The sequence below is a fragment of the Pedobacter sp. 22226 genome (assembly GCF_052045455.1).
Taxonomy (GTDB): domain Bacteria; phylum Bacteroidota; class Bacteroidia; order Sphingobacteriales; family Sphingobacteriaceae; genus Pedobacter; species Pedobacter jeongneungensis.
In genome coordinates, this window is record NZ_JBQEPB010000005.1 from 57,672 (window position 1) to 114,734 (window position 57,063).

Annotated in this window: 65 protein-coding genes (2 of these 65 running past the window's edge); 60 read left to right on the forward strand and 5 right to left on the reverse strand. The window is 38.7% G+C overall.

The genetic code is table 11. From position 1 onward, the window contains the following. Positions 1–1,689: the 3' end of an MG2 domain-containing protein gene (locus ACTJKC_RS12370; protein WP_440792304.1), read on the forward strand. Its footprint begins 4,674 nt before the window's first position; 1,689 of the gene's 6,363 nt are visible here — the last part of the coding sequence; its start codon lies beyond the left edge, outside the window; its stop codon occupies positions 1,687–1,689. A gap of 249 nt (positions 1,690–1,938) precedes the next feature. Here ACTJKC_RS12370 and ACTJKC_RS12375 read toward each other — a convergent pair whose 3' ends face one another. Both ACTJKC_RS12375 and ACTJKC_RS12380 read right to left on the reverse strand, forming a co-directional pair. Next, complete coding sequence (locus ACTJKC_RS12375) at positions 1,939–2,613, reverse strand: LytR/AlgR family response regulator transcription factor (RefSeq protein WP_440792306.1); 675 nt, start codon at positions 2,611–2,613, stop codon at positions 1,939–1,941. Positions 2,614–2,839: 226 nt separating this feature from the next. Beyond that, complete coding sequence (locus ACTJKC_RS12380; RefSeq protein ID WP_440792308.1) at positions 2,840–4,378, reverse strand: sensor histidine kinase; 1,539 nt, start codon at positions 4,376–4,378, stop codon at positions 2,840–2,842. 378 nt (positions 4,379–4,756) lie between these two features. Between ACTJKC_RS12380 and ACTJKC_RS12385 the strand changes: the two genes are divergently transcribed. From ACTJKC_RS12385 to ACTJKC_RS12485, 21 genes are all read left to right on the forward strand, one after another. After that, positions 4,757–5,104, forward strand: a complete 348-nt coding sequence (locus tag ACTJKC_RS12385) for a Spx/MgsR family RNA polymerase-binding regulatory protein (protein WP_440792310.1) — start codon at positions 4,757–4,759, stop codon at positions 5,102–5,104. Positions 5,105–5,172: 68 nt separating this feature from the next. After that, positions 5,173–5,913 carry a carboxypeptidase-like regulatory domain-containing protein gene (locus tag ACTJKC_RS12390; RefSeq protein WP_344852702.1) on the forward strand — a complete coding sequence of 247 codons (741 nt, stop codon included), beginning with the start codon at positions 5,173–5,175 and terminating at the stop codon, positions 5,911–5,913. Between the two features lie 117 nt (positions 5,914–6,030). Next, on the forward strand, positions 6,031–8,016 hold the full coding sequence (locus tag ACTJKC_RS12395; RefSeq protein ID WP_440792312.1) for a M1 family metallopeptidase: 1,986 nt from the start codon (positions 6,031–6,033) through the stop codon (positions 8,014–8,016). Positions 8,017–8,136: 120 nt separating this feature from the next. Further along, complete coding sequence (locus ACTJKC_RS12400) at positions 8,137–8,544, forward strand: RidA family protein (RefSeq protein WP_440792314.1); 408 nt, start codon at positions 8,137–8,139, stop codon at positions 8,542–8,544. A 251-nt stretch (positions 8,545–8,795) separates the two neighbouring features. Then, positions 8,796–9,407 (forward strand): class I SAM-dependent methyltransferase, encoded by a 612-nt coding sequence (locus ACTJKC_RS12405; protein WP_440792316.1) that lies wholly within the window; start codon positions 8,796–8,798, stop codon positions 9,405–9,407. Positions 9,408–9,426: 19 nt separating this feature from the next. Continuing rightward, complete coding sequence (locus ACTJKC_RS12410; RefSeq protein ID WP_440792318.1) at positions 9,427–9,648, forward strand: VF530 family DNA-binding protein; 222 nt, start codon at positions 9,427–9,429, stop codon at positions 9,646–9,648. Between the two features lie 222 nt (positions 9,649–9,870). Continuing rightward, positions 9,871–10,269 (forward strand): hypothetical protein, encoded by a 399-nt coding sequence (locus tag ACTJKC_RS12415; protein ID WP_440792320.1) that lies wholly within the window; start codon positions 9,871–9,873, stop codon positions 10,267–10,269. 147 nt (positions 10,270–10,416) lie between these two features. Beyond that, entirely contained in the window at positions 10,417–10,587 is a 171-nt protein-coding gene (locus tag ACTJKC_RS12420; RefSeq protein ID WP_162800006.1) for a hypothetical protein, read from the forward strand. Between the two features lie 305 nt (positions 10,588–10,892). After that, positions 10,893–13,709 (forward strand): outer membrane beta-barrel protein, encoded by a 2,817-nt coding sequence (locus ACTJKC_RS12425; protein WP_440792322.1) that lies wholly within the window; start codon positions 10,893–10,895, stop codon positions 13,707–13,709. Positions 13,710–13,864: 155 nt separating this feature from the next. Beyond that, positions 13,865–14,467: an adenylyl-sulfate kinase gene (gene cysC / locus ACTJKC_RS12430; RefSeq protein ID WP_440792324.1), complete on the forward strand. Its 603-nt coding sequence runs from the start codon at positions 13,865–13,867 to the stop codon at positions 14,465–14,467. Between the two features lie 481 nt (positions 14,468–14,948). Continuing rightward, complete coding sequence (locus ACTJKC_RS12435) at positions 14,949–17,978, forward strand: SusC/RagA family TonB-linked outer membrane protein (RefSeq protein ID WP_440792326.1); 3,030 nt, start codon at positions 14,949–14,951, stop codon at positions 17,976–17,978. An 11-nt stretch (positions 17,979–17,989) separates the two neighbouring features. Further along, positions 17,990–19,492 carry a RagB/SusD family nutrient uptake outer membrane protein gene (locus ACTJKC_RS12440; protein WP_440792328.1) on the forward strand — a complete coding sequence of 501 codons (1,503 nt, stop codon included), beginning with the start codon at positions 17,990–17,992 and terminating at the stop codon, positions 19,490–19,492. Between the two features lie 54 nt (positions 19,493–19,546). After that, on the forward strand, positions 19,547–20,137 hold the full coding sequence (locus ACTJKC_RS12445; RefSeq protein ID WP_440792330.1) for a discoidin domain-containing protein: 591 nt from the start codon (positions 19,547–19,549) through the stop codon (positions 20,135–20,137). 32 nt (positions 20,138–20,169) lie between these two features. Then, on the forward strand, positions 20,170–20,553 hold the full coding sequence (locus tag ACTJKC_RS12450) for a discoidin domain-containing protein (RefSeq protein ID WP_440792332.1): 384 nt from the start codon (positions 20,170–20,172) through the stop codon (positions 20,551–20,553). 121 nt (positions 20,554–20,674) lie between these two features. Next, positions 20,675–21,133, forward strand: coding sequence for a hypothetical protein (locus ACTJKC_RS12455; protein ID WP_440792334.1), 459 nt, complete (start codon positions 20,675–20,677; stop codon positions 21,131–21,133). Positions 21,134–21,440: 307 nt separating this feature from the next. Beyond that, a complete protein-coding gene (rpsL, locus tag ACTJKC_RS12460) occupies positions 21,441–21,854 on the forward strand; it encodes a 30S ribosomal protein S12 (RefSeq protein ID WP_008244597.1) in 414 nt (137 codons plus the stop codon). 17 nt (positions 21,855–21,871) lie between these two features. Next, a complete protein-coding gene (gene rpsG / locus ACTJKC_RS12465; RefSeq protein WP_025145241.1) occupies positions 21,872–22,339 on the forward strand; it encodes a 30S ribosomal protein S7 in 468 nt (155 codons plus the stop codon). A gap of 95 nt (positions 22,340–22,434) precedes the next feature. Further along, positions 22,435–24,549, forward strand: coding sequence for an elongation factor G (fusA, locus tag ACTJKC_RS12470; protein ID WP_344852717.1), 2,115 nt, complete (start codon positions 22,435–22,437; stop codon positions 24,547–24,549). A gap of 138 nt (positions 24,550–24,687) precedes the next feature. Continuing rightward, a complete protein-coding gene (gene rpsJ / locus ACTJKC_RS12475) occupies positions 24,688–24,993 on the forward strand; it encodes a 30S ribosomal protein S10 (protein ID WP_008244591.1) in 306 nt (101 codons plus the stop codon). Between the two features lie 99 nt (positions 24,994–25,092). Beyond that, a complete protein-coding gene (locus ACTJKC_RS12480) occupies positions 25,093–25,338 on the forward strand; it encodes a hypothetical protein (protein WP_344852718.1) in 246 nt (81 codons plus the stop codon). 75 nt (positions 25,339–25,413) lie between these two features. Further along, complete coding sequence (locus ACTJKC_RS12485; protein ID WP_440792338.1) at positions 25,414–25,692, forward strand: hypothetical protein; 279 nt, start codon at positions 25,414–25,416, stop codon at positions 25,690–25,692. A gap of 278 nt (positions 25,693–25,970) precedes the next feature. Here the strand turns inward: ACTJKC_RS12485 and ACTJKC_RS12490 are convergent, their stop codons facing one another. Both ACTJKC_RS12490 and ACTJKC_RS12495 read right to left on the reverse strand, forming a co-directional pair. Next, positions 25,971–26,165 carry a YtxH domain-containing protein gene (locus ACTJKC_RS12490; protein ID WP_440792340.1) on the reverse strand — a complete coding sequence of 65 codons (195 nt, stop codon included), beginning with the start codon at positions 26,163–26,165 and terminating at the stop codon, positions 25,971–25,973. A gap of 5 nt (positions 26,166–26,170) precedes the next feature. After that, on the reverse strand, positions 26,171–26,533 hold the full coding sequence (locus ACTJKC_RS12495; RefSeq protein ID WP_440792342.1) for a hypothetical protein: 363 nt from the start codon (positions 26,531–26,533) through the stop codon (positions 26,171–26,173). Positions 26,534–26,722: 189 nt separating this feature from the next. Here ACTJKC_RS12495 and ACTJKC_RS12500 point away from each other — a divergent pair, with 189 nt between their 5' ends. The 5 genes from ACTJKC_RS12500 to ACTJKC_RS12520 all read left to right on the forward strand — a co-directional run bounded on the left by ACTJKC_RS12500 (position 26,723) and on the right by ACTJKC_RS12520 (position 35,015). Further along, positions 26,723–29,332: an MGH1-like glycoside hydrolase domain-containing protein gene (locus tag ACTJKC_RS12500; RefSeq protein ID WP_440792344.1), complete on the forward strand. Its 2,610-nt coding sequence runs from the start codon at positions 26,723–26,725 to the stop codon at positions 29,330–29,332. A gap of 102 nt (positions 29,333–29,434) precedes the next feature. Further along, entirely contained in the window at positions 29,435–30,778 is a 1,344-nt protein-coding gene (gene dgt / locus ACTJKC_RS12505; protein WP_440792346.1) for a dGTP triphosphohydrolase, read from the forward strand. Between the two features lie 249 nt (positions 30,779–31,027). Further along, positions 31,028–33,616 carry a hypothetical protein gene (locus ACTJKC_RS12510; RefSeq protein WP_440792348.1) on the forward strand — a complete coding sequence of 863 codons (2,589 nt, stop codon included), beginning with the start codon at positions 31,028–31,030 and terminating at the stop codon, positions 33,614–33,616. A gap of 5 nt (positions 33,617–33,621) precedes the next feature. After that, positions 33,622–34,125 carry a gliding motility-associated C-terminal domain-containing protein gene (locus ACTJKC_RS12515; protein ID WP_440792350.1) on the forward strand — a complete coding sequence of 168 codons (504 nt, stop codon included), beginning with the start codon at positions 33,622–33,624 and terminating at the stop codon, positions 34,123–34,125. A gap of 11 nt (positions 34,126–34,136) precedes the next feature. Beyond that, entirely contained in the window at positions 34,137–35,015 is an 879-nt protein-coding gene (locus tag ACTJKC_RS12520; protein ID WP_440792352.1) for a PorP/SprF family type IX secretion system membrane protein, read from the forward strand. Positions 35,016–35,526: 511 nt separating this feature from the next. Here ACTJKC_RS12520 and ACTJKC_RS12525 read toward each other — a convergent pair. Next, on the reverse strand, positions 35,527–36,138 hold the full coding sequence (locus ACTJKC_RS12525) for a hypothetical protein (protein ID WP_440792354.1): 612 nt from the start codon (positions 36,136–36,138) through the stop codon (positions 35,527–35,529). Positions 36,139–36,309: 171 nt separating this feature from the next. Here ACTJKC_RS12525 and ACTJKC_RS12530 point away from each other — a divergent pair, with 171 nt between their 5' ends. From ACTJKC_RS12530 to ACTJKC_RS12690, 33 genes are all read left to right on the forward strand, one after another. Next, positions 36,310–37,566, forward strand: a complete 1,257-nt coding sequence (locus ACTJKC_RS12530; protein WP_440792356.1) for an NAD(P)-binding domain-containing protein — start codon at positions 36,310–36,312, stop codon at positions 37,564–37,566. 204 nt (positions 37,567–37,770) lie between these two features. Beyond that, on the forward strand, positions 37,771–38,604 hold the full coding sequence (locus ACTJKC_RS12535) for a sulfite exporter TauE/SafE family protein (protein ID WP_344852730.1): 834 nt from the start codon (positions 37,771–37,773) through the stop codon (positions 38,602–38,604). Further along, positions 38,604–38,999, forward strand: coding sequence for a DUF1634 domain-containing protein (locus ACTJKC_RS12540; RefSeq protein WP_344852731.1), 396 nt, complete (start codon positions 38,604–38,606; stop codon positions 38,997–38,999). Before ACTJKC_RS12535 ends, ACTJKC_RS12540 begins: the two co-directional genes overlap by 1 nt. Positions 39,000–39,171: 172 nt before the next feature. Then, complete coding sequence (rplC, locus tag ACTJKC_RS12545; protein WP_344852732.1) at positions 39,172–39,789, forward strand: 50S ribosomal protein L3; 618 nt, start codon at positions 39,172–39,174, stop codon at positions 39,787–39,789. A 4-nt stretch (positions 39,790–39,793) separates the two neighbouring features. Next, complete coding sequence (gene rplD / locus ACTJKC_RS12550; RefSeq protein ID WP_113951794.1) at positions 39,794–40,423, forward strand: 50S ribosomal protein L4; 630 nt, start codon at positions 39,794–39,796, stop codon at positions 40,421–40,423. Position 40,424: 1 nt separating this feature from the next. After that, complete coding sequence (gene rplW / locus ACTJKC_RS12555; protein ID WP_187591699.1) at positions 40,425–40,715, forward strand: 50S ribosomal protein L23; 291 nt, start codon at positions 40,425–40,427, stop codon at positions 40,713–40,715. Between the two features lie 20 nt (positions 40,716–40,735). Continuing rightward, positions 40,736–41,560: a 50S ribosomal protein L2 gene (gene rplB, locus ACTJKC_RS12560; RefSeq protein ID WP_025145220.1), complete on the forward strand. Its 825-nt coding sequence runs from the start codon at positions 40,736–40,738 to the stop codon at positions 41,558–41,560. Continuing rightward, positions 41,560–41,826, forward strand: coding sequence for a 30S ribosomal protein S19 (rpsS, locus tag ACTJKC_RS12565; protein ID WP_010599906.1), 267 nt, complete (start codon positions 41,560–41,562; stop codon positions 41,824–41,826). Before rplB ends, rpsS begins: the two co-directional genes overlap by 1 nt. Positions 41,827–41,833: 7 nt before the next feature. Beyond that, positions 41,834–42,196, forward strand: coding sequence for a 50S ribosomal protein L22 (rplV, locus tag ACTJKC_RS12570; RefSeq protein ID WP_316827382.1), 363 nt, complete (start codon positions 41,834–41,836; stop codon positions 42,194–42,196). A 7-nt stretch (positions 42,197–42,203) separates the two neighbouring features. After that, entirely contained in the window at positions 42,204–43,046 is an 843-nt protein-coding gene (rpsC, locus tag ACTJKC_RS12575) for a 30S ribosomal protein S3 (protein ID WP_344852733.1), read from the forward strand. A gap of 40 nt (positions 43,047–43,086) precedes the next feature. Next, entirely contained in the window at positions 43,087–43,509 is a 423-nt protein-coding gene (gene rplP / locus ACTJKC_RS12580) for a 50S ribosomal protein L16 (protein WP_010599903.1), read from the forward strand. 74 nt (positions 43,510–43,583) lie between these two features. Next, positions 43,584–43,796 carry a 50S ribosomal protein L29 gene (gene rpmC, locus ACTJKC_RS12585; protein WP_025145217.1) on the forward strand — a complete coding sequence of 71 codons (213 nt, stop codon included), beginning with the start codon at positions 43,584–43,586 and terminating at the stop codon, positions 43,794–43,796. A gap of 10 nt (positions 43,797–43,806) precedes the next feature. Beyond that, positions 43,807–44,061 (forward strand): 30S ribosomal protein S17, encoded by a 255-nt coding sequence (gene rpsQ, locus ACTJKC_RS12590; RefSeq protein ID WP_010599901.1) that lies wholly within the window; start codon positions 43,807–43,809, stop codon positions 44,059–44,061. Between the two features lies 1 nt (position 44,062). Further along, a complete protein-coding gene (gene rplN, locus ACTJKC_RS12595; RefSeq protein WP_010599900.1) occupies positions 44,063–44,431 on the forward strand; it encodes a 50S ribosomal protein L14 in 369 nt (122 codons plus the stop codon). 1 nt (position 44,432) lies between these two features. Next, positions 44,433–44,774 (forward strand): 50S ribosomal protein L24, encoded by a 342-nt coding sequence (gene rplX / locus ACTJKC_RS12600; RefSeq protein ID WP_109929319.1) that lies wholly within the window; start codon positions 44,433–44,435, stop codon positions 44,772–44,774. Beyond that, positions 44,771–45,337, forward strand: a complete 567-nt coding sequence (gene rplE / locus ACTJKC_RS12605; RefSeq protein ID WP_440792987.1) for a 50S ribosomal protein L5 — start codon at positions 44,771–44,773, stop codon at positions 45,335–45,337. The genes rplX and rplE overlap by 4 nt, the downstream gene beginning before the upstream one ends. After that, entirely contained in the window at positions 45,337–45,606 is a 270-nt protein-coding gene (rpsN, locus tag ACTJKC_RS12610; protein WP_025145214.1) for a 30S ribosomal protein S14, read from the forward strand. Before rplE ends, rpsN begins: the two co-directional genes overlap by 1 nt. Before the next feature lie 150 nt (positions 45,607–45,756). Continuing rightward, positions 45,757–46,155, forward strand: coding sequence for a 30S ribosomal protein S8 (rpsH, locus tag ACTJKC_RS12615; protein ID WP_025145213.1), 399 nt, complete (start codon positions 45,757–45,759; stop codon positions 46,153–46,155). 19 nt (positions 46,156–46,174) lie between these two features. After that, positions 46,175–46,732, forward strand: coding sequence for a 50S ribosomal protein L6 (gene rplF / locus ACTJKC_RS12620; protein WP_344852734.1), 558 nt, complete (start codon positions 46,175–46,177; stop codon positions 46,730–46,732). Between the two features lie 5 nt (positions 46,733–46,737). Beyond that, positions 46,738–47,091 carry a 50S ribosomal protein L18 gene (gene rplR, locus ACTJKC_RS12625; RefSeq protein WP_090501109.1) on the forward strand — a complete coding sequence of 118 codons (354 nt, stop codon included), beginning with the start codon at positions 46,738–46,740 and terminating at the stop codon, positions 47,089–47,091. A gap of 17 nt (positions 47,092–47,108) precedes the next feature. Then, entirely contained in the window at positions 47,109–47,627 is a 519-nt protein-coding gene (gene rpsE / locus ACTJKC_RS12630; RefSeq protein ID WP_010599893.1) for a 30S ribosomal protein S5, read from the forward strand. A gap of 4 nt (positions 47,628–47,631) precedes the next feature. Beyond that, complete coding sequence (gene rpmD, locus ACTJKC_RS12635; protein WP_010599892.1) at positions 47,632–47,811, forward strand: 50S ribosomal protein L30; 180 nt, start codon at positions 47,632–47,634, stop codon at positions 47,809–47,811. A 136-nt stretch (positions 47,812–47,947) separates the two neighbouring features. Then, positions 47,948–48,394, forward strand: a complete 447-nt coding sequence (gene rplO / locus ACTJKC_RS12640) for a 50S ribosomal protein L15 (protein WP_344852735.1) — start codon at positions 47,948–47,950, stop codon at positions 48,392–48,394. Between the two features lie 7 nt (positions 48,395–48,401). After that, the gene (gene secY, locus ACTJKC_RS12645; protein WP_025145209.1) at positions 48,402–49,742 is read left to right on the forward strand and encodes a preprotein translocase subunit SecY; all 1,341 of its coding nucleotides are present in this window, start codon (positions 48,402–48,404) and stop codon (positions 49,740–49,742) included. A 96-nt stretch (positions 49,743–49,838) separates the two neighbouring features. Continuing rightward, positions 49,839–50,624 carry a type I methionyl aminopeptidase gene (gene map, locus ACTJKC_RS12650; RefSeq protein WP_440792365.1) on the forward strand — a complete coding sequence of 262 codons (786 nt, stop codon included), beginning with the start codon at positions 49,839–49,841 and terminating at the stop codon, positions 50,622–50,624. Between the two features lie 71 nt (positions 50,625–50,695). Further along, on the forward strand, positions 50,696–50,914 hold the full coding sequence (infA, locus tag ACTJKC_RS12655; protein WP_010599888.1) for a translation initiation factor IF-1: 219 nt from the start codon (positions 50,696–50,698) through the stop codon (positions 50,912–50,914). A gap of 1 nt (position 50,915) precedes the next feature. Then, positions 50,916–51,032 carry a 50S ribosomal protein L36 gene (gene rpmJ, locus ACTJKC_RS12660; RefSeq protein ID WP_010599887.1) on the forward strand — a complete coding sequence of 39 codons (117 nt, stop codon included), beginning with the start codon at positions 50,916–50,918 and terminating at the stop codon, positions 51,030–51,032. A gap of 69 nt (positions 51,033–51,101) precedes the next feature. Next, positions 51,102–51,479 carry a 30S ribosomal protein S13 gene (gene rpsM, locus ACTJKC_RS12665; RefSeq protein WP_010599886.1) on the forward strand — a complete coding sequence of 126 codons (378 nt, stop codon included), beginning with the start codon at positions 51,102–51,104 and terminating at the stop codon, positions 51,477–51,479. Between the two features lie 152 nt (positions 51,480–51,631). After that, positions 51,632–52,021 (forward strand): 30S ribosomal protein S11, encoded by a 390-nt coding sequence (rpsK, locus tag ACTJKC_RS12670; RefSeq protein WP_010599885.1) that lies wholly within the window; start codon positions 51,632–51,634, stop codon positions 52,019–52,021. A 62-nt stretch (positions 52,022–52,083) separates the two neighbouring features. Continuing rightward, the gene (gene rpsD, locus ACTJKC_RS12675; RefSeq protein ID WP_025145206.1) at positions 52,084–52,692 is read left to right on the forward strand and encodes a 30S ribosomal protein S4; all 609 of its coding nucleotides are present in this window, start codon (positions 52,084–52,086) and stop codon (positions 52,690–52,692) included. Between the two features lie 85 nt (positions 52,693–52,777). Beyond that, positions 52,778–53,770: a DNA-directed RNA polymerase subunit alpha gene (locus ACTJKC_RS12680; RefSeq protein WP_025145205.1), complete on the forward strand. Its 993-nt coding sequence runs from the start codon at positions 52,778–52,780 to the stop codon at positions 53,768–53,770. A gap of 134 nt (positions 53,771–53,904) precedes the next feature. Then, positions 53,905–54,429 carry a 50S ribosomal protein L17 gene (rplQ, locus tag ACTJKC_RS12685; RefSeq protein WP_187591693.1) on the forward strand — a complete coding sequence of 175 codons (525 nt, stop codon included), beginning with the start codon at positions 53,905–53,907 and terminating at the stop codon, positions 54,427–54,429. Between the two features lie 327 nt (positions 54,430–54,756). Further along, positions 54,757–57,063, forward strand: partial view of a glycoside hydrolase domain-containing protein gene (locus tag ACTJKC_RS12690; RefSeq protein ID WP_440792370.1) — the 5' portion only. 663 nt of this gene lie beyond the right edge of the window; 2,307 of the gene's 2,970 nt are visible here — the first part of the coding sequence; it begins with the start codon at positions 54,757–54,759; its stop codon lies beyond the right edge, outside the window.

Sequence of the window (57,063 nt, forward strand, 5' to 3'; positions counted from 1 at the left end):
ACCTCCAACCCGGTTTGGTACGCCGTACAAGCCCTGCCATATTTAATGGAATATCCTTACGAGTGTGCCGAACAAACTTTCAGCCGTTTTTACGCCAATAGTTTTGCAACGGGGATTATTAACTCATCGCCAAAAATTAAAACGGTTTTTGAGCAATGGAAAAATACCAATAACGGCGAAGCACTGTTATCCAATCTGGAAAAAAACCAGGAATTGAAATCTATTTTATTAGAAGAAACCCCGTGGGTACGTAATGCAGATCATGAAAGTGATCGTAAAAAACGTTTGGCTGTACTTTTCGACCTTAACAGAATGACTTATGAATTAAAAGCCAATTTTGAAAAGTTAGAAAAAATGCAGTTTAATAATGGTGCTTTCCCCTGGTTTAGTGGCATGCAGGAAGACAGGTACATTACGCAGCATATTGTTTTAGGCATGGGCCAGTTAAAAAAACTGAAACTAATTGATGAAAAAGCCTCTCCGAAATTTAATACCATGCTCAATAAAGCCATTATTTATTTAGATGCAGCCCTGGTAAAAGATTATAAAGATGAAATAAAAGGAAAACGATTTGCTTATTTGCCACTACATTACCTTTTTGCCAGAAGTTATACCGATCAAAAAAATACCAGTTCTGATTTCGTAAAGGCTAAAGATTTTTACCTCAAAAAACTGGCATCCACCTGGAAAACCTTCGATACTTATCAGTTGGCTCAAACAGCATTGGTGCTAAACAGAAACGGCTATAATGTAGAAGCAAAAAAAATCATCACCCTGTTAACCCAAACCGCACAACAAAACGACGAACTGGGCATGTATTGGGCCACCAATAAAGCTGGCTGGTGGTGGTACCAAAGTCCGGTTGAAACGCAGGCTTTATTGATTGAAGCTTTTGATGAAGTGGCCAATGATACCAAAGCGGTTGAGGAAATGAAAATCTGGTTGCTCAAAAATAAACAAACAAACGATTGGAGAACGACAAAAGCAACCACAGCTGCGTGTTACGCCTTATTAATGAGGGGAACAGATTTATTAACTGAAAATAATGAACCTGAAATAACCATTGGAGGTCAGAAATTGGCGGAATTACAACAACCCAATGCTACAAAAGAGGCCGGAACCGGCTATCAGAAAATAACCATTGCAGGTGTAAATGTTAAACCTGAAATGGGCAGGGTAGAAGTTAAAAATAATAACCAAACCATCGCCTGGGGTGCATTATACTGGCAATATTTTGAGCAACTGGATAAAATTACGTCAGCGAATACCGGTGTTAAAATTAAAAAGCAATTGTTTATTCAGAAAGCCAGCGATAAAGGCGATGTGCTCACGCCACTTACTGGTGCCAATATTTTAGCACCGGGCGATTTATTGAAGGTACGTATAGAAATTTATTGCGATAGGGACATGGAATATATCCATTTAAAAGATATGCGTTCCTCAGGTTTCGAACCCGTAAATTTGATTTCGCGCTATAAATACCAGGATGGTTTGGGTTATTATGAGAGTACAAAAGATGCCTCAACTAATTTCTTTATCAGTTACATGCCAAAAGGAACTTATGTTTTCGAATATCCGCTGCGGGTTACCCATTCCGGAAACTTTTCGAATGGCATTACCAGTTTGCAGAGCATGTATGCACCTGAATTTACCACGCACTCAGCCGGAATAAGGGTAAACGTAAAATAATGTGTTACAACCTCGCAGGCTTTTAAAATCTGCGAGGTTAAGATACACGCAGTAACTCAGGTGCTCAATTTTTTTTTGGAAAAGCAGGGCCCGGTGCACATGGGTTAAGGAGTCCTGCTATCCGCTTCAAAGCCTGGGTTCGTACCTCACCTGCGGGTTTTACGCTACTATCAGGTTTATTTAATACTGGTTCTGCATTTTATAGTGCTGTTCCAGACCTTGCCTATTCGAAAATCTGCGAGGTCTAAATTAAATAAGTTGTATTCCACCATAAGTGGCCCCAATTGGGATAATTTTATCACCGATCCAGATTTGGTTGCGGTCATATTTGGATACTTTGTTTTTGGCTACAATAAAAGCCCGGTGACAGCGGATAAAATCTGTTTTTGGCAACAATTCGGCCAGGTCGTTTATGGTGATGCGCGAGCTTAATAATTTATCTTTCAGTTGGATCTGGGTGTAATTTCCAGAGGCTTCCACATAGAGGATTTCGTCTAAATTAACCTTAATTTGTTCATAACCATCCTTTACAAAAATGTACTCCATTTTTGCGTCCAGTTTCAGGTTTCGAAGATTAAAGAGTTCCTGTGCTTTATTGCAGGCCTTTAAGAAACGCGAAAGTGAAAAAGGTTTTAACAAATAATCAACAGCATCCAGTTCAAAACTTTGTACCGCATGTTCGGTGTAAGCTGTAGTAAAAATCACCATCGGTGCTTTACTCAAACTCTTTAAAAAATCAATGCCGCTGATATCAGGCATTTTGATGTCCAGAAAAATCAGGTCAACCTTATTATGCTGAAGATAACTGATGGCCGCAAAAGCATCAGTAAAAGTTTGCTGCAACTCTACAAACGGAACTTTTGAGGCATGAGATTTTATAATATCCAGCGCAATCGGTTCATCATCTATAGCAATAGCAATCATTTTCTATGGTCTTTTCTTTTACTTTTTTCTTTTTTTGTCGTGCTGAGAAAGGAAGCATTTCCGTAGATACACAAGCGATCGTCATTTCGACCGTAGCGGAGAAATCTTTTAAACATCATTCAAAGATTTCTCCATTACGCTGCGCTCCAGTCGAAAGGACGAATCACCCAAATTTATCAATATAAATTATTATACCCGTTTATTTAATTGCTGAAGATACGTATCACTAATCCAACTGCAAAGTTAAATGAACAAAAAACTCGTTGGCACTTTCGCGGATAATCAGTTCGTGTTTTCCGTAGTAAAGCAATGATAAACGTTGTTTTACATTCTCGAGTCCGATACCGCTTTTCAATTTTTCCGGATCATTATCGGCTTTAATGTAAATGCTGTTGCTTACATCGAAATATAAAGTACTTTCTTTAGTTTGTAAGGTGATTTTAATATAAGATGGCTGTTGCAAACTAATGCCATGTTTAAACGCATTTTCGATAAAGGGGATCAATAACATGGGTGTAATCTGCAAATTGTTCAATTGTTCTTCAATATGGGTGTCAATCCTGATATCCGCAGAGCGAGAGGTGCGGAGCTTTTGTAAATCGATATAGTTGTTCAGGTATTCTACCTCGCGGGTTAATGAAATCTTATCCTGTGTATTTTCATGGAGCATAAAACGCATCATATCGCCCAGTTTCTGTATCCCTTCGCCCGTTCTTTCTGCATTTTCCTGTAAGGCTGTTCCAAACAAGGTATTTAAAGCGTTAAACAAAAAGTGCGGGTTGATCTGCGATTTTAAGAAATTCAGGTTCGCATCCGATTTTCCCAGTTCCGTTTTCAGCATCTGGATTTCGCTTAGTTTTTCAAATTTATGTTTGTAAATATACCAGGCAGATGGCGTAGTAATGCAGATTAAGCATATCGCATTTAAAATTAACGTAACCGGAACAATTGCGCCATTACGCATAAAAGGAATAAGGATAATTAAGAGCAGGAGTGAGATAATAATGGTGATGCCCACATTTCCCCAAAAATACCGCCCAAAACCTTTAAAATCCTTTCTGAGGTTTGGAATAATGTAATAAATGGCACAAAAGGCAACAAAAATATTTACCGGAGGCACAATACTCCAGATGACCAGTAATTCATAATCTATCTTCACAGAAAGTACTGCAGTAAAAATCATTAGCGTAATCAGCCAGATTTTGGTGCTTACAAAGAGTTCCGGAACGATGTTGTTATGGTAATTTTTTAATAACGGTATTCTTTTTAGTAATTCTAAGCCCCGCTCATTAAAATAGGCATAAGCATTAAAGAGTAGATATAAAAAGAAAATATAAGTAAAAGCTTCGCCAAAAAAGATCCCGTAAGCGTTATCGATGTTATCATATTCAACTAACCGATATGCTTGAGAATAGGTGTTGTAAACCATCCAGGCAACTACAGAGAACGCTGTGACTAAAACCGTAAGAATAAGATTTAGTGTTATGTTATTCTTATTGGCAAGTTGGGGCATGAAGCAAAAATTGAACAATAAAAAGCTGATATACAGGCTGGTGATCTTAAATAATTCCGGAATAAAGAAGTTAGCCATTACATTATAGTCGATATGGCTTTCTTCAAAACGATAAGAATTGCTCGAACTATAGATTGTAGATGAGCAGATACCAATTAGGGCCAGCACATATAGAGTTGTAGAAATCCAAAATTCAAGCTGGTTGATGTTTTTGGATTTGATGGCAGATGAATGACCAGAAAGAATTTCCATTTTGTTTTAATTAATGAGACAATTTTACAAAGAGAATCGCCTGCAATATTTAAAATGTGACAAATGGCGCAAAAAATGTGACGAACGAATAGGATTTATAAGATTACAGGATTTTTAAGATAGTAATAGTCATTCTATCATCCGTTTCCCATCTTCCATTATTCGACCATTAAGAATTTAAGTACATTAAGGTTTTTGTGTTAGTTCTTAAACGCCTGGCATTGGGTATTGTCCTTTCCATCATCCATCTTCCATTTTACATATTTGATATTGGACATTATTTCCCCTCCATCCTCCCTTTTTTATTATCTTTGAAACGGATAGCTGGATTCGTTTCTCCATTGTCCATTATACATTTTCCATCTTACATTATTCAACATGACCGTTTACGGAATTCCAAATTGCAATACAGTTAAAAAATCACTCGATTGGTTAAAGGCCCATCAGGTAGATTTCGAATTTCACGATTTCAAGAAAAAAGGCATAACCGAAGAAAAATTAAACGAATGGTGTAATACTTTCGGATGGGAAACCGTGTTGAACCGAAAAGGCTTAACCTGGAAAAAACTGACTAAAGAAGAGCAGTCAAAAATTGATAATCAGACACTTGCTGTTGCTTATTTAAAAGAGAATACAAGCGCCATCAAACGCCCCGTTATTGAGCAGAACAACAAAGCCATACTAATTGGATTTGACGATGACAATTATTTAAAAACACTAGCCTGATTCATTTGTTCTAATGTTAAAGTTTGTTAAATGCAGATTTTAAATGTCGAACTAAGTTACTTTTGAGTATGTACAAACTGATCATTTTTCTATTGCTTGCCTTACCTATGGGTGTTTTTGCACAAACGGTAACTACGGGTACAGTTTTCGATTATTCGAAAAAAACACTCTCATTGCCTGGCGTTTCCATCAGAAACCTGAACAGTAAAAAATCTACCAGTACCAACAGAGAGGGTAAATATACCATTGCTGCCAACATTGGCGATCTGATTGAATTTTCTGCGGTAGGCTATCATACTGATACACTATATTTAACCAACCTGTTAAACAGAACCATTTACCTTCCTGTAAAATCGAACAGTTTAAAAGATGTAGACATTACCGCAGTACGTATGAACAGCCAGGTTACGGATGCAAAGGATCCGTTGGCAGAGAAATATACTTTATTGAATACCGGCGGTAACCTAAACCGTAAGCGCATGACTGATAAGGTTGGGGGCTTAAACCTGAATTTAGGTTATGGTAAATATAAAAGACAGCAGCGTAAAGAAGCCGATTTAGAAGAAAAAGAAATGTACCAGGATGAAATCGACGAAAACTTTACGCCAAAAGCCATTACCGATCTTACTAAACTGGAAGGCGAAGAACTTAAAAATTTTATGATCATTTACAGGCCTTCTATTGAGGCCGTAAAAGCCGAAAGACCGTTTCGTTATGCTTTTTATATTTCACGTGCCTTTGCTGCATGGAAAAAGTTATCACCACAGGAAAGAAAATTACAGGATCTGCCAAAATTAAAAGCTAATTAAGCATATTTAATAAATATTGATCATATAGTAGCCATAATTGGTAACATTATAACCACATATAAATCTATATGTGGTTATTTTTTATATTTACCGCCGTATTACAACCTTATTATTATCATGAAATTGACTAAACTGATTAATTTTGGTTTGGTTTGTTGTGTTTTTGCTTTTTCAGCATCAGCCCAACAGGCTACAACCCCTGCCCCGGCAACAAACTATAATCCCGCTGATGCCTTTGGACCACTATTTTACACCCAAAACGGAAATGAATTCCGCTCGGCAATTGGCGCACCAGGGCCAAAATACTGGCAAAACCATGTAGATTATAACATTACCGCCAACCTCGATGAAACCAAGAACATGGTTAGCGGTACGGTGACCATCACTTACAAAAACAACAGTCCTGATAAATTGCCCTATTTATGGTTACAGCTAGATCAGAATACTTTTAAAGAAACTTCACGTGGTTATGCCATTACCCCTTCACGCAGCCGTTATGGTGCGCAGGGCGAAAAATTTGATGGTGGCTATAAAATCCAGAACATCAGTGTAGCACAAAAAGCTGGCGCGGTAAAATTTACATCTATAGTTGAAGATACCCGTATGCAGATCCGTTTAGATCAGCCTTTGGCAGCTAACGGCGATGTTGTAACCATAAAAATGGATTACTCATACATTGTACCTAAAGAAGGATCAGACAGAACCGGTCATTTAACCACCAAAAACGGTGAAATTTTTGCCATTGCGCAATGGTTCCCACGCATGTGTGTTTATGATGATGTAATCGGCTGGAATACTTTGCCTTATTGGGGCGGTGGAGAGTTTTATTGCGAATATGGCGATATCAATTTTGCCATTACTGCACCGGCAAGCCATATCGTAATGGGTTCGGGTGAATTATTAAACCCTGCCGAAGTATTTACACCAGAGCAATTAAAAAGATGGAACGCGGCTAAGCTAAGTGATGCTACTGTACACATCCGTAGCGAAGCAGAAATAACCGATCCGAAATCACGTCCGGCGAAAGATAAATTAACCTGGAAATTTAAAATCACCAATGCACGCGATGCAGCCTGGGCTTCATCAAAAGCATTTGTATTAGATGCTGCAAGATATAAACTGCCTAGCGGTAAAACCGGTTTGGCCGTTTCTGCACAACCGGTAGAAAGTAATGGTGTTGAATCTTATGGCCGTGGTGTAGAATATGTAAAATCAACCATCGAACATTATTCGTCAAAATGGTTCGAATATCCTTACCCAATGGCTGTTAATGTGGCTACTAACATTGGTGGCATGGAATATCCTGGAATTGTTTTCTGCGGCTGGACAGCTAAAAAAGCAGGTGCCTGGGGGGTAATCGATCACGAATTTGGTCACACCTGGTTCCCGATGATCGTAGGTTCTAACGAACGTAAATATGGCTGGATGGACGAAGGTTTTAATACTTTTATCAACGGTATTTCTAAGAAAAACTTTAATAAAGGCGAATATGCCGGTCCTCCTGCTGATTTACATAGAATTGGTAAAAGTGTAATCGGTAACCCGGTTTACGAAAACATTATGCAAATGCCTGATGGTATGACCGAGAGAAATATCGGCGTTAACTTATACAGTAAACCAGGATGGGGCCTGGATATTTTAAGAAACCAGATCCTCGGCGAAGATCGTTTCGATTATGCTTTCCGCCAGTACATTAAAAACTGGGCATTTAAACATCCTACACCGTTTGATTTCTTCCGTTCGATGGAAAATGGGGCAGGTGAAGATTTAGCCTGGTTCTGGAGAAGCTGGTGGTTAAATAGCTGGAAAATGGATCAGGGCATTGCAACTGTTGAGGCTGTTAAAAAAGACGATAAACTGGTGGGTTATAACATCAAAGTTGTGAACCTCGAAAAAATGCCGATGCCGATCATCCTTCAGATCAAAACCAAAAGTGGAAAAACAGAAATTGTTAAAGTTCCGGTTGATGTTTGGATGAAAAACACCAGCTGGTTGGTACGTTACCCAACTACAGAAGAAATTGAGTCGGTTATTTTAGATCCGGATAAAGTATTGCCGGATTCAAATCCTGATAACGATACATGGACCGCTACAGGCAACTAAGCTTATTTTAAATAATGCAAAAACCTCCTGATTTTAAAAGATCAGGAGGTTTTTTATTGCAAACTACCGACGGTTTACTGTAAACTATCGGATAATTTAGCAATTATAAAATTTACAGATATGGAAAAACCGACTTTAGAAATTACCAATCCCGCTGGCATATACGATCCCCGTCCGCATGCTTATTCTCACCTTGCCTCCGTTCCGGCCGATCGTGAACTGGTATTTGTTGCCGGCCAGGGCGGGAGCAGAACAGACGGCATTCTAAGCAATGATTTTAGGACGCAGGTAAGTATTGTTTTCGAAAATATTGCCTTAGCTTTAAAAAGCAAAAATTTAACCATGGCTAATATTGCAAAGTTGACAACATTGGTGGTTGATTATGATGAGGATAAACATCATGTGCTGATCGAAGAATCGAACAAAATATGGCCCGATCAGAAATTTCCGGTTAATACACTTATTCCGGTACAAAGGCTGGCTTTAAAAGGCATGTTGATTGAAATTGATGCCGTGGCTGTTGGTTAATTTATAAATCCGGTTAGAATTATTATTAAACCGATATTATTTTGGAAATGAAGGGTTCTGTTCTTTTGGGAGTGGTGCGGCCCCGCTATTTAGCGCCATGCTGGGAGCAGACTTTTCATTCTAAACCTGACAGTAGCGGGCATGAAGTGCAACGAAATAAAGCAGATGGCAGGACTGCATTTGCCAAGAACCATTGTACATTAGTTTCCAATAAAATATTATTAATCCGGCATTGTTAAAGCATGATACAGATGGAAAAAGGAGAAAGAAAAAACGTTTATAAAGTTTACAATAAAATAGGTCGTTGGTTTGCCGAAAACCGTTATGCCGATTCGGTGGAAAAAGTTTATTTAAACGAGATCATTCAGAACCTTCCACAAGATGCGAAAGTTTTGGATTTAGGTTGTGGTGATGGAAAACCCATATTGGAATATTTTATTAACCATCATGTAAATGTTTTAGGAGTTGATGCCAGTAAGCAAATGATCGAACTCGCAAAAATCAATTTCCCATCCACCAGCTTTCTGTTAAAAGATATGCGTGAACTAGAACTTGTCGAAAAATTCGATGCAATTGTTGCCTGGCACAGCTTTTTTCATCTCCCTGCAGATGATCAGCCCGATATGTTCCGTATTTTTAGACAGCACCTAAAACCTAATGGTATTCTGCTTTTCACTTCAGGTACTGAAAGGGGAGAAGTGTGGGGTATAAATGGTGGCGAAAATCTTTTTCATGCTTCATTAAATACCACCGAATATCAGAATTTGCTCCAGTCAAACCAATTTGAGGTGCTTAAACACAAAGTAAACGATCCGGACTGTGGAGGTGCAAATGTTTGGATGGCACAATATAAACCCCGGTAATTTGCCTTAACTTTGTGCTATGGCCGAACAGCAAAAAAACAATCCCTTACACGGTATCACCTTAGAGAAAATAGTAACCGATCTCCAAACACATTATGGTTGGGAAAAACTGGGATCATTAATCAAAATCGATTGTTTTAATAATAATCAATCTATAAAATCAAGCTTAAAATTTTTAAGAAGAATGCCCTGGGCCAGAAAAAAAGTTGAGGAGTTATACCTCGATACGTTTAATAAATGATAGAATTTAGAATGATTGAGTTTTGAATGAAGGAATGATTGAATTTTGAATGGGCTAGTTTAATCCAACATTCTCTCATTCGATCCTTCTGTCATCCAATCATTCTTCTCATTTTGTCATTCTCTCATTCAGTCATTCAGTCATTCAATCATTCAATCATTTCTCCCTCCCCTTGCAACCTTTCCTTTAAAACCGTCGTCATCTTGATCTAAACCATATCAAATGAAAAATATTTTCTTCTGTTTTTTACTAACGTTTGCGTTAAGCAGCTGTGCGCTTGGAGTAATGACTTCAATTTACTCAATTTCGGGTGGAAAAGCTGATGTTCCAAAAAAAGAAACTTATTATGTTGTGTATCAGGCTAAATTTGGCAACGGCTTAACAGCTGATGTAGCTTATACAAATGAAAGTGGAAAAGAAACAGAATTAAAAGAGGTGATTGGCACCTGGGAAAAAACAGTAGTCTTAAAATCAGGTACCCACGCCAAACTTAAAACATTAGCTACTGCGGCAACAGACGCTAAAGGCGAGTACAAAATTCTGGTAGATGGAAAAGTAGTTTCTGAATACGTTTTGAGTGGCAAAAGACTGAATTATACTTTCTCATTCGATTTACCTTAAAAAGCTAAATTTCAATCAATTATTCTTGCATTCACTCATTCTCTAATTCTGTCATTCAATAATTGATTATTCATGCATTCTTCACATTGATTTTCGAGATTTAATAAACAAAATAACAAGGTTTATTCATCATTAATCAATGTAAAAATGAAAGCAATTAAAGTTTTAGTAATCGCCCTGGTAGCCGCTTTTACCATTAATACCGTAAGCGCTCAAACCACAACTCCGGCAAAAGCAGGAACAGAAAAATCACAAACCAAAAAAGGCCATAAAAAACACCATCATAAAAAGCATGCAAAGAAAGTAGCTAAAGCTTAAAAAAGAGAAGTCTTTCAGGTAAAACCGGAAGACTTTTTTATTTATTGTCTGATAGTTATCGGCAAATCGTCATTTCGAGCGCAGTGGAGAAATCTGCTGAGTATGTTTAGATATCAGTTTTTCATTAGCAAATTCTCTTGCAACGAAGCTTGACAGAATTTTTAAGTTCCAGGTTTTTCAGGCTTCTAAACTTCTGAAGAAAAAAAATATATTTTTTTTGTCACACTTTCCACTTTTTGGTGTCTTATAGTTGAAACCTTAAAAAAGGTGAATCAAACAAACCAACAAAAAAGACAATTTTAAGTATGAAAACCTATTTATGGATATTGCTGTGCGTATTATCTACGAAAGTCTTCGCACAACAGGCGGGTAATATAAATGGAAAAATTATTGATAGAAAAACAGATCAGCCTATTGAATATGTAGGAATTATTTTATCGAATAAAGCCGATTCAACCAAAAAAGTAGGGGTGGTAACCAATAAAGCCGGGGAATTTTCTTTTAATACAGTGGCCAATGGCGATTATAAAATCAGAATTTCGGCAATGGGATATAACTCCATCACCAAAAACATCAGTGTGAGCGGAAAGGCGATCAACCTTGGCACTTTAAAATTGGAAGAAGACGCCATCGCTTTAAAAGATGTTGCGGTAAGCGGTCGTTATGCCACAGCAACGGTAAAAAAAGATACCCTGGAATTTAATGCCGATGCCTATAAAACCAGACCAAATGCTGCGGTAGAAGATCTCTTAAAGAAACTCCCGGGTGTAACGGTTGATAAAGACGGGAGTATTTTGGTGCAGGGACAAAAAGTTACCCGCTTAACTGTTGATGGTAAAGACTTTTTTGGTACCGACCCAAAAACCGCAACTAAAAACCTGCCTGCCGATGCCATTGCAAAAGTACAGCTGATTGACAGCAAAACGCAGGAAGCGAAAGCCACAGGAATTGATGATGGCCAGCGCGAAAAGGTATTGAACCTCACCATTAAAGAAGACAAGAAAAAAGGCTGGTTTGGTAATGCTAACCTTGCCGGTGGAACAACCGATAAATATGGAAGTTATTTAAGTGCTAACCATTTTAATAAGAACCTGCAATTTGCCGTTTTGGGCATGAGCAACAATACGAACGATGCCAGTTTTGGTTACGATGACCTGAGCAGTTTCAGCGGGGGCAACATCGGTAATATTTTTGCTCCACCGGCAGGCGGAAGTTTCTCGATTAATAGCAATAATGGTAAAACCACCATTGGCGGCAGCGGTGTTTTTGATAACAATGCCATTGGTTTGTACACTACGCATAGTGGCGGGGTAAATTACAGCAACTCCTGGGGCAAAAACAATAAACTAGCCATTAGCGGCAGTTATTTTACTTATTTCTCTTCCGGTTTGGGCAATAAATTATCCAATATTCAGGATTTAAGCTCGGGTGATATCTTGCGTACTTTGGATAATACCGACCGCAACAGCGATAACCAGGCACACCGTTTCAATTTTAAGGCAGAATATCATCCCGATTCGTTAACAGATATGGTTTTCCGCCCGAATGTAATTTTGAATAATACCACCAACATCAACAACCGTATTTTTAATGCTAATTTTGATGCTACGGGTAAAGCAAATGATGGAACCCAGTATTATAACCAGCATAATTTTACTCCATCGTTATTTGGTGAGTTTACCGTACTGAGGCGATTATCCAATAAAAAAGGTTCATTTTCGCTTCGTTTAAATGGTACACAGAATACCTTTAATTCTGACTGGTTAAATCAATCGCTGCTTAATCAATATATTAATGGCGGCATTACCGTTACCAATATCAACCAACAGGCCAATCAGGAAAATGCTTCAAAAACCTATACCATAAACGGAAATTATGCGAGGCAGTTAAATCAAAAATGGAGCGCCAACCTGGCTTATGGTTATACGCGTAGCATTGTTGATGCGCAGCAGATCACTTTTGATTATAACCCGACTACCGATCGCTACGAAACCATTGTGCCCTCCTTAACCAATACTTTTGATAACCGTAATACCCAACAAGTTGCTGGATTAGGTTTTATTTACACCGGAAAAGACTGGACTTATAACTTCGGGTTAAATGCACAGGAGAGTTTGTTAAATGCCAACGTATTTAATAATGTTGGCGCAAATATTGGCAATATCGAAAAATCGTATTACAATTTATTGCCGCGTTTAACGGTTAATTTTAAGAATAAGGCCAACCAAACCATTGCCATTAATTACCGGGCGAGTGTTAATTTACCTTCGGTTACGGATCTCCAACCCGTACAGAACAATACCAATCCGCTATATCAAAGAATTGGTAACCCTGATCTTGAAGCAAGAAAAAATCACCGTTTATCGGTAAACTTCAATACTTTCAGTCCTGATAATAACCATTATTGGAATGGATATTTCCTCTATAACCTGGCTTTTGACGATACCGGGAATGATATTACCTATAATAATGGTATCCAAACGGTAAAACCCATTAACGTAAATGGCAACTATTACCTGCGTGCAGGAACCTATTTCGGAATGCCATCGAAACTTAAAGGTTTAAGAATGAATTATGGCGCGAATTTTTTTACGGAACACAGAACAAACTTAATCAGCGGTGCTAAAAACATAACCAACAGGTTCGAAATTGGTCCGAATATTAACTGGAGTTACGATATAGATGATAAATTTAATGCCGGCATTTTTGCTTATGTGGGTTATACAAAAGTAAACAACACGGCTGAGTCGGCTATCGACAACAAATATTTCAGTTTGGAAAACACCCTGAACCTCAGTTACGAATTTATAAAAGATTTAAGGGTAGAGGCTGATGTAAACCACATTGGTTCTGCAGGCCGTGCCGATGGATTTAACAACAATTATTTTTTGCTTAATGCCGGGATCAATAAATATTTGATGAAAAGAAGGGTAACCCTGAGCTTAAAAGGTTTTGATATTTTAAACCAGAATACCAGCATCGATAGGATTGTAAACAGCAGCCGGATAGAAGATGTGCGTTACAATAACATTACCCGTTATTTCTACCTTTCGTTAAATTACAAATTAACCAAAGTAGGGGCAAATAACGAAAGAAGTAATCCGCGTAGTACGGTTAATTAACGGTGAACTGCAAATCGTAAACTGGAAAAGCCCTTAACATTTCAATCAGAAGATAATGTAAGGGCTTTTTCTATTTTTGAATATATTAAGTGCTAATATAAATTTAGCCTTGTATATTTAATTTTTTATTTCGCTAAATAATCACGGTTAACGTAATGTCTCTCCAAACCGAATCTAAAAAAGGCTTTGATGGCCTCAGTCAAAACGGAATCGTAATCTGGCTTTTTGGCCTGTCGGGTTCTGGGAAAACAACCATTTCTACCTTGTTAAAAGAAAAGCTGGAAGGTGAAGGTTATTTTACAGTGACATTAGATGGCGATGTACTTCGTACGGGCATTAATAAAGACCTGGGTTTTAGCGAATCAGATCGGGCAGAAAACATCAGGCGGGCCGCAGAAATTGCCAAAGTGATGTTAAAAAGTAATATCATTACCATTTGTTCTTTTATTACGCCATTGGTAGAACACCGGGCATTGGCTGCCGAAATTATCGGAGAACAGTACTTTGAAGTTTTTTTAGATTGTCCGCTGGTCATCTGCCAAAAAAGAGATGTGAAAGGTTTATACAAAAATGCCGGCTTAAACCTGATTAAAAATTTTACAGGCGTTAGTGCCAGGTTCGAGCCTGCAATACATGCAGATCTCATTATCAAAACCCATATCGAAAGTCCGGCTGAAAGTAGGGACAAGGTTTTTTCAAATATTATTTCAAAAATAAACCAACATCCACAAATACTTATTGCTAATCCCGGGCACTAATTCATTTCCCCTTCTCATTATTCTTCAAAGTTGATTTTAGGGGTATTTTTATTTCTTTTAGGTAAAAAATCTTAACGCAAACGTTTGTTAGTTTTTTTAGCAAATGGTATTCATCTGTTTTCTTATACAGATTTCCTGAATTATTGATTCGAAAAAACAGTTTCAATAATATTAAAAGGAGTTCCTGTATCAAGTTTCTGCTGCCACCCGGCAAGAGTTATAAAATCGCCCTATTTCTTTATTTATAATCAAACGTTTGCGTGGTGTTTGAAGTTTTTGTGCGTTTTAAATCGCTTAAATTAGGTTTGGAAAGAGAAAATATGAAGGTTAACCCGCTTCAATACGCCCTTCTTTTTTCAACGAGCGAGCAACAACATCCTAAAATTCTTATGCATAAAAAAGATAGTTAGCCTATGATTTAAAAAGAAGAAATCTGAATTATCTCGCCACATCCTATCAACTAACTTAAAACAACATTAACATGAAGATCAAATCTTTACTGATTTTTGGTGCAGTTGGCTTATTATGGCTTAACGAAAGTAAAGCTTTTGCCGATGTAAACCATTACACAACCCTTAATCCCAGGGCAATGGCCCCAAACCATTTTGCCGATATTACCATTAAAGGAAAAATAACCGATAAATCAGGACCGGTTCCCGGGGCAACCATTACATTAAAATCCAATCCGGCTATAGGCACTTCTACCGATGGAGCTGGTAATTTTGCAATCACTGTACCTGCCGATGGCATTTTGATCATTAAATCTGTAGGTTATAAAACACAGGAAATTCCTGTGCAGGGCAAAACTACAATCAACATTAGCCTCGAAGAAGAAAATAACAACCTGAGCGATGTGGTTGTAGTGGGTTACTCATCAAAAAAGCAGGGCGAATTGTCGAGTTCCGTTTCGATAATTTCTGCCGAAAAGTTAAAAGGGGTAGCATCTAACGATGTAATTTCCATGATTCAGGGTAAAGCCCCTGGCGTAGTGGTTTCTTCTGGCTCCGGCGATCCAACTTCTGCACCTAAAATGACAATAAGAGGTATTGGTAGTATCAATGGTGGTACAGCACCTTTGTTGGTGGTTGATGGAAATATTCTCGGCGCTTACGGTACCGAAGGTGCTACCTATAGCCCCAATGATGTAGAATCGATTACCATTTTAAAAGATGCTGCTGCAACTGGTTTGTATGGGTCGCGTGCAGGTAGCGGGGTAATTATCGTTACCACCAAAACAGGTAAAGCAGGCGAAGCTAAAATAGAATTCAGTTCAACGGTAGGTTTTAACTCTCCTTCAACCGGTAATTTCAAATTAATGAACAGTCAGCAATTGTATGATTATCAAAAAACATTTTCCAATCCAGATCCATCGGTTTTAAAAAATGATACCAACTGGTGGGATCTGGCAACGCGGAACGGTATGACTCAAAACTATACTGTATCTGCTTCAGGAGGTACCGAAAAAACACGGTATTATGTTGCCGGTAATTTTTACAGGGAGCAGGGAACAGTGGTTAATAATGACAAAAATGCATATAACCTGCGTGCAAACCTGAATAGCCAGTTAACTAAAAAACTAAAATTAAGTTTATTGCTAAATGGAGTTTTTACAAGAAATAATTACGCCAACAGTAATTCTTTGGGCGATGGATATTTAAACCTTCCTTTCGACCCTGCTTACAATGCCGATGGTACACCGGTTGATCCGCGGATTACACCAACTTGGAAAGGCCGCGATGTAGAAAACTTTCTTCATTCTACGCAGTACAATCTTTCTTACCAAAGAAGCCTGAATTTAAGTGCCGATGTGAATTTAGATTATAACATTGTAAAAAACTTAACTTTCTCCAGTTATAACAGAACCACTTTTTACAACACGTTTGCTGTAGATTATTACGATAAAAGAACCAAAGAGGGCGGAGCAACTAATGGCTCCCTTTATAATTCTACCACCTACAAAAACAGGTTGTTAAGCTCTAACAGACTGAAATATGAAAACAGCTTTGGCGAAAACCATTTAACCGTACTGGCAGTTGGCGAAGCGGAAAAATCGTACTATGATGACGCTTACTCAAACGGGAAAAATCTTCCTGCGGGCCGTCCAGTAATGTCTACTGCAACTGATATTATCAGCAATCCATCGGGTGGAACCAATGAATACAATTTTAGTAAATATTTAAGCCAGGTTGATTATAACTATGCAGGTAAATATTTTGCAATAGCATCTTTTGTGCACGAAAACTCATCACGTTTTGGTTTGAATAAAAGTGGGGGCGATTTTTATCAGTTAGGAGCATCGTGGATTTTAAGTAATGAAACATTTTTGAAAGACGTTAAAACAATTAGTTTCTTAAAGTTAAGAGCCAGTTATGGTACAACAGGTAATGCCGAAATTGGCGATTATCCTTCATTAGGGTTATATGCCATCGATGCATCGGCCAGTTATGGTGGTTTGCCAGGGGCAAGGCCTGATCAGAAAGGCAATCCTGATTTAACCTGGGAAAAGCAAAAAACGGCTAACATTGGTTTTGATATCGGTTTTTGGAACAGGATAGATTTAACAGTTGATTTATATGATAAACGCTCAAATGCTTTATTGTTTAAAGTTCCTTTGCCATCAACCGATGGTTACGGTTATATTTTTCAAAACGTTGGGGCATTAAAGAACAGAGGTCTGGAGTTCAATTTAACCACTAAAAATTTTACCGGAGAATTTAAATGGGAAACCAATTTAAATATGGCCTTTAACCGCAATACAATTTTAGGCTTAACAGAGGGAAAAGATGCCATTACACCGGGTGGTTCGCAACCTAAAGCGGTAGGGCACGATATTTACGATTACAAAATGCCGATATGGGCAGGTGTAGATCCGAATAATGGCGATCCGCTATGGGAAAAAGTGATCACTGATGCAGACGGGGTAAACCATATTGCGGTAACCAACACCTACTCACAGGCTACCCGCCAATATACAGGTACATCGGCCTCGCCAAAATTTACCGGTGGTTTTACCAATACCTTTAGCTATAAAGGTGTTTCACTAAGTGCATTTTTCAATTTTGTTTACGGTAACGAGGTTTACAACAATAGCCGTGCTTATTTTGATAACGATGGCTTGTACGAAAGCTATAATGCCATGGTATTAAAATCGGGATGGAGCAGATGGGAAAAAGTTGGAGATATTGCCACACACCCAAAACCGGTGTTAGGTGGTAACCACGATTCCAATCAGCAATCATCACGTTACCTGGAAGATGGAAGTTATATCCGCTTGCGCAACATTACGCTCGGTTATCAGATTCCAGCCAGCTGGTTAAGTAAAATTAAAATAAGTAGTGCCAGAATTTTTGTTAGCGGAGATAATTTATGGACAGGGACCAAGTTTTCGGGTATAGATCCTGAGGTTGTACTTGCACCAGATGATAATGATCCCAATGTTATTCCGGGTAGTTCTAGTTTTAGATACCCGATCAGCAAAAAAATATTGTTTGGTGTAAACATTAGTTTATAGGAGAGGAAAAAATGAAAGCGAATCAAATTAAAATATATATAGTTGCACTTGCACTGATTTTTAGTGTAAGTAGTTGTAAAAAGGAAGTAAAACCATCAACAGCGATTGATGACGAATCTGCATTGACAAATCCTGGTGATATCGAGACTGCAACGATTGGCACTTATGCGGTATTGCGGAATGCGACCTATGTGCGCAGTGCCCATTTTTTAACAGAATTTCAAGGGGATAATGTGGCCCAGGGACAACCATCTTCTGATGATCTTTCAAGGTGCTACCGTTATACCCACATTCCTACAGGAACACACGGCGCTAACTTTTGGAAACAGGCTTATTACGTTATTGTTGCTGCAAATAAGATTATAGCAGCTATTCCGGATAATTCGAGTGCGGATTTAAAGCAGCTTAAAGGTGAAAATCTTTACCTGAAAGGAATGATGGAGTTTAACCTGGTTCGCGTTTTTGGAAGACCATATACACAGGGTAACGGCGAAAATCCGGGTGTTCCCATCTTAAAAGAAGGTGTACCCGCGGGCACTCCGGCAAGAAATACAGTTAAAGAAGTATATGCTGCTGCCATTGCCGATTTATTAAAAGCAGCCGATTTAATGACTGTAGCAAAAGCAGACATTTTTGCTTCTAAAGAAGTTGCCTATGCTTTGCTGTCACGTATTTATTTAAATATGGGCGATAATGCTAATGCGATAAAATATGCTGATCTGGTAATTGCTTCCGGTCGTTATAAATTACTTCAGGGAGCCGATTATGCCAGTTATTTTACTAAAACACCTGAAGCCAATTCGGAAACTATTTTTGCCATTCGTTATACCAAAACAGAAGATCAGGATTTTGGCGCCATCGGCTCCATGTATTATAGCGGTACACCGGGTGCTTTATCTACCCCGGGTGCGCAGGGCAATACCGGTTATGGCGAAATTTATGCTTCTCAGCAATATGTGGCAGAGCTGGATAAAAATCCTGCAGATTTAAGGCACAGTTTTATTGCTCCTTACAAAATTAACGGTGTATTGCAGGTAAATACCAAGATTGCGCCAAATGTGCCGATGTATTATGTAACCAAATATAATTTGCAGGAAGGAATTGCAAATTTAAGCTCGCCGGTTTACCTGCGCCTGGCCGAAATGTATCTGAACAAAGCTGAAGCAAATGCCAAACTGGGCAATGCGCAACTGGCTCTTGATGATGTAAACCTGATCAGAACGAGAGCCGGAATCCCCGTTTTAACGCTTGCAGGCATTGCTGCAGAAAATAAAACAGCTTTGGATGTAGTTTTGGAAGAACGCAGACTCGAATTTGCTTTTGAAGGACAGCGCGCTTACGATTTGTTCAGGAACAACAGACCAATGACAAGAAACTATCCGGGTACCCATGCCTTAAATAACACTCCCAATACCAACATTACGCAAACCATTTTGCCAACTGATGCCCGTGTTATTTTTTATGTTCCGCAATACGAGATAGACAATAACAAAAACCTAACGCAAAATCCTTAGTGCATTTATGGTAACAATCATGGCTTTATCACCATTGAAATCAAAATTAAAGAGATGAAAAATATAAAAATATATGTCATTTACCTTCTTTTTGCAGGTTTGGCAATAAGTTGTAAAAAGGAGAAGAGTGCCGAGCTGACTTCCAATTTAGAAGAGGTTGTGTTAGACCGTACAGGCTGGAGTGCTACAGCCTCCAGTCAGGAAACAGCTAACCTTCCGGCAACTGTTTTAGATGGTAATACGGATACCTTTTGGAGTTCGAATGCTACAGCTGCATTTCCACATTGGCTATTAATCGATATGAAAAAACAGACCGTAGTAACAAAAATCGGTTTAACTACAAAACAGGGCGACCCGAAAGGTTTTACCAAATTCAGATTGGAAGGCAGTAATGATGGAACCAGTTTTACCGCTATTGGCGAGCTTGCGTTTAATCCTGCCACTTATACCGAACAGGCATTTACCTTATCGCCGGCAAGGAATGTGCGTTACCTTAAGTTAACCGCTTTAGAAAAAGCTGCAACGCAAACGGGTAATATTACTTTTTTAGCAGAATTTAGCGTAACTGGTTTGCAGGAAAGAAAACCGCTTACCGATATTGCATTGAGCAAACAGGGTGGACGGCAACAGCTTCGAGCGAAGTAAATTTTCCGGGCGATGAATTGAACCTGGCCTCAATGATTGTAGATCCTATATCTACCAAAAGCCCGATACCTGATGATTCACAAGTTCCCTCGTTTTGGCAGGTCGATTACGATGTGTTACATCCATACCCGCATTGGATTATTGTTGATATGAAAAAGGCGAGTTTACTTTCTTACATCGGCCTTAACGCCCATACCGACCCGAAACAAGGTTTTAGCAAATTTTCTATTTCGGGAAGTGTAGATGGTACAACTTTTACCCAATTGGGCGATAACCGGAATTTTAATCCGACCACGGTTAATGAGCAAAAATTTGCCGTTTCGCCAACAGCTCCGATCCGTTACGTCAAAATTACTTTGCTAGAAGGTGCCAGTTACCCTTGCCTCGCTAATTTTGAAGGATATGTGAAACTCTAAAATTATGGTAAATTCAAGGAAAGCGATCTTAATTAAGATCGCTTTCCTTGTTTAAAGCCTCTTTTGTATAGTTTATTAACTGATAAACAATATCTTTGAGTGATATTTTATCCTGTTATCTATGAAGAAAACGCTACTATTTATTTTCACCATTATATTAACATTATCTTTTTCGGGCTGTAAAAAAGGCAGCATCAAAAACCTGAACAACATTACCTACGGTTCATCTTTTGGCATGTGCGTGGGTTATTGCTCCAGCAGTTTAGTGATCAGCGACTTAAAACTTACCTTTTCCAAATCGAAAAATGCCCAGCCAGCCGATACCAAAACCTGTAGTAAAACAATTTCGGAAGCAGATATAGATGCCATCAAAAGCGAACTCAACATCAATAAGATTTCGAACCTGCCCGAAGTAATCGGCTGCCCTGATTGTGCCGATGGCGGAGCCGAATGGATTTCGATCAATGCCGATGGCAAACAATATAAAATTATCTACGAGTACGGTAAAGCACCGAAAGAACTAGAAGCGGCGGTAGCTAAGTTAAAAGTGCTTAAAGATAGTTTTAAGGATTGTAACTGAGGTAATTAATTTGTTTTAGCTAAATCTATCTCGAGGTAGATCTCTCCGCTGCTTTCCAGTAGAGGTGACGAATTTATTTCGTACCCCGGCAAATGAAAAGCTGCCAACTGAAAACTATCAATTGCCAACTCATTTATAACCCCTTAATTTCCAACTCCCAACTAAAAACTCCCGTCTCCAAACTTTTTACGCTAACCCCTTGATTTTTAAAAAGAATTGTTCTACTTTTGCAGTCCGTTTTATGGGCTATCTGTGAAGATGCCGGGGGAGCGGTAAATTTTTTAAATAAAAAACATAAAAAAGCACAATGCCAACCATTCAACAATTAGTTAGAAAAGGTAGAGTAGCACTGGAGTTCAAGAGTAAGTCTCCAGCGTTGGACAGCTGTCCACAGCGAAGAGGTGTATGTACACGTGTGTACACCACTACCCCTAAAAAACCAAACTCAGCAATGCGTAAAGTAGCCCGTGTTCGTTTAACGAACGGTAAAGAGGTGAATGCATACATTCCTGGAGAAGGTCACAACTTACAGGAGCACTCTATCGTATTGATCCGTGGTGGTCGTGTTAAAGATTTACCAGGTGTACGTTACCACATCATCCGTGGTGCATTAGATACATCAGGTGTAGCTGGTCGTAACCAACGTCGTTCTAAATACGGTACTAAACGTCCTAAACCAGGTCAAGTAGCTGCGGCGCCAACTAAAGGTAAAAAGAAATAATCGGGAGGAAATAAGAAATGAGAAAGTCAAAACCAAAAAAGAGAATTATTCTTCCTGATCCAAAATTCAATGATGTTCAGGTAACCCGTTTTGTAAATAACATGATGTACGATGGAAAAAAATCTATCGCTTATTCAATCTTTTACGATGCTGTTGAAATTGCTGAGAAAAAAGCAGGTGAAAACGGTTTAGAGGTATTTAAACGTGCATTAACTAACATTATGCCAGCTGTAGAGGTTAAATCTCGTCGTGTTGGTGGTGCTAACTTCCAGGTTCCAACTGAGGTTAGACCAGAGCGTAAAACAGCTTTAGGTATGAAATGGTTAATTTTATATGCTCGTCGTCGTGGTGAAAAAACGATGAAAGAGAAATTAGCTGGTGAAATCGTAGCTGCCGCTAAAGGTGAAGGCGCTGCTGTTAAAAAGAAAGAAGATACGCACAAAATGGCTGAGGCTAACAAAGCGTTCTCTCACTTCAGATTCTAATAATAAAAATGTTTGAATGATTGAATTTTGAATGAATGAATGTTTTTTTAACCATTCGCTCATTCTCTAATTCAATCATTCTCTAATTAAATACAATGGCAAGAGATTTAAAATTTACAAGAAATATTGGAATCGCGGCTCACATTGATGCGGGTAAAACCACAACAACCGAGCGTATTCTTTATTATGCTGGTGTAAGCCATAAAATTGGTGAAGTGCACGAAGGTGCTGCAACAATGGACTGGATGGCACAAGAGCAAGAGCGTGGTATTACCATTACTTCTGCTGCAACTACGGTTAACTGGAAATACAGAAACCAGAACTATCACATGAACATTATCGATACACCGGGACACGTGGATTTTACCGTAGAGGTAAACCGCTCGTTACGTGTATTGGATGGTTTGGTGTTCTTGTTCTCTGCTGTTGATGGTGTTGAACCTCAATCAGAAACCAACTGGCGTTTAGCAAACAACTATAACGTTGCCCGTATCGGTTTCGTTAACAAAATGGACCGTTCTGGTGCAGATTTCTTAAAAGTTGTTAAACAGGTTAAAGATATGTTAGGTAGTAATGCAGTTCCTTTGCAATTACCTATCGGTTCTGAAGATCAGTTTAAAGGTGTGGTTGATTTGATCAACAACCGTGGTATCGTTTGGAACGAGCATGATAAAGGTATGACCTTTACTGAAGTGCCAATTCCTGATGATATGATTGATGAGGTTGCTGAGTGGAGAGAAAAATTATTAGAATCAGTTGCTGATTATGATGAGTCTTTGATGGAGAAATTCTTCGAAGCACCAGATACCATCACTGAGCGTGAAGTTTTAGACGCTTTACGTGCAGCTGTGTTAGATGCTAAAATCGTTCCTATGGTTTGTGGTTCATCTTTCAAAAACAAAGGTGTTCAAACCATGTTGGATTACGTGATGGAATTATTGCCTTCGCCTTTAGATTCTGAAGGTGTTGTTGGTACTAATCCTGATACTGGTGCTGAAGTTTTATTAAAACCAAGCATTGAAGAGCCATTTGCAGCTTTAGCATTTAAAATTGCAACTGACCCATTCGTAGGCCGTTTATGCTTTATCCGCGTTTACTCAGGTAACTTAGAAGCCGGTTCTTACGTTTACAATACCCGTTCAGAAAGTAAAGAGCGTATTTCACGTATCTTCCAGATGCACGCTAACAAGCAAAACCCGGTTCCTAATGTGGCTGCTGGTGATATTGCTGCGGTAGTTGGATTTAAAGATATCAAAACTGGTGATACACTATGTGATGAGAAAAACCCTATCGTTCTTGAATCGATGGTATTCCCTGAGCCGGTTATCGGTTTAGCTATCGAGCCTAAAACTCAGGCTGACGTTGATAAATTAGGTATGGGCTTATCTAAACTGGCTGAAGAAGATCCTACGTTCAGGGTTCAGACAGATCAGGAAACTGGTCAGACAGTTATCTCTGGTATGGGTGAGCTTCACTTAGACATCTTAATCGACCGTTTAAAACGTGAGTTTAAAGTAGAAGTTAACCAGGGTGCACCACAGGTAGCTTACAAAGAAGCTATTTTCGGTACAGCAGAACACCGTGAAGTTTACAAAAAACAATCAGGTGGTCGTGGTAAATTTGCTGATATTAAAGTGGTAATCTCTCCAATTGATGCAGACTTCGAAAAAGGCGGTTTACAGTTCGTAAACGAAATTGTAGGTGGTTCAATTCCTCGTGAATTTATCCCTTCAGTTGAGAAAGGATTTGCTTCTGCAATGGCGAATGGTGTATTAGCTGGTTATCCGCTTCCTGATATGAAAGTACGTTTGATTGATGGTTCATTCCACGCAGTCGATTCAGATGCTTTATCATTCGAGCTTGCTGCCCGTATGGCATATCGTGAGGCTTTACCTAAATGTAGACCATCTTTGATGGAGCCAATCATGAAAATCGAAATCTTAACCCCTGAAGAAAACATGGGTGATGTTATCGGTGATATGAACCGTCGTCGTGGCCAGTTACAAGGTATGGATACCCGTAATGGTTCTCAGGTAATCAAAGCATTGGTTCCACTTTCAGAAATGTTCGGTTATGTAACTCAGTTACGTACCATCACTTCAGGTCGTGCAACTTCTACAATGGAATTTGATCACTACGAGCCAGCGCCTAAAAACGTACAAGACGAAGTAATTGCTAAGTCTAAAGGAAGAGTAAAATCTGAAGACTAACTAGTATCAAGATAAAGTATTAAGTATCAAGACCTGCATTAAGTCTTGATACTCGATACAAAAATACTTGCTACTAAAAATGATAAATCCGGTTTCTGTTGTTAATAGCTCTAACAGGAAGCCATAATTAAAAATAAGATGAGCCAAAGAATCAGAATTAAATTAAAATCTTACGATTACAACTTGGTAGATAAATCTGCTGAGAAAATCGTAAAAACTGTTAAACCTACGGGTGCAGTGGTTAGTGGTCCGATTCCACTTCCAACAGAGAAAAAAATCTTTACTGTATTACGTTCTCCACACGTAAACAAAAAAGCCAGAGAGCAGTTCCAATTGTGCGCTTACAAACGTTTATTGGATATTTATAGCTCTAACTCTAAAACAGTTGATGCTTTAATGAAACTTGAATTACCTAGTGGTGTTGAAGTTGAAATCAAAGTTTAATTGATTTAAAAAAAACAAAAAAGGTCGCGATGAAAATTGCGGCCTTTTTTTATGCCCGGCCTTTTTCAAACAAAAGCGGGTGAGTTCGGTTTAATTGTTATGAATAAAGACGAAAATCAACACGAAGAACTGCCTGTAGAGGGACAGGATTTTGCCAGCCCGGAAGAAGAACAGAAAAAGAAACCATCTTCACACGGAGAAGTAGCCAATCAGAAAGGTAGCGATTTCTCTGAACTGGAAGAAAGCAGAATGGAAAAACCACCCAAGCACCGTGAAGAAAATGGATCAAGCAAGGATGACCTCGATAGCGATACCAAAATAGACCAGAGTAAAGGGGTTAAATAGTAATCGCTTATCTCTTAAACATTTTCATCTTTTCAATTGTTGTTAAGAATAGAATTACCTGAAAATAATGCGACTATGGAAATGAATGATGAGAATAAGAAAAAGGAAATAGATCCACAACTGGGTATTGATCGTGATGAGGAAATAGACTGGGACAATGGAGAGGCTACCTACGGGCATAAACGTACTGATTTTAGGCGGAAGGATGAGCCAAACGAAACGCATTTAGCGAAAACTGATGGTGCTGCTCATGATGTTAATAAAGAGCTTAAAAATTCTAATTTAAGTCAGAATGAGGATATTGGGAATAGAAATAAAGATGCAGATAAAGGCATCAGTGGGAAAGATCAGTAAATGAATGATTTAAAAGGGAATATTCATATAGAATAATCCCCTAATAATATTGATGCATTTTTCCGGCAGATGGAAATTAATTAGGATTCCACAACTGAAATGCGTTAATCAAGGGGCAATTGCCCTCAAATCGTTTAGTCTCTGATTTTAGTTAATCTTTGTCGCGAATCCTACAGCGGCGCAAATTTCAACGATTTATAACCAATTTACAAAAGCAATCATCATATATTTATTGATATATGTCAATTGTTGATGTCTTTCTGGTTTGTCTCAAGCTGTCAGTATAAATCACTAGTCTGCGAATAATCCTGCCTGATCCGCTCTCCATAGTTTTTAACTTGATCAACATATTCAGGAGCTTTTTCTTTAAAATCATCAACTAATGATTTCCCGTCTGTAGCTCTTTTCTTAGTAGCATATTTAAACCCGTAAACTGCTGCTGCGCCTAAAATGGCATATTTTAATAATCCCATAAAAATTATATTCCTGTATTTAACGCATGGTCTTCATCTGTTTCATTAAGGCCCGATTTGTTTTTAAAATCATCAGATGGACTTCCGGTATGGCTTTCTGCACTTTTTACAGTAGGATGCTTGTCTGCACTGTTGTATGTATCATCGCTAAGTGAATCTTTACCTTGTGTACCCGAATTATCAAAGCCATCTTTTGCAGCTGGGTTTCCTTTAATCAATTCACTTGGTTCTTTTCCGTAAGCAGTTACCTCATTTACATCATTACCGGCTTCGTAAGCTTTTTGTACATCCGATTTTTCTTCCTGCTGATTATCCTGTCCTACATAACCTTCAGTATGTTCTTCCTTATTATAGATGCTCGTTTTCATAGAAATAAGATTAAATTTCACTTAAACAACGTTTCTGAAACCAAAAGGTTTGTATTTTATTGCCAATTTCATGACTTAAGCCTTAGAATATATTTATTTTAATCGTTGATATTTAACCCGATATTGATAAGCTGAAAGCAAGCTGGTAATAAGTAAGTTTAGCAAATGCACCATTAGTTAATTTTAAATATGAGCAAGGCAGAGCAAGACCGGATTAATCAACAATACGCCAATCAAAAAGCATGGCTTAAGTGGGGGCCGTACGTTACCGAGCGCCAGTGGGGAACCGTGAGGGAAGATTATAGCCCTGATGGAAATGCCTGGGATTTTACCACGCACGATACGGCAAGGAGCAAAGCTTTTAGGTGGGGCGAAGAAGGAATAGCAGGTATAAGTGATGACCAGCAGCTGCTTTGTGTAGGATTAGCTTTGTGGAACGGAAAGGATGCTATTTTAAAAGAAAGGCTTTTTGGTTTGAATAACGGAGAGGGAAATCATGGAGAGGATGTTAAGGAGCTTTATTATTATCTGGATAATACCCCCATGCATACCTACATGCAAATGTTGTATAAATATCCGCAGTCTGCTTTCCCTTACTCCAGGCTTGTAGAAGAAAATGCCAAACGATCCAGGCAGGAACCCGAATTTGAATTGATGGATACAGGCATATTTGATGAAGATAAATATTTTGATGTTTTTATCAGTTATGCAAAGAATGATGTGGATGATCTGCTCATTAACTACACTATTTTTAACAGAAGTAACGAAGATGCCGGGCTTCATATTTTACCACAATTATGGTACCGTAACAACTGGAGCTGGAATGGTGCTACTGCTAAACCTGCAATTAGCAGTATAGGAAAAAATAAATTGCTTTTGCATTCAGAAAAGCAAGGTAAATTATATTGTTATACAGATGGCGGCCCCGAATTTTTATTTACCGACGACGAAACCAATAATGAACGTTTGTATCAATCGGCCAATGCATCAGATTTCGTAAAAGATGGCATAAACGATTACCTGATAAATGGAAATAAAAAGGCGGTAAACCCTGCTAAAACAGGAACCAAAGTTGCGGTTCACTATACAAAGCTTATCCCTGCAAAACAAAGTATAAGCATAAAATTAAGATTAAGCGGTATCCAGTTAAAAGCGCCGTTTGAAGATTACGATCAGATTTTTGAAGATCGTAAAAAGGAAGCCAATGAGTTTTATGCTGATAAATACGCTGCAAATAGTAGTGATGAAGAAAAAATGCTGCAACGACAAGCCTGGGCAGGTATTTTATGGAATAAGCAGTATTATAATTATGATGTAAATACCTGGTTAAAGGGCGATGCCGGCTTACCTAAACCTGCAAATGAAAGAACATGTGGCAGAAATTACCATTGGAGCCACTTTATGGCCAATGATATTATTCTAATGCCTGATAAATGGGAGTACCCCTGGTTTGCCGCCTGGGACCTTGCCTTTCATTGCATAGCGCTTGCACCTGTAGATCCGGATTTTGCCAAACAGCAATTGCGATTGTTATTAAACAACAGTTATATCCATCCTAACGGACAGTTACCCGCATACGAGTGGGATTTTACAGATGCAAATCCACCCGTACATGCATTGGCTTCTTATAAGGTGTACCTGGTAGATAAGAAAATAAAAGGAACCGGTGATTTAAAGTTTTTAGAAGAGGTGTTTCAGCGTTTGCTACTCAATTTTACGTGGTGGGTAAACCAAAAGGATAGCGAGGGGAATAATATTTTTGAAGGCGGCTTTCTGGGGCTTGATAACATTGGGGTGTTTAACCGAAGTGAGCCTGTGCCCGGTGGTGGTTTTTTAGAGCAGGCAGATGGCACCAGCTGGATGGCCATGTATGCTCTTAATATGCTTCAAATAAGTATAGAACTTGCTCTACATAATCCATTATACGAAGATATGGCGATTAAATTTGCCGAACATTTTTTATTCATTGCCGGATCAATTGATAATATGGGCGATCATCAAGTTGGTTTATGGGATGATCATGATGGTTTTTACTACGATTTATTACGTAATCCCGATGGAAACTGGGATCGGTTACGCCTTCGCTCTCTTGTTGGTTTAATCCCCATGTTCGCGGTAATTGTTTTTAGCGATAAAGATTGGAAAGACTTGCCAAAACTGAGATCTCACCTGGAGGCTTTTATGCTTCAGCGGCCTGATTTGGTGCAGCTGGTGAGTCATTGGGCAGATACAAGCGGAAATGATAAACACTTGTTTTCACTTTTGCGCGGCCACAGGATGAAAATGCTCTTACGCAGAATGCTGGATACTAACGAGTTTCTTTCTGATTATGGTATCCGGTCGGTTTCCAAAATTTATGAAACGCATCCGTATTGTTATTGGTTAAATGGAAGTGATTATTCTGTAAAATACATTCCTGCGGAAAGCGATACAGGCATGTTTGGTGGCAACAGCAATTGGCGCGGACCAATCTGGATGCCTTTAAACTATTTATTGGTTGATGCCTTAAAACACTTTCACGAATATTATACAGACGATTTTAGGGTAGAATATCCAACAGGATCAAGCGAATATTTTTCATTAAATGAAATTGCAGATTTATTGAGCAAAAGGATGAAAAATTTATTCCTCAAAAATGATAAAGGTGAGCGTGCGGTATTTGGAGGTTATCCCAAGTTAAATCACGGCGAACATTTTAAAGACTACATTTTATATTACGAATACTTTAACGGTGAAAACGGAAAAGGTTTAGGCGCCAGCCATCAAACCGGGTGGACTGCTTTGATTGCCCTTTTATAGCATCAAAATAATATGAAATCCTTAAAAAAGCAAAGGTTTTAAAAGCGAATCTTTTATTTAGTACCCCTGAATCATTAACTTCGCCCAAAATTAATCGAACGCATGGAGTGGAAATATTTACTGTCAAATAAAAGGTACGGACAAGAACAGTATGGTGCCAGTACCGATAGGGCACGTTCTGATTTTCAACGTGATTACGACCGCTTAATTTTTTCATCCCCGTTTAGAAGATTGCAGAATAAAACACAGGTTTTCCCTTTACCGGGAAGTGTTTTTGTGCACAACCGTCTTACCCATAGTTTAGAAGTGGCAAGTGTGGCCCGCTCCATGGCTAACATTTTCCTTAACAGTGTAAATACGCACAACCCTGAACTGATTAAGGAAGTGCCTTTAATTAACGAAGTGGGTAACATTGTTGCAGCTGCTGCATTGGCACATGATTTGGGTAACCCTGCTTTTGGCCATTCGGGTGAAGCAGCCATTTCGAGGTATTTTACCGATGGCGATGGCCGTGTTTACCAAAAAGACATGAATGAATCACAATGGCACGATTTAATCAACTTCGAAGGAAATGCAAATGCCATCCGCATTCTTACCCATCCGTTAAAAGGAAAAGGCAATGATGCCTATGCTTTAACCTACTCAACCCTGGCTTCGATAGCTAAATACCCCTGTGCATCCATTGCGGGTAAACAAAAGGGCTTTTTGCACCGCAAAAAATATGGTTTCTTCCAGTCGGAAGAAGAAACGTTTAAAAAAATTGCTACCGAACTTCATTTAGAACAGGAAGAAAGCGAATACCTGATTTATAAACGTCATCCTTTGGTGTACCTGGTTGAAGCCGCAGACGATATTTGTTATAGCATAATCGATCTGGAAGATGCACACCGCTTAAAGATCCTGTCGTACGAAGAAGTAAAAAATTACCTCCTGCCATTTGCCAACTCTGCCACAATCGAGGAGCGTTTAAAAAACGATTATGAAGATGATGATGCCAAAATCGGGCTATTAAGGGCAAAAGCCATTAATACCCTGACCAACCAGTGCGCAGCTATCTTTTTCGAAAAGCAGGTAGAATTGTTAAAAGGCAAGTTAAATCAAAGTTTAACCGATTTACTGCCTGAACCCTACATTTCGGCCTGGAAAGCCGTCGAAAAAATTTCAGTAGAACGCATTTACAACTTTTCTTCGGTAATACAAAAAGAAGTGGCTGGTTATAAAATAATGGCAGGTTTATTAGAAGAATTTGTACCTGCATTAATCCATAACAATACGCATTATTATAAAAAACTGGTAAAGCTGATCCCAAAACAGTACCATACCGATTTAACCGATATTTATTCCATTACACAGAGTGTATTAGATTTTGTTTCGGGAATGACAGACCTCTACGCGGTAGATTTATACCGGAATATTAAAGGAATATCTTTCCCTTCAGAAACATAACCGTTTTAAAACGGCTATGGGTTTTTTGTCCTTCTTTTATTAGCTAAAATCATTTTACAAGCTTCTAAACGGAGTGTTCGTGTAAAATTATGAATAAAATTTTTATATATAAATCTGATTTTCAGTATTTTGTGTATTTCATCTGAGTCTTTCGTGTAAAGCGGGGCACTCTACTTATACTAATTATTAGATTTGGTCGTTCGGCTTCTTATTTTTTGCAGCCAGGCACTTAAGATCTCATCCCTATTCATGAAAAAATTTTTACTGATCGCAATGCTGAGTATGGGCTTGGCAATGGCTGTTAAAGCACAGGCTCCACAGCAATTTAACTATCAAGGAGCAGCCAGAAATGCCAATGGTACTCCGCTGGCAAATAAAAGTATATCTCTACGAATCAGTATTCTGGATGCATCAGCAACGGGTACTACGCAATATTCGGAAGTGAGAAACGTCGTAACCAATACTTTAGGTCTTTATGCAGTCGCAATCGGATCAACGGGGGCAAATTCTGTAACCGGTACAATTGGAGGGGTTACCTGGGCAAGTGGATTAAAATTCGTAAAAGTAGAAATCGATCCTGATAACGGTAGCAACTTTACGCTGGCCGGAACGGCACAATTGTTAAGTGTTCCTTATGCATTGTATGCCGCCAACGGACCAATCGGACCAAAGGGCGATCCTGGCGCTACAGGCCCGGCAGGTGCACAAGGTGTGGCTGGTGCTGTTGGTCCGCAAGGCCCGCAGGGTATTGCCGGAGCAACTGGTGCCCAGGGGCCAATTGGTTTAACAGGGGCTACTGGTGCACAGGGCGCAGTTGGAGCTACAGGTCCGCAAGGGGTAAAAGGAGATACCGGTGCAACGGGTGCTACCGGATTACAAGGTTTGCAGGGAATACCAGGGGTAAAAGGCGATAAGGGAGACAAAGGGGATATCGGACCCGTTGGTCCATCTACCGGAACTGCCGGAGGCGATTTAACCGGAAATTATCCAACCCCAACTATAGCTAATCTTCAGGGAAAAACATTAAGTGCAACGGCACCAGCCAATAACCAGGTGCTTTTATTTGATGGAACGGCGTGGAAACCGGTAACATTGGATGTTAGCCAGTTGTCAGGTGCCAAAGCTCTAACTTCAACCGATTTAAGCATCAGTGCCAATGGTACCACCGCATTGTTAAAAGATGTGGTAATTGATATTAATGCAGGAGCCGTAAGTACCATTAAACTTGCCGATGGCGCTGTAACCACACCCAAACTGGCAAATGCGGCAGTTACGTCGGTAAAAATCGGAAGCAAAGAAGTTAAGAATATAAATATAGATGATGCTGCAGTAAATACGCTTCAATTAGCTGATGGCTCGGTAACTACGCCAAAACTGGCTTATGGAGCAGTAACCTCAGTAAAAATCGGAAATAAAGAAGTTAAAAATGTGAACATAGCCGATTCTGCTGTAAATACGCTTCAACTTGTTGATGGCTCGGTAACTACGCCAAAACTGGCTGACGGAGCAGTAACTTCAATCAAAATTGGGAATAAAGAAATTAAAAATATCAATATTGACGATGCGGCTGTGAATACACTTCAGCTTGCAGATGGCTCGGTAACCACACCAAAACTGGCCGATGCGGCAGTAACCTCAATTAAAATCGGAAACAAAGAAGTTAAGAACATAAATATCGACGATGCTGCAGTAAATACGCTTCAGCTTGCAGATGGCTCGGTAACTACACCAAAATTGGCTGATGCCTCGGTTACCCTTGCTAAATTAACAACCAGCGGCGTGAGCGATGCAAATAAGGTGTACATTACCAATGCCACAACCGGAAAGCCAGAACTAATCAGCAGAACATTATTTGCCAATGCGAATGCATGGGCATTGAGGGGGAATACCGGAAATATAGATCAGAATAACAATTTTCTGGGCAATACCGATGATGTAGCCATCAATTTTTTGGTTAACGGATTAAAATCGGGGCGCTTAGGCAATTCTGCAGAAACCAATATTTCTTATGGCTATAAAACACTAACCGCAAACGTTTCAGGCTTCTACAACAGTGCATTCGGAAGGGAAGCTTTATCGGTAAATATCTCAGGTTATGAGAGCAGTGCATTTGGCTATCAGGTATTGCAACGCAGTTTTAGCGGTATCAATAACAGTGGTTTTGGCTCGCAGGCATTATCGGCCAATACGGTTGGCTCTAACAATACCGCGTTAGGTACACATACTTTAATGGCCAACGGAACGGGCGTTGCCAATACGGCAGTAGGTAGTTTGGCACTCGAAGCGAGCAACGGCGATAATAATACGGCAATAGGTTATAATGCAGGATCAAAAAATAACGGGGCAGGCAACATTTTTATTGGAAGCAATGCAGGCAGCAACAGCACAAATGCAAATAATACGCTGGTTGTAGCCAATAACAACACTATTTATCCTTTAATAGCAGGTAATTTTACTACAAACGGCGGTTCGTTAACACTTAACGGAACAGCTGCAGCAACTGCTACCGCTTATGCACCGGCAAATGCCAGTACCTTAAATATAAACGGTTCCGTTTCTGCCAGTATTTTAACTTTTACTGCTGCAGGCACTTTAACACTTGATGCCAGTCATTATACCGTTAGGATTAAAAATGCCGGCGCAAGTGTAACACTTAACCTTCCGGCAGCCAGTACTTGTAAAGGGAGGGTTTATGTGATTATTAAAGCCTTATCATCTGGTGATGTAACCCTGAATAATCCGGTGCTATTAAACGATGATTCGAGTTTAACCACCATTACAGGAAATAAAACCTTTACCATTCAAAGTGATGGTGCTGCATGGATCTCTTTAAACTAAATGCGATGAGAAAAATATACTATCCGTTTATATTCTTGTTGCTGATGTTTTTCGGAAACACGCTAAAAGCGCAGAATGTACCCTATATATTTAATTCGGCCAGTGCCTATGGTAAAATCAATAATCAGCTGTACGATTTCAGTATAGGGGAAATGGCAGTAATCCAAACTTTTCAGGCCAGCAGTACCACATTAACCCAGGGTTTTTTACAGCCCTTCCTGATTATACAAACCACAGCAGATGTTGCGGTTATAAACAATATCCTTACCCCCAACGGCGATGGTAAAAACGATTTTTTTGTAGTTAAAGGTTTAGAAAAATATCCGGATAACAAACTCACCATTTTTGATAGGGGAGGAAGACTGATCTATTCTGCCATAAATTACCAGAACAACTGGGATGGTTATTTCAACGGAAAACCATTAATGGAAGATACTTACTATTACATGCTCGATCTGGGCACCGATGGATCTGTTAAGGGTTTTATATCAATTTTATATAAAAAATAACAGGGAGAGAAATGAGATATTATATCGTGGCGCTGTTGTTTTTATTGATTACGCCAGCATTAGCCCAGCTGAACCCCATGGGGAGTATTTATTACCAGAACCAGTTTTTGGCCAATCCGGCAATGGCAGGATTAGATAGAGGACTAAACCTGAATGCAGCCTTTAAAACGCAGTGGGCAGGGGTAGAGGGGGCTCCAAAAATCCAGTACCTTACCGGCGATTATGGTTTAGCCAGCAATAAGGTTGGTTTAGGTTTGCTTTTTTATAATGAAACTGCAGGTGCCATTAATCGCACAAGGGCAACCGTAACCTACGCCTATCATTTACCATTAAATGGCGGGACTAACTTTCTGGATTTTGGTTTATCTGCCGGAATTATGAACGAATCAGTAGATTTTAATAAAGTAAAAGGCGATTTGGATGATGATGTGCTGAATAGCTTTAACGATCGGAAACTCTATTTAGATGGCGATTTTGGTGCCGCTTACCGTACGGAGAAGCTAACGCTGCAAGCAGCCCTCCCTAATCTTAAACGTTTTTTTAAAAGAGATGTGCTGAGGAATGTGGTTGACCGTTCTACCTATTTTATTGCCGCAGGTTATAAATTTACAACAGATAAACTGATTAATAGTATAGAGCCAAAACTGGTGTACAGAGGCGTGCAAAATTATGATGGTATTTTCGATGCAGGAGTAAATCTGCAGATTTTAGATAATAAACTAATGCTCAATGGCATATATCACAGTACAAACAGTTTTACAGGCGGCTTTGGCACCAATTATAAAAACCAGTTTTCACTGCTGTTCCAATACACCACCAATACTTCAAAAATGCTGAATTATAGTAACGGGGAGTTCGAGCTGGGCTTGAAATACAGTATTAAGCATTAAGAAGGCAATTTCTCTTTGAGTAAATCGAATTGTCAATTTTCAATAGCCATTTTGCCAGAAAGTTGACAACTCGTTTGATAAAATTATTTTGGGAAATTTCGCAGTAACTTTTAGTAAAAAAGTTCCGCTCCTGTTTTGATCGGATTTAGGTGGCCAAATGGTGCTGCTTTGGGTGTAATAAACCCGACAGCAGCGGCAGCTCCCGATTTAAGCATTTTTTTTTGTTTTTTAAGGTGTGCTTGCTTGTTCACAGGTTTCATCGGGACTATAGCGAATGGCGGGGCTAGCAGAACAGAAGCACCACAAGCCCTGCTTTACAACTAAAATAATAAGTATTTTAAAAGCCTTTGGCAAATTACCTTTGGCCCTTGCTTTGGAATGAGAAAATGATTGAATTTTGAATGACCAAATAACGCTAAATCATTCAGTCATTCAATCATTCAATCATTCAAAATTCAATCATTCAGTCATTCAAAATTCAATCATTCAAAATGCAATCATTAAGCTTTGCCTATCTCCCCCGGCCTTCGTCCCATTTATTCCGCTCATCCTGAAGCTCACGGGCCAGTTTCATTTCTTTATCTTTTGCTTTTACCTTGTGTGCCTGAAACTCATCAGCCACTTCCTGGTAAAGTTCAGTCCTGTATTTTGCCTCATGCCTTAATTTGCCCGATTGAAAAATCACAAAGGCAAGCCCTATTGCCAATACAATAATAATGGCCCAAACAATGGTATTGTAGGTGCCCTTATCGAAAGAAATTCCTAAAAATTTAATATCGTTAACTGCGGCAGTGGCATTGGCCAAAGAGCTTTCTTTACCGGATACTTCGCCCTTTAAGCTCGAAATATTGCCTGCCTGCGCTTTAATCTCCTGGCGTGCTTCCTGCAGTTGTTTGCGTTCTTTTTTCAATGTATCTGTAACACTTTTCCATAAGGCCGATAACCGGGTTGGGTTGATCAGTCTTGCGCCATACAAGCTTTTAGATTTCGATAACATGAAGTTATACTGCCCGTTTAAAGATGGATCAGTATTCTTTGTGGTGTCTTGTTTTGTTTGTGCAAATGCGAAATTTACAAATAGCAAAGCGGCTAAAAACAATAGGGTGTGTTTAATTTTCTGCATAGTTTAATATAGGTGTTAGATTGTAAAACTACATTTTTATCCATTTCCTGCTTAATATATTTTAATTAAGCTTTTATTAAAATAAATAAAATTGCCTTTGGTTTAACCTCTAAATAACAATTTTATCTAAGTTTTATTATAAAATAATTTACGATAGGTTACATTTGTTGCATGCAAATAGGAATTATTGGTTTAGGCGATATGGGCAAATTGTATGCCCTGTCGTTTGTAAATGCTGGTTATAAGGTATGTGGGGCAGATATGCCTTTGCGTTTTGCTGATTTAAAAAACGAACTGGAACCAAAGGGAATCGAAGTTTTGATTGATGGCCATGAGGTTGCGCGTAAATCAGACTTTATTATCTATTGCGTTGAAGCCGAAAAAATTGATGAGGTGGTAGCTGTTTTTGCCCGATCTACAAAATATGGTGCCATAGTAGCAGGACAAACCTCTGTTAAACACCCTGAAATCGCTGCTTTTGAAAAACACCTTCCTGAGGATACCCAGATTGTAACCTGCCACTCCTTGCATGGGCCTGCTTTTAGTCCGGAAGGGCAAACGCTGGTGGTGGTGCGCCACCGTGCAACTGATGCTATTTATGCACAGGCCCTGGAAATTTATAAATCTTTAAAATCGAACATTATTGAAATGGACGATTACCGGGAACATGATCGTATTGTGGCCGATACACAGGCGGTTACGCACATGGGTTTCGAAAGCATGGGATCGGCCTGGAAAAATGCAGGTTTCTTTCCATGGGACAATCCGGCATACGCAGGGGGAATCGATAATGTTAAAATTTTAACTACGCTCAGGATTTTTAGCTATAAATCGCACATCTATGCCGGTTTGGCCATTTTAAATCCTTATGCACAAAAACAGGTAAAGTATTATGCACAGGCAGAATCAGAACTGTTTAAACTGATGATCTGCGAAAACGAGACTGAGTTTAGAGAAAAAATTTATGCTGCCCGCGATTTTGTTTTTCACGAGAGCCGTTCGCTTTTGCTGCTGGACGATAACATCATGAAAGAATTCAGCCTGTCGGATGCCAGCCATAAACAAAAGCCTAACTCGCATTTAAGTTTGCTGAGCATGGTTTATGCCTGGTATAAAATGGGCGTAAACCCATACGATAACCTGATCTGCCAAACACCACCTTTTAAATTAAGGTTGGGTATTGCCGAGTATCTTTTCAAAAATGAAGCGATGTTAGAAGAATCGATCAGCACCGCTTTATATGATAAATCTATCCGTGGCGACGATTTAGAGTTTCATACTGCCGTGCACGAATGGGCTTCGATTATCGGATACGGCGATTTAAAAGGTTACAAAGAGCATTTTGAAGCGGCGAAATCATTTTTTGCCAATCGTTTAAACGATGGCAGGGATTTAAGTGCAGAAATGATTAAGAGACTGGGTAAATGATGGAAAATGGAAAATGGATGAGGGAAAATGTAGGATGGACGATGGTTGGTATTCAGTCGACCATTTTCCATCTCACCTGTTACATTATCCCTTCAGATCATCCGTTTTCCACCTCCCATCTTACATCATCCATATAACATATAGACTTTATTTTATTCCTTTAATCCTTCGTTTCCCCAAAAACAGTGCATTATATTTGCCCGCATGTCGGTATTGCTGTTTACCATTATCGTTTTATTAGGTGCTTTCTTAGCCGGATTATTGGGTTCGCTAACCGGTTTAGGTGGTGGGGTAATTATCATCCCATTGCTTACTCTGGCTTTGGGGGTAGATATTCATTACGCCATCGGTGCATCTATTGTTTCGGTTATTGCTACCTCTTCAGGTTCGGCAGCTGCCTATGTAAAAGAAGGCATTACCAATATCCGCATCGGGATGTTTTTAGAAATCGCGACCACCATAGGGGCGGTTTGCGGTGCCATAGTAGCGGTATATCTTAATGCAAATTACATTGCCATTCTTTTTGGCTGCATCCTGATTTTTTCGGCCATCATGACCTTAAAGAAAAAGGTAGACCACACCACTTTAGACGATACCGATAAATGGGCCAGATTTTTTAAACTAAACGGATCTTTTCCTGATAAAGGTACAGATCACGCTTATGCTGTAAAACATGTTCCGGGAGGGTTTTTAATGATGTTATTTGCCGGGACATTATCCGGACTGTTAGGTATTGGCAGCGGAGCCTTAAAAGTAATTGCGATGGATAACATTATGCGTTTGCCATTTAAGGTATCAACCACCACCAGCAATTTTATGATGGGGGTTACCGCTGCAGCAAGTGCGGTAGTTTATTTACACCGCGGGCAGATTGACCCTGGTATTGCCATGCCGGTTTGTATTGGTGTTTTAACAGGCGCTTCTTTAGGCTCAAAAGTTTTATTGCGTACCAAAACCGATAAACTAAAAATGGTATTTGCTGTAGTGGTGGTATTTCTGGCCTTGCAGATGATTTATAAAGGAATAAGCGGATTATAATGGATAAGGCAGGTAAAGAAAATATCAATGATAAAGATATCCAGTTAATTCTGGGTACGCTTTTGCGTGCCGGTGTTATCATTTCGATGGGTATCGTATTAATTGGCGGGGCAATTTTTTTGGTTCACCATCAGGGTGCCGTTATCGATTATAAGGTTTTTAAACCCGAACTTAACAAGTTTTCTTCCATAGCTGCTATATTTAAAGGTGTATTAACTTTTAAAGGTGATGCCATTGTTCAATTTGGTATCCTGATGCTCATTTTTACCCCGATTGCACGCATTGTTTTCGCTATTTTCAGCTTTTTAATAGAGCGCGATTACCTTTATGTACTCATTGGGATCATCATTTTAACCATCATAACCATCAGTTTAAATGGTGGTTTAGCACATTAACATCTCTTTTTAAGTTAAATCCCATCATATCAGCAATTTATTTGAAAAAATATTTGGCTAACTATTTGAAAATTAATATTTCTTGCCTATCTTTGCCGTCCCTTTCGGGGGATGTACAACCACCTTGAACGAAGCCCTACTGCTTCGATGGGTGTTAAAATTAAAAGATAAAATGTCAGGAATTATTGGAAAAAAAGTAGGAATGACCAGTATCTTTGATGCCGAAGGAAGAAACATTCCTTGTACGGTAATCGAGGCTGGACCTTGTGTAGTTACACAGGTAAAAACCGAAGAAGTAGATGGTTATTCATCAATCCAGTTGGGTTACGATGAGAAAAAAGAGAAAAACACAACTCAACCATTGAAAGGCCATTTCGCGAAAGCAAACACAACTCCGAAACGCAAGCTGGTAGAATTTGATTCATTTACAACTGCACTTAATTTAGGTGATGTTGTAACTGTTGATTCATTCGCAGAAGGCGATTTTGTTGATGTTGTAGGTACCTCAAAAGGTAAAGGTTTTCAAGGTGTTGTAAAACGCCACGGATTCGCCGGTGTTGGTATGCAGACTCACGGTCAGCATAACCGTTTACGTGCCCCAGGTTCATTGGGAGCGTCATCTTTCCCTTCACGTGTATTCAAAGGAATGCGCATGGCAGGAAGAACAGGTGGAGACAGGGTAAAAATTCAGAACTTACAGGTTTTGAAAGTTTATGCTGATCAAAACTTATTAGTAGTTAGTGGTTCCATTCCAGGAGCTAAAGGTTCTTACGTAATCTTAGACAAGTAATCAGATGGAAGTTAAAGTATTAAACATTTCAGGTAAAGAAACAGGTGCCAAGGTGCAACTTCCTGAATCGGTATTTGGTATCGAGCCTAACGACCACGCGATTTATTTAGATGTAAAACAGTATTTGGCTAACCAACGTCAGGGTACTCACAAATCTAAACAACGTAATGAGATTGCAGGTTCTACCCGTAAACTATACAAACAAAAAGGTACAGGTGGTGCACGTGCCGGAAGCATTAAATCTCCGTTATTCAATGGTGGTGGTCGTGTTTTTGGTCCTCAGCCACGTGATTATAGCTTTAAATTGAACAAGAAATTAAAATCATTAGCACGTAAATCAGCTTTAGCTTATAAAGCAAAAGATAACAACGTGGTAGTTTTAGAAGATTTCAACTTCGATACAGCTAAAACTAAAAACTATACAAGTTTATTGGCTGCGTTAAACGTAGGTACTCAAAAAACTTTATTGGTTTTACCTGCGCAAAATAATAATATCTATTTATCAAGCAGAAACGTTCAGAAAACTAAAGTAATCTCGGCAGCAGATTTAAATACTTATGATGTATTAAACGCTGGTGTACTTGTGTTAACTGCTGATTCTGTTAAAACTTTGGAGGAGGCATTTGCCAAATAATATGGAAATTTTAAAAAAACCAATATTAACCGAAAAAGCTTCAGCTTTAACTGAGAAATCTAACCGTTTCACTTTTAGCGTTAGCCACAAGGCTAATAAAATCCAGATCAAAGCTGCTATTGAGAAATTGTACGGTGTAACCATCGTTGCAGTTAACACAATGGTTGTTGATGGAAAAGCTAAATCACGTTACACTAAAGCAGGTTTTGTATCAGGCCGTAGCCCTAAATACAAAAAAGCAATCGTAACGTTAAAAGACGGCGAAACAATAGATTATTACGCAACCCTTTAATTTAATAATTCATTATAACTATGGGCTTAAGAAAATTTAAACCAGTTACTCCAGGTACCCGCTTCAGAGTTGGTGCTAGTTTTGCGGAGATTACAGCAACCAAGCCCGAAAAATCATTGGTTGTATCATCAAAAAAGTCTGGTGGACGTAACAATACAGGTAAAATGACTATGCGCTACATGGGCGGTGGTCACAAAAAATCATATCGTTTAATCGATTTCAAACGCGATAAATTCGATATTCCTGCAACAGTAGCTACTGTTGAATACGATCCAAACCGTACTGCCCGCATCGCATTATTACACTATGCAGATGGCGAGAAGCGTTATATTATTGCTCCAGAAGGATTGCAAGTTGGTTCGGTATTATTATCGGGCGATAAAGCAGCACCTGAAGTAGGTAACACTTTAACTTTATCGAAGATTCCATTAGGTTCTATCATCCACAACGTGGAGATCCACCCTGGAAAAGGAGCACAATTAGCTCGTAGTGCAGGTGCTTACGCACAATTAGCTGCCCGCGATGGTAAATATGCTACTTTAAAAATGCCTTCAGGCGAAACCCGTTTAATCCTGACTTCTTGTCTTGCTACTATCGGTGCTGTATCTAACTCAGATCACGCAAACGAAGTATTAGGTAAAGCTGGTCGTAAACGTTGGTTAGGCCGTCGTCCGAGAACAAGACCGGTAGCGATGAACCCTGTCGATCACCCAATGGGTGGTGGTGAAGGTAGATCATCAGGTGGTCACCCACGTTCAAGAAACGGTGTGTTAGCTAAAGGCTACAAAACCAGAGAACTTAAAAAATATTCTAATCGTTACATCATAGAGAGAAGGAAGAAATAATGGCTCGTTCGATAAAAAAAGGACCTTATATTGACCATAACGTAGAGAAAAAAGTAAACTCTATGAATGATTCAGGCAAAAAGTCTGTAATCAAAACTTGGTCTCGCAGATCAATGATATCACCAGATTTCGTGAATCATACATTTGCAGTACACAACGGAAATAAATTTATCCCTGTGTACGTAACAGAAAACATGGTTGGTCACAAGTTGGGAGAATTTGCTCCAACCAGAACATTCAGAGGACACGCTGAAAAGAAAAAATAATTAGACAATGGAAGCAATAGCAAAATTAAACAATTGTCCAACCTCACCACGTAAGATGCGTTTGGTTGTAGATCTTATCAGAGGTGAACGTGTAGAAAAAGCATTAAGCATTTTAAAGTTTACCAATAAAGAAGCAGCAATAAGAGTTGAAAAATTATTATTATCTGCTATCAAAAACTGGGAAGCTAAAAATGATGGTGCCCGCCCTGAAGAAAGTCAACTTTTTGTTAAAACAATTATGGTTGATGGAGGCCGTCAGTTAAAACGCTTACGTCCGGCTCCTCAAGGCCGTGGATATAGAATTCGTAAACGTTCTAACCACGTAACGCTGATTGTAGATAGTAAAAACACAGAAACAACTCAAAACTAATTAGGAAATGGGACAAAAAGCAAATCCAATAGGTGCCAGGTTAGGAATTATCAAAGGATGGGATTCTAACTGGTTCGGTGGCAACAACTACTCCGATAAATTAGTTGAAGATGAGAAAATAAGAAAATACCTTTCTGCCCGTATCGCTAAAGGTGGTGTTGCAAAAGTAGTTATCGAACGTACGTTAAAACGTATCACTGTAACTATCCACACAGCCCGTCCAGGTATCGTAATCGGTAAAGCAGGAGCTGAGGTTGATAAAATCAAAGAAGAGTTAAAGAAATTGACTAAAAAGGAAATTCAGATTAACATCTTCGAAATTAAACGCCCTGAACTTGATGCACAGTTAGTTGCAGAAGGTGTTGCAAAACAATTAGAAGCAAGGATCTCATTCCGTAGAGCAATGAAATCTTCTATCGCATCAACCATGCGTATGGGTGCTGAAGGTATCAAAATCATGACTTCTGGTCGTTTAGGTGGTGCTGAGATGGCACGTACCGAGCAGTACAAAGAAGGAAGAGTGCCTTTGCATACATTCCGTGCTGATATTGATTATGCTTTAGCTGAAGCCTTAACTACTTATGGTAAAATAGGTGTTAAAGTGTGGATCTGTAAAGGTGAGGTTTATGGAAAACGTGATTTGTCTCCAAACATTGGTGCAACAAACAACGGTCCAAAAGGCGCATCAGATAAACCAGCTTTCGGCGGAAGAGATAACAGAGGTGGTGGAAGAGATAACCGTGGCGGTGGTAACGACAGACGTGGTGGAAACCAGGGCGGTCGTGGTCCGGGTCAGGGTGGTCCAAACAGAGGTGGTGGCGCAGGCGCTAACAGAGGTCCTCGTAAATAATTGATTTATTAACATCGTTTAACGATTAGAACAAAATAAAATGTTACAGCCAAAAAGAACGAAGTTCAGGAAGATGCAAAAAGGCAGAATGAAGGGTTTAGCTTCTCGTGGAGCTGAATTAGCATTCGGATCTTTCGGTATCAAATCTCTAGAAGCTACTTGGATCACAAGTCGTCAGATAGAGGCTGCCCGTATTGCCGTAACTCGTTTCATGAAACGTGAAGGGCAAGTATGGATCAGGATATTCCCGGACAAACCAGTAACTAAAAAACCTGCTGAGGTACGTATGGGTAAAGGTAAAGGTGCTCCTGAATATTGGGTAGCAGTTGTAAGACCTGGACGTGTAATTTTCGAAGCTGAAGGTGTGCCTTTAGAAGTTGCTAAAGAAGCATTACGTTTAGCCGCACAAAAATTACCAATCCAAACCAAATTCGTAGTACGTAGAGATTACGTAGAAGCATAGTAAAGGTGTTGAGATGAATGTTGTAAATACTTGTTTATTATAACCGCTACACTCAACGTAAAAGAAAAATAAAAATGAAAAATTCAGAAATCACAGGGCTTTCAAAAGAAGAATTAGTAGCTAAGATTGCGGAAGAAAAAGAGAACTTGTCAAAATTAAAGTTCGCACACACTATTTCAGCTATCGAAAATCCTTCGCGCATTGCAAAAGTAAGGAAAGACATAGCCCGTTTAAACACTGAGTTGACTAAAGTGAAAAACACTGAGTCAGCTACTGAAACTAAATAATTCGAGAGTCATGGAAAGACAATTAAGAAAAACAAGAACGGGGTTAGTGGTAAGCAACAAGATGGATAAATCTGTTGTAGTGAGCGTTGAGCGTAAAGTAAAACACCCGATTTATGGTAAGTTCGTAAAGAAAACTACCAAATTTATGGCTCACGACGAGAAAAACGAATGCGGTATCGGTGATACCGTATTGATTATGGAAACTCGTCCTTTGAGTAAAAACAAGAACTGGAGATTGGTACAAATTTTAGAAAGAGCTAAATAAGATGGTACAACAGGAATCGAGATTAAACGTTGCTGATAACAGCGGCGCAAAAGAAGTATTGGTAATTCGCGTGCTAGGTGGAACCGGCAAACGTTATGCTTCAATTGGTGATAAAGTAGTTGTTACCGTAAAAAGCGCGTTACCTTCTGGTAACATTAAAAAAGGTACAGTTTCTAAAGCAGTTGTTGTAAGAACTAAAAAAGAAATTCGTCGTAAAGATGGTTCTTATATCCGTTTTGACGATAATGCAGCTGTATTATTGAACGCACAGGATGAGCCAAGAGGTACACGTATCTTTGGCCCGGTTGCGAGAGAACTACGTGAAAAACAATTCATGAAAATTGTATCATTAGCACCGGAGGTATTATAAAATGGGAAACAAAGTAAATACACCATCAAAACTTAAAATCCGCACTGGAGATTTAGTTAAAGTAATTGCTGGCGATTCAAAAGGTCAACAAGGAAAAGTACTTTCAGTACAAATAGATAAAAACAGAGCCATTGTAGAAGGCGTTAACTTAGTATCTAAACATACTAAACCAAATGCTGCTAATCCTAACGGTGGTATTATTAAAAAAGAAGCTGCTCTTCACATTTCTAACTTGATGTTGGTTGATCCAAAATCTGGTAAAACTACCCGCGTTGGTCGTAAACTTAACGCAGATGGTAAATTAGTTAGAGTTGCTAAAATTTCAGGAGAGGAGATTAAATAATGGCTACACCAAGATTAAAAAGCAAATACAAACAAGAAGTTGTAAATGCACTAAAAGAGAAATTTCAGTACAAAACTGTAATGCAGGTTCCTAAATTGGAAAAAATCTGTATCAATCAGGGTGTTGGTCGTTTTTCTGTTACAGATAAAAAGATTATGGATACCACTATCGTTGAGCTGACTACCATTACTGGTCAGCAAGCGGTTCCGGCTAACTCTAAGAAAGATATCTCTAACTTTAAATTACGTAAAGGTATGCCGGTAGGCGTACGCGTTACTTTACGCGATAACAACATGTATGAGTTCTTAGATCGTTTGATCTCTGTAGCTTTGCCACGTATCCGCGATTTCAAAGGTATTAACGATAAAGGTTTTGATGGAAAAGGTAACTATACATTAGGCGTTACTGAACAAATCATCTTTCCTGAGATTAATATAGATAAAATCAATAAAATTTTAGGGATGGATATAACTTTCGTAACTTCGGCAAAATCTGACGTTGAGGCTCTTGAGTTATTGAAACAATTCGGATTACCATTTAAAAATCAAAAAACAGCAGAATAATGGCAAAAGAAGGTGTAAAAGCACGCGAAGTTAAGCGCCAAAAATTGGTAGCTAGATACGCTGAAAAACGTGCAGTATTAAAAGCTGCAGGAGATTTCGAGGGTTTAGATAAATTACCTAAAAACTCATCTCCGGTACGTTTACACAACCGTTGTAAATTAACTGGTCGTCCTCGTGGATATATGCGTACCTTTGGTATTTCAAGGGTAACATTCCGCCAGATGGCATTAGACGGTAAAATACCAGGTGTTAAAAAAGCATCTTGGTAATATAGCTTAAAGCTGAAAGCTCAAAGTCTAAAGCGATGCATGTCGCTTTAGTCTTTGTGCTTTAGTCTTTTTGCTTTTAAAAGAATTTTAACCGGTAGCAGGTCCCACAGCTGGGTAGCAGAAGGAAACCACTATCAAAAACAATAAAAAATGAATACAGATCCAATAGCAGATTATTTAACAAGAGTAAGGAATGCCATTAAGGCCAACCACCGTGTTGTAGAAATTCCTGCATCAAACCTTAAAAAAGAAATTACTAAAGTTCTTTTCGACAAAGGTTACATCGCGAACTACAAGTTTGAAGATACTACAGTTCAAGGCATCATTAAAATCGCTTTGAAATACAATCCGATTACTAAAGTTCCTGCTATTCGTACTTTAGTGCGAGTAAGTAAACCAGGTTTGAGAAACTATGCTGGTGTTGAAAATATGCCAAGAGTATTAAACGGTTTAGGTATCGCAATCTTATCTACTTCTAAAGGTGTAATGACCGATAAAGAAGCAGCCAAATTAAACATTGGTGGTGAGGTATTGTGTCACGTTTATTAATATTTAGGAGAACAGCACAATGTCAAGAATAGGAAAAGCCCCAATTACAATCCCTGCAGGTGTTACAATTACCGTATCAAATGATAACGTAGTAACTGTAAAAGGTCCTAAAGGTGAATTAACACAAGCAGTTGATACAGATATCACTGTAAGTCAGGAAGACGGAATTTTAACAGTTCAACGTCCTTCAGAACAAAAGAAACACAAAGCATTACACGGTTTATATCGCTCATTGCTTAACAACATGGTTGTTGGTGTTACAGAAGGTTACAAATTAACCCAGGAATTAGTAGGTGTTGGTTACCGTGCTACAAACACAGGTAATACATTAGATCTGGTTCTAGGTTATTCTCACCATTATGTATTCCAGTTACCAGAAGAGATTAAAGTAACTACATCTTCAGAAAAAGGTCAGACGCCTAAAATTATTTTAGAAAGTATTGACAAACAATTGATCGGTCAGGTAGCAGCGAAAATCCGTTCGTTACGTGCACCAGAGCCATACAAAGGTAAAGGTATCAAGTTTGTAGGTGAAGTGTTAAGAAGAAAAGCAGGTAAATCAGCATCTAAAAAATAGTAATCATGGCAGGTAAAAAATTATCAAGAAGAGATCGTATTAAAAAAGGGATCAGAAAAAGACTTACCGGTTCGGAAGAACGTCCAAGGTTATCTGTATATAGAAGCAATAAAGGGATTTATGCGCAGGTAATTAACGATGTAACCGGTACAACAATAGCATCAGCATCATCATTATCGAAAGATTTTACTGGTACTGGAAACAAGAGCGACCAATCAGTAGCTGTAGGCAAATTAGTTGCCGAAAAAGCAATCGCTGCAGGTGTTAAAGAAGTTGTTTTCGATAGAAACGGCTATTTATACCACGGTCGTGTAAAATCGTTGGCAGAGGGTGCCCGCGAAGCTGGTTTAGTATTTTAATCTGAAGAAAAAGTAAGATGTCAACTATTAATATAAAAAGAGTAAAAACCACCGATATCGAATTAAAGGATCGTTTGGTTAGTATACAACGTGTTGCCAAAGTAACCAAAGGTGGCCGTACTTTCAGCTTCTCAGCAATTGTTGTTGTAGGTGATGAAAACGGTGTTGTTGGTTTCGGTTTAGGTAAAGCGAAAGAGGTAACTGAAGCAATTGCAAAAGGTGTGGATGATGCTAAAAAGAACTTGGTAAAAGTTCCAATTTTAAACGGTACCGTTCCTCATGAGCAAATCGGTAAATTCTCAGGTGGTTTTGTATTGATCAAACCAGCTGCAGTAGGTACCGGAGTAATTGCAGGTGGTGCGATGCGTGCCGTATTAGAGAGTGCTGGTGTACATAACGTACTGGCAAAATCTAAAGGATCATCTAACCCACACAACGTGGTAAAAGCAACTGTTGATGCGTTAACTAAAATGCGCGATGCTTATACAGTAGCTCAAACCCGTGGTATTGATTTAAACAAAGTATTTAACGGATAAAATCATGGCTAAGATCAAAATAACACAAGTAAAAAGCGTTATCGACAGAAGCGAGCGCCAAAAAAGAACCGTTCAGGCTTTGGGTTTATCAAAAATGAACCAAAGTGTTGAGGTTGAAGCTACACCACAAATTATCGGTATGGTTCGCAAAGTGAACCACTTGGTAGCAATCGAAGCAATTTAAGAGAATTATCAAATGAATGAATTTTGAGTGGAAGAATGTGCATATTGCAAAACATTCAATCATTCAAAATTCAGTCATTATTTATTTATCGTTGTACCTGTTTAGTGAAAGCGAAGGGCAACACAAATTCAAAAAAATGAATTTAAGTAATTTAAAACCTGCAGTAGGTTCTACAAAAAACAGCAAAAGAATTGGTCGTGGTACAGGTTCTGGTCGTGGCGGTACTTCAACCCGTGGTCACAAAGGTGCGGGTTCTCGTTCAGGTCACAAAACCAAAATCGGTTTCGAAGGTGGTCAAATGCCTTTACAACGTCGTGTGCCTAAAGTTGGTTTCAAACCAATTAACCGTACTGAGTACATTGGTGTAAACTTAGATGTTTTACAAGCTTTAGCTGAAAAACACAACTTAACAACTATCGATTTTGCTGCTTTACAAGCACATGGTTTAGCTTCTAAAAACGACTTGGTTAAAATTTTAGGTCGTGGCGAAGTTAAAGCAAAGCTAGAAATTACAGCACATGCGTTCTCTGCAACCGCACAAAAAGCTATTGAAGCTGCAGGTGGTTCTATTGTAAAATTGTAATTATTAAATGAAGAAGCTATTTACTACTTTAAGTAATATCTGGAAAATTCAGGAATTAAAAGAGCGTATATTGTTTACGCTCTTAATTCTTTTGGTATACCGTTTCGTATCTCACGTGGTTTTACCAGGTGTAGATCCAACTGCTTTAGGCAATAACGAAAAATCGGGACTTTTAGGCTTACTGGATATGTTTGCCGGAGGATCTTTCTCTCGTGTGTCTATCTTAGCATTGGGGGTAATGCCTTATATCTCTGCGTCTATCGTGGTGCAACTATTGGGTATTGCTGTTCCTTCTTTCCAAAAAATGCAGAAAGAGGGCGAAAGTGGTAGAAAGAAAATGAACCAGATTACCCGTTACCTAACGGTAGCGATCACAATCGTTCAATCTGTTGGTTACGTTAAAACGCAGGTTCCTGCAGAAGCTATTTTATTGCCAAACACTTTATTTTTAGTATTATCTACGTTTGTATTAACGGCAGGTACATTATTTGTAATGTGGTTAGGTGAAAAAATTACTGATAAAGGTATTGGTAACGGTACATCACTAATCATTATGGTTGGTATTATTGCCCGTTTACCAGTTGCAATTTCTCAGGAGTTTAGTGCCCGTGTAGGTTCTGCCAGTGAAGGTGGAGGCCCGGTTGCTTTGGTTTTAGAGATCGTTGCATTATTTGCTGTGGTAATGTTTACCATTTTAATTGTTCAGGGTGTACGTAAAGTGCCTGTACAATACGCTAAGAAAATTGTTGGTAACCGCCAGTTTGGTGGTGTTCGTCAGTACATTCCTTTAAAAGTGAATGCTGCAGGTGTTATGCCAATCATTTTTGCTCAGGCGTTAATGTTCATTCCAGGTGCTTTAATGCAGTTTGTTCCTTCTTTACAGGGTTCATGGTTAATCCAGTTTAGTAACACAACTTCGTTGGCTTATAGCTTAACGTTCGCTATTTTAATTATTGCATTTACTTTCTTCTATACCGCCATTACAGTTAATCCAACTCAAATGAGCGATGATATGAAGAAAAACGGTGGTTTCATTCCAGGTGTTAAACCAGGTTTTGCAACATCAACTTTTATTGATGATGTAATTTCTAAAATCACTTTCCCGGGTGCAGTATTCTTAGCGATCATTGCTATCCTTCCTTCGTTAGCGGTTAAGTTTGGTATTAAACAAGAGTTTGCACACTTCTTTGGTGGTACTTCTTTATTGATTTTGGTTGGTGTTGTATTGGATACTTTACAACAGATCGAAAGCTATTTATTGATGCGCCATTACGATGGTTTAATGAAAACGGGTAGGGTTACAGGCAGAACAGGTGTTCCTGCTGCAAGTAGCAACGCAGCGTTGTAAGAAATGGAATTATTGAATTTTGAATGATTGAATAAGTAAAAAGCTGATTTATGCATTTTACTCACTCAAAATTCATTCATTCAAAACTTTAACTGAATGTCTAAAATCTATTACAAATCTCTTGAGGAGATCGAGTTGATAAGAGAAAGTTCCATGCTTGTTTCGAAAACTTTGGCTGAAGTGGCTAAAGTGATAAAGGCAGGCATGACTACTATCCAATTAGATAAACTGGCATACGAGTTTATAAGTGACAACGGAGCAATCCCTGCGTTTTTAAATTATAACGGTTTCCCTTATTCTTTGTGTATTTCACCCAATGAACAGGTTGTTCATGGTTTTCCAGGTGAGTATGTGATTCAAGAAGGAGATCTGATTTCAGTTGATTGTGGCGTAATCAAAAACAACTATTTTGGCGATTCGGCTTATACTTTCTCGATCGGGGAAATTGATGCCGAAAAACAGAAACTGGTTGAGGTTACCAAACGTTGCCTGGAATTGGGAATAGAGAAAGCAGTTGCCGGTATGCGTATCGGTGATGTTGGCTTTGCTGTTCAAAACCATGCAGAAACTAATGGATTTGGCGTAGTAAGAGAACTTGTAGGACATGGTGTTGGCGTAAAGCTTCATGAGAAACCAGAAGTTCCGAATTATGGAAAGCGTGGTGCGGGACCAAAACTTGAAGAAGGAATGGTAATTGCGATAGAACCCATGATCAATGCAGGCGTTGCCGGTGTTAAATTCCATAAGGATGGGTGGACAGTAACGAGTAAAGACAATAAGCCATCGGCACATTTTGAACACACAGTAGCCGTAAAAAAGGGCAAAGCAGAGGTTTTATCAACGTTTTCTATAATAGAAGAAGTTTTACAACAAAAAAAATAAATAATTAAAATTTTTTATTTAATTTTGCAACCCTGTTTAGAAGCAGCTAATTAAGTAACAATCAATAAAATATGGCTAAACAAGCCTCAATTGAACAAGACGGAGTAATAAGAGAAGCATTATCTAATGCGATGTTCAGAGTAGAACTCGAGAACGGGCATGAGATTATTGCGCACATTTCAGGTAAGATGAGGATGCACTACATCAAAATTCTTCCTGGGGATAAAGTTAAATTGGAAATGTCTCCTTATGATTTAACAAAAGGACGCATTACTTATAGATACAAATAAAATGAAAGTTAGATCATCAATTAAAAAACGTAGCGCTGATTGTAAGATTATTCGCCGTAAAGGTAAACTTTACGTAATTAACAAGAAAAATCCTAAATACAAGCAACGTCAGGGGTAATTAAGAATATTGTAATCAACCGCACAACGGTGGCCCGCCGTTCGGAATTACGTAAAAACATAAATAAATATGGCAAGGATTTCAGGTATTGATTTACCAAGAAACAAAAGAGGAGAGATCGGTTTAACCTACATCTACGGAATTGGCAGAACAACTGCGCAACGTATTTTAACTACTGCAGGTATCGATTTGAACAAAAAAGTACAAGACTGGTCTGATGATGAGTTATCAGCAATCCGTACAATGATCAACGATGAGATTAAAGTAGAAGGTGCTTTACGCTCTGAAGTTCAGTTAAACATCAAACGTTTAATGGATATCGGTTGTTACCGCGGTTTACGTCACAGAAAAGGTTTACCTTCTCGTGGTCAGCGTACTAAAAACAACTCACGTACTCGTAAGGGTAAGAGAAAAACAGTTGCTAACAAGAAAAAAGCTACTAAGTAATAGATAGATAGGAGAGGTGAGATTTTAGATATGAGAACCATGTCTTTAAAATCTGCTCAGATCTGGAACAAAAGATAAAAAGTAGGATACTGAGTATCGGGGTAGAGAAATTCTCATATCTCAAGTCTCATATCTAAAATCTAAAAGATAAAATGGCTAAGAGTAAAAAAGTAACAAAAAAACGTATCGTTGTAATTGAGCCTGTTGGTCAGGCGCATATCAATGCTACTTTCAACAACATCATCGTTACCTTAACAAATAACAACGGACAGACTATTTCATGGTCATCTGCTGGTAAAATGGGCTTTAAAGGTTCTAAAAAGAACACTCCGTATGCAGCCGGTCAGGCAGCTTCAGATTGCGGTAAAGTTGCGTTTGATTTAGGTTTACGTAAAGTTGAAGTATTTGTAAAAGGTCCGGGTTCAGGTCGTGAATCTGCAATCAGAACTTTGCAAGTAGCAGGTATCGAAGTAACATCTATCAAAGATATTACTCCACTTCCTCACAACGGATGTCGTCCTCCTAAAAAGAGAAGAGTTTAATTAATTTTAAAGCTAAGAATCTCCAGTTACAGGCTGGATGATACTTTAAAAACAGAAAAAAAATGGCAAGATATACAGGCCCAAAATCAAAAATCGCCCGTAAATTCAGAGAACCAATCTTCGGTCCTGATAAGGTGTTAGACAGAAAAAATTATCCTCCTGGGCAACATGGCTCATCAAAAAGAAGAGGAAAACAATCTGAATATGCTATCCAGTTAATGGAGAAACAAAAAGTAAAATACACTTATGGTGTATTAGAAAAACAGTTCAGTAACTTGTTTAAAAAAGCATCTTCACGTGCAGGTATCACTGGTGATAACTTACTTCAATTATTAGAAGCACGTTTAGATAACACAGTTTACCGTTTAGGTATTGCAACAACCCGTTCTGGTGCACGCCAGTTAGTTAGCCATAAACACGTAACCGTGAATGGTGAAGTTGTAAATATCCCTTCATATCAGTTAAAAGCTGGTGATGTGGTTGCTGTTCGTGAAAAATCTAAATCTTTAGAATCAATTAGTAACTCAGTTGCAGGCAGAACAATTAACAAGTTCGCATGGTTAGAGTGGAATGCTGGTGAATTAACCGGTAAATTCTTAACTTACCCTCAACGTGATGAGATTCCTGAAAACATCAAGGAAAACTTAATCATCGAGTTATACTCAAAGTAATAAATAAGACAGTTAATTACCTCAAAAGGGTAATTAACTTTTTTCTTGTTACTATATATTCAATAACGAATTTAAAAAAATATAAATGGCAATTTTAGCATTTCAGAAACCAGACAAAGTGATCATGCAGAAATCAACTGATTTCGATGGCACATTTGAATTTCGTCCTTTAGAGCCCGGTTTCGGTGTAACAATTGGTAATGCCTTAAGAAGAATATTACTTTCTTCATTAGAAGGTTATGCTATTACTACTATTCGTTTTTCAGGCGTTTCTCACGAGTTTTCTACCATGAAAGGTGTTGTAGAAGATTTAACTGATATCATCTTAAACTTAAAACAAGTTCGTTTTAAGAAAACTGGTGATTCAGGTGATTCTGAAAAAGTTTTCATCATCGTTAATGGTCAGGACCAGTTTAAAGCTGGTGATATCACTAAATTCTCTAACAACTTTACAGTTTTAAACCCTGAGCATGTAATTTGCAACATGGATAAATCTGTTACTTTGGAAGTGGAATTAACCATCAATAAAGGACGTGGTTATGTACCTGCTGAAGAAAATAAAGTTGCTGATGCTGTTGTAGGTGTAATCGCAATCGATTCGATTTATACTCCAATGAAAAATGTAAAATACACGATCGAAAACTTTCGTGTTGAGCAAAAAACGGATTATGAAAAATTGGTTTTAGATATCTCTACTGACGGTTCAATTCATCCTGAAGAAGCATTAAAAGAAGCGGCTAAGATCCTTATCCAACACTTTATGTTATTCTCGGATGAGAATTTAGTATTAGAATCTCAGGCTAAAGAAGAAACTAAAGAAGTTGATGAGGAAATTTTACACATGCGTAAAATCCTTAAAACTGAATTAGTGGATATGGACCTTTCAGTTAGGGCATTAAACTGCTTAAAAGCTGCTGATATCCGTACTTTGGCTGATTTAGTTTCTTACGATGTTGCTGATATGTTAAAATTCAGAAACTTCGGTAAAAAATCTTTAACAGAGATCCAGGAATTAGTAAAATCAAAAGGTTTATCATTTGGTATGAACCTGTCTAAATTTAAATTAGACGAAGAGTAAGATTAGTCATGAGTCTTTAGTTTGGAGTCGTGAGTCTTCCTTTCTAAAACCTCAACTAAAATAAATAATTTTTCACAGTGCATAATTCCCTCAGCTTAATTGCAAAGAGACGGTATGCACTCAATTAAAAAACAATGAGACACGGTAAAAAAGTAAACCACTTAGGTAGAACCGCAAGCCACAGAAAGGCGATGTTAGCTAACATGGCTTCATCACTTATTTTGCACAAAAGAATTACAACAACTTTAGCTAAAGCTAAAGCTTTACGTACTTATGTTGAGCCTATTATCACTAAATCAAAAAATGATACTACTCACTCACGTCGTACTGTATTTGCTTACTTACAAGATAAAGAAGTAGTAACAATCTTATTCCGCGAAATTGCTGAGAAAGTTGCAAACCGTCCAGGTGGTTACACTCGTATCATTAAATTAAACAATCGTCAGGGTGATAACGCTGAGATGGCTTTAATTGAATTGGTAGATTACAATACAGTTTACGGTAAAGATGTAGAAGTTAAAGAAGAGAAGAAAACAACTCGTCGTGGTAGAAGTAAAGCTGCTGCTGCACCTAAAGCTGCTGAAGCAAAAGCTGAAGTTGCCGAAGAAGTTGCTCCTGCTGAAGAAGCTCCTGCTACTGAAGAACCAAAAGGAGAATAATTTTATTCACCTTAAGCAATAGAAAGTCTTGTTCGAAAGAGCAGGACTTTTTTTATTTTCTGTCATTCTGAACGCAGTGAAGAATCTCTAAGCAATAGAACACTGAATCCATAGGTAAACCGTAGCTACAACAATTTGTGGGCACTCAAATTTCTGCATCAATAGGTCAGGGATTTTTCGCTGCGCTCAGAATGACAATACCTTAAAACAATAAACTATTGACTAATGAACTATTAAACCAAACCAAGGCAAACGTTTGTCTCATTTTTTCATTACATAGCTTTAATTCAATCTGCTATACATAAATTAGCCTAAAACAAATTGATAATGAAATTTAGGCTTTTTCTATTGCTCTGTCTGTTGGGGCAACTATCCCTTCATGCACAAATACTAAAATATACCAATGGCAACAACGCCTGGAATCCTGATTCGTTGGGTAACCACAGGGTTGTGCTCCAGTTTGCAGGTAGCGGCAAAATTGCCCATGCAAAAATTGATTGGCGCAGAAGAGATGAACATCCTGAATTAAAGGGAATCATTGTTCAGGATGCCAGCGGTAAAACCATTTCGGTTGTTGGAACAGATAAACTAACCAGAGAAAGTGCTGATGTTTATTTCGAAACCGCTGGCCCAGGCAAGTATTACGTGTACTATCTGGCTTATAAAAACGAAGGCAGGAGCAATTATCCAAAAGGTGTGTATATCAAACCTAAACAAGCAGATCAGGCCTGGTTAGCTACTGCAAAGCAGGTTAAGGTTAACGCTTCAGTGGTAGAGATTCAGTCTATCGATGCTTTCAATTCCTTTTATCCGATGGAAATCATCGCCACAGCTAAAGAAACCGCTTTAATTAAGGCAAAATATTCTTCAGAAGCATTTATCGTATTTCCTGAGGATAGAATGTTTCCGGTCAAAATGCAAAACGATCTGCCTTATCGTTGGGTACAGAAAGGTGCAAGCAATTCATTTAACGGAACAGCAAGCAAAGGCGAAAATTATGCCTTTCAACTTGGCGTGTATGCATTAAAGAATTTAAAAAATGTTGAGGTGAGCTTTGGTGATTTGAAAACGACAACAGGAAAAGTAATTTCTTCAAAATACATCAATTGCTTAAATACCCATGGAACCAGTTACGATAACAAACCTTTGGTGGAGACCGTAAATGTAACAGCAGGTAAAATACAACCATTGTGGATTACTGTAAATGTTCCTAAGGCTACATCTGCAGGTATTTACGCAGGTAAATTTACGTTTAAAGCAAACGGAAAGGCTAAAGTGATTGATGCTAAAATTACCGTTACCAACGAAGTTTTAGCCGATGCAGGGGTTGGAACACCAAACAAACAGACCCGTTTAACCTGGTTAAATTCTACTTTGGCACAGGCAAATACTGTGGTAGCTCCTTATACACCACTAACGGTTGAAGGAAATGTAATCTCTCTTTTGGGTAGAAAGTTCGAGATTAATACTGATGGTTTCCCTAAACAAATCCAAACGTTTTTTAATGCAGAGATGACCGGTTACAGTGAAAAACCAAATAATATTCTGGCAGAACCGATCCACTTTCATTTTTACAATACCCCAAAAACACAGGAAAAATTTGTTCCCAACAATTTCCAGATCACCCGTAAAGAAGCAGGAACGGTAAAATGGTCGGCGACAAATACTTCTGAAAACCTGAAAATGGATCTTGAAGGAGCTTTAGAGTTTGATGGTTATGTGCATTATGTAGTTAAGGTTACAGCGTTAAAAGATGTGGAATTCAGTAATGTTGATTTTCATATTCCTTTTGATAAAGGCTCTACTAAATATTTAATGGGATTGGGCGAAAAAGGTGGCGTTAGACCTGATACCGTAAAATGGAAGTGGGATGTTGCCAATAAAAATCAGGATGCGGTATGGATCGGAAACGTGAATGCGGGTCTGTATTACAATTTGAGAGATGAGAACTATGTTCGTCCGCTCAATACCAATTTTTATCTTCAGAAACCATTATTATTGCCAAAATCGTGGGGTAATGTTAATAAAGGTGGTATCCAGATTAATGTAAAAGGCAGTTCTATGCTGGCCGATAATTTTACAGGTGCCAGAAGCATGAAAAAGGGCGATGCGCTTTATTATAATTTCAATTTATTGATTACGCCTTTTCACTTAATCAATACCGATTTTCAATGGGATAACCGCTTTTATCATAAATATGGCGATTTGGATTCGATTAAATCTACCGGTGCAACAGTAGTGAACATTCACCATGCCACACCGATTAATCCATGGATCAATTATCCTTTCATTGAATGGAAAAAGATGAAGAACTATATCGATAATGCCCATTCGAAAGGATTAAAAGTAAAAATTTACAATACCGTTCGTGAGTTATCTAACCATGCTTATGAGTGGCCAGCTTTAAGGAGTTTAGGTACCGAAGTATATTCGCCCGGCAAAGGCGGCGGTTTTAGCTGGTTACAGGAGCATTTAGATTCCAATTATATTGCTGCCTGGTTTGTACCCGAAATTAAAGATGCAGCTGTGATTAACAGCGGAATGAACCGCTGGCATAATTATTATGTAGAAGGCATGAACTGGCTGGTAAATAACGTTGGGATAGATGGGGTGTATCTAGATGACGTAGCCTTC

Excerpts from the sequence above, each read along its gene's own strand:
- ACTJKC_RS12375 (WP_440792306.1), bottom strand. The coding sequence starts at position 2,613 with ATGATTGCTATTGCTATAGATGATGAACCGATTGCGCTGGATATTATA.
- ACTJKC_RS12380 (WP_440792308.1), bottom strand. The coding sequence starts at position 4,378 with ATGGAAATTCTTTCTGGTCATTCATCTGCCATCAAATCCAAAAACATC.
- ACTJKC_RS12385 (WP_440792310.1), top strand. The coding sequence starts at position 4,757 with ATGACCGTTTACGGAATTCCAAATTGCAATACAGTTAAAAAATCACTC.
- ACTJKC_RS12390 (WP_344852702.1), top strand. The coding sequence starts at position 5,173 with ATGTACAAACTGATCATTTTTCTATTGCTTGCCTTACCTATGGGTGTT.
- ACTJKC_RS12395 (WP_440792312.1), top strand. The coding sequence starts at position 6,031 with ATGAAATTGACTAAACTGATTAATTTTGGTTTGGTTTGTTGTGTTTTT.
- ACTJKC_RS12400 (WP_440792314.1), top strand. The coding sequence starts at position 8,137 with ATGGAAAAACCGACTTTAGAAATTACCAATCCCGCTGGCATATACGAT.
- ACTJKC_RS12405 (WP_440792316.1), top strand. The coding sequence starts at position 8,796 with ATGGAAAAAGGAGAAAGAAAAAACGTTTATAAAGTTTACAATAAAATA.
- ACTJKC_RS12410 (WP_440792318.1), top strand. The coding sequence starts at position 9,427 with ATGGCCGAACAGCAAAAAAACAATCCCTTACACGGTATCACCTTAGAG.
- ACTJKC_RS12415 (WP_440792320.1), top strand. The coding sequence starts at position 9,871 with ATGAAAAATATTTTCTTCTGTTTTTTACTAACGTTTGCGTTAAGCAGC.
- ACTJKC_RS12420 (WP_162800006.1), top strand. The coding sequence starts at position 10,417 with ATGAAAGCAATTAAAGTTTTAGTAATCGCCCTGGTAGCCGCTTTTACC.
- ACTJKC_RS12425 (WP_440792322.1), top strand. The coding sequence starts at position 10,893 with ATGAAAACCTATTTATGGATATTGCTGTGCGTATTATCTACGAAAGTC.
- cysC (WP_440792324.1), top strand. The coding sequence starts at position 13,865 with ATGTCTCTCCAAACCGAATCTAAAAAAGGCTTTGATGGCCTCAGTCAA.
- ACTJKC_RS12435 (WP_440792326.1), top strand. The coding sequence starts at position 14,949 with ATGAAGATCAAATCTTTACTGATTTTTGGTGCAGTTGGCTTATTATGG.
- ACTJKC_RS12440 (WP_440792328.1), top strand. The coding sequence starts at position 17,990 with ATGAAAGCGAATCAAATTAAAATATATATAGTTGCACTTGCACTGATT.
- ACTJKC_RS12445 (WP_440792330.1), top strand. The coding sequence starts at position 19,547 with ATGAAAAATATAAAAATATATGTCATTTACCTTCTTTTTGCAGGTTTG.
- ACTJKC_RS12450 (WP_440792332.1), top strand. The coding sequence starts at position 20,170 with ATGATTGTAGATCCTATATCTACCAAAAGCCCGATACCTGATGATTCA.
- ACTJKC_RS12455 (WP_440792334.1), top strand. The coding sequence starts at position 20,675 with ATGAAGAAAACGCTACTATTTATTTTCACCATTATATTAACATTATCT.
- rpsL (WP_008244597.1), top strand. The coding sequence starts at position 21,441 with ATGCCAACCATTCAACAATTAGTTAGAAAAGGTAGAGTAGCACTGGAG.
- rpsG (WP_025145241.1), top strand. The coding sequence starts at position 21,872 with ATGAGAAAGTCAAAACCAAAAAAGAGAATTATTCTTCCTGATCCAAAA.
- fusA (WP_344852717.1), top strand. The coding sequence starts at position 22,435 with ATGGCAAGAGATTTAAAATTTACAAGAAATATTGGAATCGCGGCTCAC.
- rpsJ (WP_008244591.1), top strand. The coding sequence starts at position 24,688 with ATGAGCCAAAGAATCAGAATTAAATTAAAATCTTACGATTACAACTTG.
- ACTJKC_RS12480 (WP_344852718.1), top strand. The coding sequence starts at position 25,093 with ATGAATAAAGACGAAAATCAACACGAAGAACTGCCTGTAGAGGGACAG.
- ACTJKC_RS12485 (WP_440792338.1), top strand. The coding sequence starts at position 25,414 with ATGGAAATGAATGATGAGAATAAGAAAAAGGAAATAGATCCACAACTG.
- ACTJKC_RS12490 (WP_440792340.1), bottom strand. The coding sequence starts at position 26,165 with ATGGGATTATTAAAATATGCCATTTTAGGCGCAGCAGCAGTTTACGGG.
- ACTJKC_RS12495 (WP_440792342.1), bottom strand. The coding sequence starts at position 26,533 with ATGAAAACGAGCATCTATAATAAGGAAGAACATACTGAAGGTTATGTA.
- ACTJKC_RS12500 (WP_440792344.1), top strand. The coding sequence starts at position 26,723 with ATGAGCAAGGCAGAGCAAGACCGGATTAATCAACAATACGCCAATCAA.
- dgt (WP_440792346.1), top strand. The coding sequence starts at position 29,435 with ATGGAGTGGAAATATTTACTGTCAAATAAAAGGTACGGACAAGAACAG.
- ACTJKC_RS12510 (WP_440792348.1), top strand. The coding sequence starts at position 31,028 with ATGAAAAAATTTTTACTGATCGCAATGCTGAGTATGGGCTTGGCAATG.
- ACTJKC_RS12515 (WP_440792350.1), top strand. The coding sequence starts at position 33,622 with ATGAGAAAAATATACTATCCGTTTATATTCTTGTTGCTGATGTTTTTC.
- ACTJKC_RS12520 (WP_440792352.1), top strand. The coding sequence starts at position 34,137 with ATGAGATATTATATCGTGGCGCTGTTGTTTTTATTGATTACGCCAGCA.
- ACTJKC_RS12525 (WP_440792354.1), bottom strand. The coding sequence starts at position 36,138 with ATGCAGAAAATTAAACACACCCTATTGTTTTTAGCCGCTTTGCTATTT.
- ACTJKC_RS12530 (WP_440792356.1), top strand. The coding sequence starts at position 36,310 with ATGCAAATAGGAATTATTGGTTTAGGCGATATGGGCAAATTGTATGCC.
- ACTJKC_RS12535 (WP_344852730.1), top strand. The coding sequence starts at position 37,771 with ATGTCGGTATTGCTGTTTACCATTATCGTTTTATTAGGTGCTTTCTTA.
- ACTJKC_RS12540 (WP_344852731.1), top strand. The coding sequence starts at position 38,604 with ATGGATAAGGCAGGTAAAGAAAATATCAATGATAAAGATATCCAGTTA.
- rplC (WP_344852732.1), top strand. The coding sequence starts at position 39,172 with ATGTCAGGAATTATTGGAAAAAAAGTAGGAATGACCAGTATCTTTGAT.
- rplD (WP_113951794.1), top strand. The coding sequence starts at position 39,794 with ATGGAAGTTAAAGTATTAAACATTTCAGGTAAAGAAACAGGTGCCAAG.
- rplW (WP_187591699.1), top strand. The coding sequence starts at position 40,425 with ATGGAAATTTTAAAAAAACCAATATTAACCGAAAAAGCTTCAGCTTTA.
- rplB (WP_025145220.1), top strand. The coding sequence starts at position 40,736 with ATGGGCTTAAGAAAATTTAAACCAGTTACTCCAGGTACCCGCTTCAGA.
- rpsS (WP_010599906.1), top strand. The coding sequence starts at position 41,560 with ATGGCTCGTTCGATAAAAAAAGGACCTTATATTGACCATAACGTAGAG.
- rplV (WP_316827382.1), top strand. The coding sequence starts at position 41,834 with ATGGAAGCAATAGCAAAATTAAACAATTGTCCAACCTCACCACGTAAG.
- rpsC (WP_344852733.1), top strand. The coding sequence starts at position 42,204 with ATGGGACAAAAAGCAAATCCAATAGGTGCCAGGTTAGGAATTATCAAA.
- rplP (WP_010599903.1), top strand. The coding sequence starts at position 43,087 with ATGTTACAGCCAAAAAGAACGAAGTTCAGGAAGATGCAAAAAGGCAGA.
- rpmC (WP_025145217.1), top strand. The coding sequence starts at position 43,584 with ATGAAAAATTCAGAAATCACAGGGCTTTCAAAAGAAGAATTAGTAGCT.
- rpsQ (WP_010599901.1), top strand. The coding sequence starts at position 43,807 with ATGGAAAGACAATTAAGAAAAACAAGAACGGGGTTAGTGGTAAGCAAC.
- rplN (WP_010599900.1), top strand. The coding sequence starts at position 44,063 with ATGGTACAACAGGAATCGAGATTAAACGTTGCTGATAACAGCGGCGCA.
- rplX (WP_109929319.1), top strand. The coding sequence starts at position 44,433 with ATGGGAAACAAAGTAAATACACCATCAAAACTTAAAATCCGCACTGGA.
- rpsN (WP_025145214.1), top strand. The coding sequence starts at position 45,337 with ATGGCAAAAGAAGGTGTAAAAGCACGCGAAGTTAAGCGCCAAAAATTG.
- rpsH (WP_025145213.1), top strand. The coding sequence starts at position 45,757 with ATGAATACAGATCCAATAGCAGATTATTTAACAAGAGTAAGGAATGCC.
- rplF (WP_344852734.1), top strand. The coding sequence starts at position 46,175 with ATGTCAAGAATAGGAAAAGCCCCAATTACAATCCCTGCAGGTGTTACA.
- rplR (WP_090501109.1), top strand. The coding sequence starts at position 46,738 with ATGGCAGGTAAAAAATTATCAAGAAGAGATCGTATTAAAAAAGGGATC.
- rpsE (WP_010599893.1), top strand. The coding sequence starts at position 47,109 with ATGTCAACTATTAATATAAAAAGAGTAAAAACCACCGATATCGAATTA.
- rpmD (WP_010599892.1), top strand. The coding sequence starts at position 47,632 with ATGGCTAAGATCAAAATAACACAAGTAAAAAGCGTTATCGACAGAAGC.
- rplO (WP_344852735.1), top strand. The coding sequence starts at position 47,948 with ATGAATTTAAGTAATTTAAAACCTGCAGTAGGTTCTACAAAAAACAGC.
- secY (WP_025145209.1), top strand. The coding sequence starts at position 48,402 with ATGAAGAAGCTATTTACTACTTTAAGTAATATCTGGAAAATTCAGGAA.
- map (WP_440792365.1), top strand. The coding sequence starts at position 49,839 with ATGTCTAAAATCTATTACAAATCTCTTGAGGAGATCGAGTTGATAAGA.
- infA (WP_010599888.1), top strand. The coding sequence starts at position 50,696 with ATGGCTAAACAAGCCTCAATTGAACAAGACGGAGTAATAAGAGAAGCA.
- rpmJ (WP_010599887.1), top strand. The coding sequence starts at position 50,916 with ATGAAAGTTAGATCATCAATTAAAAAACGTAGCGCTGATTGTAAGATT.
- rpsM (WP_010599886.1), top strand. The coding sequence starts at position 51,102 with ATGGCAAGGATTTCAGGTATTGATTTACCAAGAAACAAAAGAGGAGAG.
- rpsK (WP_010599885.1), top strand. The coding sequence starts at position 51,632 with ATGGCTAAGAGTAAAAAAGTAACAAAAAAACGTATCGTTGTAATTGAG.
- rpsD (WP_025145206.1), top strand. The coding sequence starts at position 52,084 with ATGGCAAGATATACAGGCCCAAAATCAAAAATCGCCCGTAAATTCAGA.
- ACTJKC_RS12680 (WP_025145205.1), top strand. The coding sequence starts at position 52,778 with ATGGCAATTTTAGCATTTCAGAAACCAGACAAAGTGATCATGCAGAAA.
- rplQ (WP_187591693.1), top strand. The coding sequence starts at position 53,905 with ATGAGACACGGTAAAAAAGTAAACCACTTAGGTAGAACCGCAAGCCAC.